Origin of the sequence: Aeromonas sp. FDAARGOS 1414 (assembly GCF_019047065.1) — a bacterium.
GTDB classification, from domain to species: Bacteria; Pseudomonadota; Gammaproteobacteria; order Enterobacterales; family Aeromonadaceae; genus Aeromonas; species Aeromonas veronii_A.
Map to the genome: position 1 here is coordinate 1781091 of NZ_CP077210.1, position 57671 is coordinate 1838761.

Genomic DNA, 57671 nt, shown 5'->3' on the forward strand with positions numbered 1-57671 from the left:
AGCACCTCATCGTGGTGGCGGGCGGCACCGGCGTCGCGCCGGTCAAGGGGCTGCTGCGCCGCTTCAGCAAACATCCGGAAGAGGTGAAATCCCTCGACATGATCCTCGGCTTCAAGAACGAGCAGGCGGTGCTCTATCGCCACGAGATGCCGCTCTGGGCCGAGCAGCAGAACCTCATCGTCACCCTGGACGAGGGCAAGGAGAGCGAGCAGTTTCGCATCGGCCGGGTCACCGACTACATCGACCAGCTGGATCTCGCTGACAAGGAGGATATCCAGGTGATCGTGGTCGGCCCCCCCATCATGATCCGCTTCGTGGTGCTCGCCTTCCTCGAACGGGGCATCCCCAAGGCTCGCATCTGGGTCGACTACGAACGCCGCATGGCCTGCGCCGTGGGCAAGTGTGGCCACTGCCGGATGGGCGACACCTATATCTGCGTGGATGGACCGGTCTTTCGTTTTGACCAGGCCCAGCATCTGATCGACTGAGGGAGAACACCATGAGTCTCGATATCGACATCATCAAGGCCCGCGCCAAGAACGAATACCGCCTCTCCAAGGTGCGCGGCGAAGCGATGATCAGCGTACGCATTCCCGGCGGGATCATGCCCGCCCACCTGCTGGCGGTGGCCCAGCAGATCGCCGAACAGTATGGCAACGGCCTGATCCACCTCACCACCCGCCAGAAGCTGGCGATGCCCGGCATCAAGTATCAGGACATGGACAAGGTCAACGCCGCCCTCGAGCCCTTTATCAAGGAGATCGAGGTGGAGACCTGCGGCATCGAGGTAGAAGACACCACAGCCGGTTACCAGACCATCGGCGGGCGCAATATCGTCGCCTGTCAAGGCAACACCATCTGCCAGAAGGGCAATATCGACTGCACCGGGCTGGCTCAGCGGATGGAGAAGCACCTCTACCCCAACCCCTATCACCTCAAGATGGTGATCGCCGGCTGCCCCAACGACTGCGCCAAGGCCAACATGGCCGACTTCGGTATCCTCGGCATCGCCAAGATCCACTTCAATGCCGAGCGTTGCATCGGCTGCGGCGCCTGCGTCAAGGCGTGCAGCCACCACGCGGTGGATTGCCTCGCCATCAAGCATGGCAAGGCGGTCAAAGAGGAGAGCAAGTGCATCGGCTGTGGCGAGTGTGTGCTGGCCTGCCCGACCCTGGCCTGGCAGCGGGATCCCAAGCAGCTCTACATGGTCAAGCTGGGGGGACGCACCAGCAAGAAGACTCCCCGTACCGGCAAGCTGTTCCTCAACTGGGTGACCGAAGAGGTGCTGCATGCGGTGATCCAGAACCTGTTCGAGTTCGAGGCCGAGATGCTGGATGGCAAGCCCATCTACCTGCACATGGGTCACCTTATCGACCGGGCCGGTTATCACAAGTTCAAGGAGCGGGTGCTGCGCGGCGTCACCCTCAACCCGGAAGCCATGGTCGCTGACCGCATCTTCTGGGCAGAAGATCAGTACGTCGCCAACATGCACGTCAAAGCGGTGCAATAGGAAAAACCTCGTTTGGGGAAGCGTGATCAAGTGGCCGACACCGGTGGGGATCTGTCGTTGGCCCGGGCGTAGATCACCCTTCCCCTTTTTTATTCCCGTCGGGGGATCTTTCCCCCGACCATCCGGGGTGCGTCACGGCGCGCCCTGCTATCTCGCCCGGCGCGGCATTGCGAGCGGGCCAGCATCCGGAGCCTGTTATGGACTTTCTCCCTCTCTTCTGTCAGCTGCAAAACAAGCCGGTCCTGATCGTCGGCGGCGGTGAGGTGGCGGTGCGCAAGGCGCGCCTGCTGCTCGATGCCAAGGCGAAGATCATCATTAATGCCCCGCATCTGGAACCCCAGCTGATGAGCTGGGCCGAGCAGGGTCGCCTGACCGTCTGCGCCGCCGGCTTTCATCCCGAACTACTCGATGGCAAGTGGCTGGTGATCGCCGCCACCAACCAGCCAGAGGTCAACCATCAGGTCTTTCATGAGGCGAGCCTGCGCCAGATCTTCTGCAATGTGGCGGACTCTCCGGCCCACTGCAGCGCCATCATGCCTGCCATCATCGACCGCTCGCCGCTGATGGTGGCCATCTCCAGCGCAGGCGCGGCCCCGGTTCTAAGCCGCCAGCTGCGGGAAAAACTTGAAGCCATGCTGCCGCAACACCTCGGCCAGCTCGCGGCGCTGGCAGGCAAGCTGCGCGAGCGGGTCAAACTCATTCCGGACAAGCTGGCCCGCCGCCGCTTCTGGGAGCGACTCTTTAGCCATGAGCGACTGGCATGCCAGCTGGCCCGCGGCCAGCAGCAAGCTGCCGAGCAGAGCGTCGCAGAGCTATTGAATGAGCCACTGCAGAGCAAGGGAAGCGTAACCCTGGTGGGCGCCGGCCCTGGCGATGCGGGACTGCTTACCCTAAGCGGTCTGCAGCAGTTGCAGCAGGCGGATGTAGTGGTCTATGACCGGCTGGTGTCGCAGGAGGTGCTGGCACTTGTGCGCCGGGATGCCGAGCGGATCTTTGTTGGCAAGGAGGCGGGCCGCCACTGTGTGCCCCAGCAGGCGATCAACCAGCTATTGCTGGAGCAGGCCCGCCTCGGCAAACAGGTGGTGCGGCTCAAGGGGGGCGATCCCTTTATCTTTGGCCGGGGTGGCGAGGAGCTGGAAACCCTGGCCGAGGCGGGCATCCCCTTCTCGGTAGTACCGGGCATTACGGCTGCGTCGGGCTGCGCCGCCTACAGCGGCATTCCCCTCACCCACCGCGATCATGCCCAGCGGGTGCAGTTCATCACCGGCCACGACAAGGAGGGCAATATCGCCCAGGAGTGGTCGGCGCTGGCGGCCCGCCGCCAGACTCTGGTCTTCTACATGGGGCTGGCCCACGCCGCCCGCATTCAGGATGAGCTGCAAACCCACGGCATGCCCGGTCATACCCCGGTGGCGCTGGTGGAGCAAGGCACCCAGCTCAGTCAGCGGGTGGTGCGCGGCGAGCTGCAGCAGTTGGCCGAACTGGCCCGTCAGGTGAAGAGCCCGAGCCTCATCATCATCGGCTCGGTGGTCACTCTGGCCGACCAGCTCGACTGGTATGGCAACGACAGAAATTGATCAATAAACGAGAAGGGCCGACAACCGGGTTGTCGGCCCTTGGGCAGCCAGCAGTTATCCACTTTATCCGTGACCCTGCCTGCGACGGCAGTTGTCGGCAACCCTTGCGTGGCGCATCACACCAGCACGGCAGTACCACTGATGCTGACCATCAGCATGCTGCCGTTTTGCCCCACCACTTCGTAGTCGATATCGATACCGACCACCGCATTGGCGCCAAGGGCGGCAGCGCGCTCTTTCAGCTCATCGAAGGCGATGTCGCGGGCACGGGCCAGCTCTTTTTCATAGGCGCCGGAGCGGCCGCCGATGATGTCGCGGATCCCGGCAAAGAGATCCTTAAAAATGTTGGCGCCGAGAATGGCTTCGCCAACCACGATGCCGCGGTATTCACGAATGGTTTTGCCTTCCAGCGTGGGGGTCGTCGAGAGGATCATCTTGAACTCCTGTGAGTAGCAGAAGGCCCCAGACTACCCCAACTGACAGCAAATCCCAACCGGGTGGTGGCCTGTACGACGCCGTCATTAAAAATCACGACGGTCAGATAAAAAACACCGCGCACGGGGCGCGGTGTTTGTTTCAGAGGGCCATTGCCAACGGCAACGCCATTACGGGTTGTAGGAGACCACCGAGCCACTGAGGCCGGTCATCTGGGAGATCCGTCCCTGCATCCCCTGCAGTTTGGCCTTGGAGACATCCGGCCCGATAAAGACCCGATTGAGCTGACCCTGCACCGGTGTGCGCGGCGAGGTGTGGGCAGAGTAGCCCGCCGCCCGCAGCTTGCTCACCAGCGCGTTGACGCTGTCGACGTTCTTGAAGGCACCAAGCTGGAGGATCCAGCTACCCTGCGCGGCCGCGGGTGCAGGTGCAGGTGTGGTCGACTGATTCATCTTGCTTTCAATCAGATCATCGAGGGACTTGATCTGACCCGCCTGTGGTTTGGCTGGCGCAGGTGCCTTGGCCACTTCAACCGGTTTGGCTGGCGTCGGCTTGGGTGCTGGCTTGGGCGGTTCGACCGGTTTTTTGGCCACCACTTCTGGCTTGGGCTGTGGCTTGGGTTGGGCATTCTGTTGCGACTGGACCGGTGCGGCAGGGGTTGTCGCCGGCTGCGCGCCGTTGCCCTGACCGGCGAGGGTCATGGGGTCAGCCACCTCTTCCACTTGCCACTGCTGGGCCGCAGAGGCCTGTTGCTGGCTGGCCAGATGATCGGCGGGCAGGCTGCTGGCTGCCGAGACCTGCAGCGCAGGCTTGGCAGGCTCCAGCTCGGGGCGCAGCGGGATCTTGGCAAAGGCCTCCTCCTTTTGTGCCAGCTTGTGACCATCCAGCAAGTCCGGCAGGAAAATAACAACCAGGGCCACCAGGATGACGGTGCCCACCAGACGGTTTTGAAACTTCGAGGCCAAGTTGAATCCTACCTTTACGTAACTCAATATGCGATTTGGCTCCCCGCCAAAGGGCTGGGGAGCCGGGGTGTGGCCTAGACGGCGACACCCGCCAGAATGTCGGCGACAGTGTAAAACGAACCAAACACAATGACCATATCGTCCGGACTCGATGCGGCCAACGCTGCCTGATAAGCGGCGCTGACATCATCAAACTCCCTGGCAGGCCCCTTGCCCTCTCCCAACGCCGCAGCCAGTTGCGCAGCGGTGGCGGCGCGCGGGCCGGTGAGGCTGGCCAGATACCACTCGCCGATCAGACCATCGAGTTCGGCAAGTGACCCCGCCATGTCCTTGTCTTTGAGCATGCCGACCACGGCACGGCGCACACCCGTGCAGGGCATCTTGCGCAATTGCGCGGCCAGATAGGCTGCCGAATGGGGGTTATGGGCCACATCGACGATCACCAGCGGCGCACTTTGCAACTGCTGCATCCGGCCAGCCAGCCGGGCATTGGCAAGCCCGTCACGAATGGCGGACTCCGGCAGCGGCAAGCCGAGGGATTCCAGCGCCGCCAGCACGGTCACCGCGTTCATCAGCGGCAGCGCCGGTTTTGGCAGATCCCGCCACTGGTTGAGGCCGTGATAATCCCAACCGCTCTCGTGCTCATCGCCACGAAAATCGAGACCGACCTGACGCAGGTTGGCGCTAAGACGCTGTGCTTCGCTCGCGATAGTCGCAGGTGGATTGGGCTCACCGCTGATGGCGGGTTTTCCGGCACGATAGACCCCAGCCTTCTCCACCGCCACGGCTTCACGGGTATCACCCAGCCAGTCGCAGTGATCGAGGGCAATGGAGGTGATCATCGCCACATCGGACTCCACCACATTGGTGGCGTCGAGCCGGCCACCCAACCCCACCTCCAGCAGCAGCACATCGGGCGCGGCGCGGCGGAACAGCCACAGCCCAGCCAGCGTTGCGAACTCGAAGAAAGTGAGGGCAATTTCGCCGCGAGCCGCTTCCACCTCGGCAAAGGCGGCGCAGTGGTCGCTGTCGGGCAGCTCCTGCCCGTTGACCCGCACTCGCTCGGTAAAGTGCAGCAGATGGGGCGAGGAGTAAACGCCGACCTTATAGCCTGCGGCCATCAGAATGCTGGCCGCCATGGCACAGCTGGAGCCCTTGCCGTTGGTGCCCGCCACCGTGATCACCTTGAACGGCAGTTGGGTCAGCCCCATACGCCGGGCAACGGCACCGACCCGATCCAGACCCATGTCGATATTGACCGGATGGATCTGCTCCAAATAAGAAAGCCAGTCGACAAGCGACCGGCTTTGGGATTGTTGCATGTTTGAACTCATCTTCACTCTTCGATGACGTGAGTATTCAGCATTTTGGCGAGCAGGCTGGCCAGACGGTTACGCATGTCGCGACGATCGATAATCAGGTCGATGGCCCCCTTCTCCAGCAGGAATTCGGAGCGCTGGAAGCCTTCCGGCAGTTTCTCGCGTACGGTCTGCTCGATAACGCGCGGGCCGGCAAAACCGATCAGCGCCTTGGGCTCGCCCACGTTGATGTCACCCAGCATCGCCAGACTGGCGGAAACGCCCCCCATGGTGGGGTCGGTCAGCACAGAGATAAAGGGCAGGCCAGCCTTGGAGAGTCGGTCCAGCGCCGCGCTGGTCTTGGCCATCTGCATCAGGGAGAAGAGGGCTTCCTGCATGCGGGCACCACCAGAAGTGGAGAAACAGACCAGACCGCGGCCCTCCTTGATGCACTCCTCGACGGCGCGCACGAAGCGGGCACCGACCACGGAGGACATGGAGCCACCGATAAAGGAGAACTCAAAGGAACAGGCGACAACCGGCACCCCTTTGAGGGTCCCTTTCATGACCACCAGCGCATCTTTTTCTCCTGTCGCTTTCTGGGCGGCAGACAAACGATCCTTGTAGCGCTTGGAATCCTTGAATTTCAGTACATCCTGCGGCTCCAGCTCGGCACCGATCTCGGTACGACCCTGCTCGTCGAGGAAACTCTCGAGACGGGCGCGAGCGCTGATGCGCATATGATGATCACACTTGGGGCACACTTCGAGGTTGCGCTCCAACTCTGCCCGGTAGAGCACCTGTTCACAAGCACTGCACTTGGTCCACACCCCTTCCGGAATGTTGTGACGACGGGGTGCAGTGATCTTGCTCTTGGGAAGAATCTTCTCAAGCCAGCTCATGGAATTCCTTAATGCTTTTGTGCCTGACAAAACGCATCGAGCCTAGATTGTTCAATGACTTAATAGCTCGATGGCAACAAATGACGGGTCATTAAACCACAATTTTTCGGGCGCAGTTACTAAAAACTGGTCGTACCCGGTGCCGAGTCCGGCAGCCACAGCGGGCCGAGCGGCAACTGCGGCAGAGCAAACTCGGCCGGGTAATCCACGTCGACCAGATAGAGGCCGCCGGCCTTGGCGGTCGGCCCGGCCAGATTGCGATCCTTGGCAGCCAGCACCTCGGCAATCCACTCCACCGGTTTGAGCCCCTGGCCCACCAGCAGCAGGGAGCCGGTGATGTTGCGCACCATGTGGTGCAGGAAGGCGTTGGCCTTGATGTCGAGCACGATGTAGGGGCCGGAGCGGCTGACGCACAGATGGGTCACATTGCGCCACGGGGTGTTGGATTGGCAGGCGACGGCACGGAAGGTGCTGAAGTCATGCTCCCCCAGCAGGCTCTGGCCCGCCTGGTGCATCAACTCGGCATCGATGGTCTCGTGGTAGTGGCTGACGCCACTGCCGAGGATCGCCGGACGGAAGTTGTGGTTGTAGATGACGTAACGGTAGCGACGGGCGGTGGCGCTGAAGCGGGCGTGGAACGTTTCGTCCACCTCCTTGACCCAGCGCACGGCGATATCCGGCGGCAGGTTGGAGTTGAGCCCCAGGGTCCAGGCCCCTTCGGCACGGTTCGCCTCGGTATCGAAGTGGATCACCTGGCCGGTCGCATGGACGCCGGCATCGGTGCGCCCGGCACACTGGATGGAGACAGGGTGGTTGGCGATCCGGCTGATGGCCTTCTCCAACTCCTCCTGCACGCTGATCACTTCACGCTGACGCTGCCAACCGAAATACCGGCTGCCGTCATATTCAATACCTAGGGCAATTCGCATGGATAAACTTGTCTTGTTGTGAAACGCAGTGAAAGAAACGGGGCGGATTATACGCGCTCAACTCGAAAAGTCCCACAAACCGCCTGATTGGCTTGCATGGGCGGAGAATTCACCCTGTGCAAATTGCCATGAAGAAGGGGGCAGCCAATGGCTGCCCCCTTCTTGCTGATCCCGCGACAGGGACAATTTTACCCCAACCGCTTGAGCAGTTTTTCTGCCTCGGCACGCTGATGCTCGGTGCCCTGCTCTGCCGCTTCTTGCAGCAGCTCGCGGGCGCTATCCTTGTCGTCGATCTCGAGGTAAGCGCGGGCCAGATCCAGCTTGGCCCCCACACCGCCGTCATCGGCATCCACATCAAAGCCGGTGGATTCAGGCAACACCTCGGGGAAACCATCGAGCCCCACGTCCAGCGAGAGACCCTGATAGGGCTCCTGCTCCGGCGCGGTGGCATCCGCATCGGCCAGCAGCTTGTCGATCTCGACGTAACCGCTTGCCTGGGCCTGTTCCCTTGGCTGCAATTCTGCCGGATGAGACTCCACTTCGGTAAAGGCATCCTCGAAATCGGAGAGCGCCAGTTCGTTGGGATCCCACTCAAGATCGAGCTCGGTCTCCTTGCCTTTGGTTGGCTCAAGCCCCAACTCGGCCAACATATCATCAGCCGAACCATCCACGCTCAAGTCGATGGCATTATTGCCCTCGCCCGCAGCCGGTTTATCCAGCTCATTTTCAAAATCACCCAGATCAAAACTGGCCAGATCATCAGCAGCCGTACTCTTGCTGCTTGCACTCAACTCCGGTTCCAGATCAGCCGAAAGATCCGCATCCAGCTCGGCAAACAGGGCTGCCTGCAGCTCCTCTTCGCTCATGAGCTCATCAGCATCCCTGGACTTGGGATTGAACTCGCTGGCCAGATCCATGTCGGGTTCATTGGCCAACGCGACAGGCTCATCCAGCGAGAGATCGAGATCCGGCACCAGATCCGGGTCACGACTGGCTGACTGGGCAGCCATTCGCTCCGGCTCGAAACCTTGCAGATCGATCTCGCCATCGTCGCTGAAAACCAGATCAACATCCGGCTTTTTAGCCGGTTCATCTGGCTCGACCGGCATAAAGCCATCAGGGGTATTGAGATCCGGCACCGGGCGTACCGGCTCGTTGTCGGTCACATCGACACTCAGCAGATCGTCAAACTCGCTCTGCTCCTGATCCATCATCATGGCGGTGGACTCGGAGAGGCTCTTCTCCTGCTCCTCCAGCTCGCGACGGGCACGGGCCCGCAGCCACAGGGTCACCAGCGCCAATACCAGCAGCACCGGCAGCAGGATGATCATGGCAAGGTTGAGCGGTGAGGAGAGCAGCTCCATCAGCCAGTGCTGCTTGGGTTCAGGCTCTGCCACCACGGGGGGGACAGGTCTGGCCTTCAGCTCGGCGAGCTCTTTTTGCAGCGCGGTCTGATCCTGCAACTGGGCCTTGAGGGTCTCGACCTCTTCGGTGAGAGATTGCAAGCGCAGTTTGAGCCTGTGGTTCATCTCGGTCACCTGACCGAGCTGGGCATTGGCATCTTCCAGCGCCAGCGCCATCTCGGTGGCCGGTTTGCCCACCGGTTTTTCCAGATCGGAAGGCAGAGGCGCCGGTGTGGTGCTTGCTGCGGCGCTCGTCGCCGGGACTGGGGCCACCGCCTCTTTTGGCGCAGGCTCGCTCGCCTTGACAACATCTTTGGTTTCAGCAGACGGTTGCGGTGCTACGACAGGAGCAGGAATGGGTGCCGCTTTTGCCGCAGGCAAGGGAGCTGGCGCGGTTTTCACCGGTTCGGCTTTGGCAGTCTCAACCTTCACGGGCTTGGCCGCCGGTTTGGCGCCATGGGCCTGCTTCTCGGCGAGATACTTGGGGCTTAACCCCTTCCAGCTGGCGTTGTCGCTGCGGAACTTAGCACGCGCCTGGGCATCGGTGATGACGCTCGCCTCGGCCACGGTCGGCAACAGGATGCGTGACCCCACCAGAATGTGGTTGATATTGCCATCGGCAAAACTGCGGGGGTTTTTCTCGTAGATCGCCACCATGGTCTGGTAGACGCTGACACTACTGGAGGGACGGTATTTGCTCGCCAGACTCCAGAGAGTATCGGTTGGACGAACAGGGCCATAACTACCGGCATTGGCCGTGACCTGACGTACCACCGGCTGGGCGGTTGCACGTACCGGTTGCGCAACGGGTCTGGCGACCGGTTGCGCCAGCGGCTGGGAATTGACGGCTGGAGGTGCGGGCTCGTCAGGGCCTTTTAGCTCGACAAAAAAAGGCTCCCGCGCAGCGTCTTCAGCCTGGACGGAGCCCAGCAGACCCAATGCGAGTAGCGTTGCCAATGTTATGCGGGAATGTCCCATATTCGTTCCTTCGTATGACGGCCCTATCACATTGAAAAATCTGGATAGTTACCCCAAAACAGTCGGTTCAATATAAATCAGGCTCGCGTCGCAAGCCAGTAGTCCGACACATTTAGCACCCGACTTGACTCTGAGTGTAGGAAAAAACTTAATCAGTTGATATCGCAACAGAATCTTGAAGTGACGGAGTGCGGCATGGGTCACACCCCCGATTTATCACAGGCCGGATGCGCAGCACTCCCTGCTGCCCATCTGTGGCATCTGACCAGCCTTACAGATAGTCGCGAACCAGCAGCTCGGCAATCTGTACACTGTTGGTTGCCGCGCCCTTACGAACGTTATCGGCCACGATCCACATATTGATACCACTCGGGTGAGAAATATCCTGGCGCACCCGACCCACCAGCACCTCATCCTTGCCGGTTGCGTCACGCACCGGGGTCGGATAGTCCCCTTCGTCATCAAACAGGGTCACACCCGGCGCATTGCGCAGCAGGTCCTTGACCTGTTCGGCATCGAGCGGCTGGTGCAGCTCGACGTGTACCGCCTCGGCGTGGCCGTAGAAGACCGGCACCCGCACGCAGGTGGGGTTCACGGCAATGCTGGCATCGCCGAGGATCTTCTGGGTTTCCCATACCATCTTCATCTCTTCACGGGTGTAGCCGTTGTCGGTGAAGCTGTCGATCTGCGGGATCAGGTTAAAGGCGATCTGTTGCGGATAGAGGGTCGGTTCCACCGGACGACCGTTGAGCAGATGAGCGGTCTGACCCGCCAGCTCGCTGACCCCCTCTTTGCCGGAGCCTGACACGGATTGATAGGTGGCCACGTTGATGCGGGCAATGCCCACTTCGTCGTGCAGCGGCTTCAGGGCCACCAGCATCTGGATAGTGGAGCAGTTGGGATTGGCGATGATGTTGCGATTGCGAAAATCGGCCAGCGCATCCGGGTTCACTTCCGGGATCACCAGCGGGATATCTTCGTCGTAACGGAAGCAGGAGGTGTTGTCGATGACGATACAACCGTGCTCGGCAGCAATCGGCGCCCACTTGGCAGATACCTCGGCACCGGCGGAGAAGAGTGCGATCTGCACCTGGCTCCAGTCAAACTCCTCCACATCGAGGATCTCGAGGTTCTTGCCGCCAAAGCGCACTGTATCACCGGCGCTGCGGCTGGAAGCCAGCGGATAGAGGGTCGCTACCGGAAATTCGCGCTCTTCCAGGATCTCGATCATGGCCTGACCCACGGCGCCGCTGGCACCCAATACCGCTACGTTAAACTGCTGGCTCATTCTGTTCTCCTCTGATAATGCTGCAATGGCGCCGGGTGGCACCATGGTCGGCAGGCTCCCGCACGGCGAGATGACGCTGCCTGATATGGCTGAGCTGGCGCAGTAGCATCTGCGCCAGCTCAGTAAAAAATGGGTTCGAGGTAGCCAGTACGGCTCACCCCTTCCGGTTATCTTCCAACTCCTAGTCCCCAACTCAGGGGCGTGACAGCGCAAATCCCAGCTCGCCCAGCGCCTGGTCGGCAAACACCCCCTCAACCTGCAGGGAGGATAGTTCACGGCGCTCTGGATAGTGTTTGCGCTGCTCGTCAAAGCTGCCGGGCAAGCCGAGTCGGGCCCGGAAACGGGCATCATCGCGGCGCACATCATAGACCAGATGCACCAGCTGCTTGATCAGCGCCTGATCCGGTGCGCGGCCCGGCACCACCGCCTGCACATCGGGGGCAGGCAACAGCTGACTCAAATCCTGACGAGGCTGGCGCCCCAGCTGCTGGCAGAGCGCCTGATAAAGCATCCAGGTACCGCGGGCCTTCCCCTCCAGGCTGTAACCGGCGATATGGGGGGTGGCAATCTCGGTATGGGGCACCAGCGCAGCCAGTGGCTCGGGCTCGTTCTCCCACACATCCATCACCAGTCGCAACGGCTTATCGCTCAACTGGCGCGCCAGCAGGGCCCGGTTATCCCACACCTCGCCACGGGAGGCGTTGATCAGGATCTGCCCGGCAGGACGCGCGGCAATCTGTTCGGCATCGAGCAGATGGTAGGTGGCATCCGGCCCTTCACGGGTAATGGGCACATGGAAGCTGACGATATCGGCACCAAGAGCGGTCTGATAATCGACAAAGCCCGCATCGGGGGTATTACGCGCCTTGGGTGGATCGCAGCGCAGTACCCGCATGCCGAGCGCTTGGGCCTTGCCAGCCACGCACTCGCCGGTATTGCCCGCGCCAATCACCGCCAACGTCATGGCCGAGAGGTCGAGTTCATAGCGCTCCGCCAGCACCAGCAGGGCGGAGAGCACATAATCCCCCACCGAATACTTGTTGCAACCGGGGGCGCTGAAGAAGGGAATATTGCGGCTTGCCAGCAACGCCTTGTCCACATGGTCGGTGCCTATGGTGGCGGTGCCGACAAACCCGAGTTTGGGGCTGGTCGCCAGCAAATCGCCGTTGACGCGGGTGACCGAACGCACCAGCAGCACATCGGCATCGAGCAGATCGCAGGCCTGCATCTGCCGTCCGGGCAAGGGGATCACCTCGCCAAATTCGGCAAACAGCTCCACGGCATGGGGCATATTCTCATCAACGACTATCTTCATCGGGCTCTCTTTGGTCACAACCGCCACGGGGGCGCCATTCTAGCGCAAAGCCGCCCGAGATTTCAGCCTGTGATGCAATCAGGCGCGAAAGGGGACCACATTGTTCGGTGGCCACTCTCTCCTGCCGTTCAAACTGAGGATGTCGCCACAAATGTGTAAGCAGAGGTAACAAACGTGCTGCTCGGCTTTGTCCGGGCATGTCACGGTGGCACAATGCCCCTCTTTTTCGCGATCGCCCATATCCACCATGCCGCCACATTTCTCGTCGCTCTCTATCTCCTCACTCACCCGCAGTCAGGTGCTTGGCTTCACTGCCCTGTTGATCCTGCCCCTGCTGATGCTCGCCACCCTGCCCTGGCAGCCTTTTCTGACCGGTTCACTGCAGTCAGGCTGGCTATGGTGGTTATACGCCCTTACCCGCATGGTCGATATTCCCGGGATCGGGGTCAGTGGCGCCCTCTTGCTGCTACTGACCCGCTACAAACTCAAACTGGAGCTGGCGCCCTTCATTGCGCTGGGGTGTGTACTGGCTGCCCTGCTTGCCAGCGACTGGGTGATCAAGAGCCTGGTCAAACACCTGACCGAAGAGCCCAGACCCTACCTGCTCTGGCTGGAGAGTCAGGGGCTGATCCCGGCCATTAAAAGCTTCTACGCCAGTAGCGTCGATGTACGCAGTGAGCAGGTGCATGCGGCCAGCCAGTTGCTGGCCCTGCCAGAGTGGCTCGGCCACCACTGGCAAAAGGAGGTGAATTACGCCTTCCCCTCTGGCCACAGCATCGCCGCCATCAGCCTGGCCCAATTCTTTGGCCTCATCTGGCTGGCCCGCGCCCCCACGGGCGTCTGGCTACTGCCACTGTGGGCACTGGGGGTTGGTCTGTCGCGCATGGTAATGGGGATGCACTGGCCGGTGGATGTACTGGCCAGCGCCCTGCTGGGGTCGTTCACGGCGCTAATTGCCGCCCGCTGGTGGCTGCACAGATATTGAATCCGGCACCATCTTGCCGCTGTCTCCTGCGTGGGATGGGAGGACAAGCCTGTGCTTTTTTGCCATAATGCCGCCTCATTTTATCCCGACCGAGATCCCATGACCGACGCAGTTCATACCCTCAAGGGCCGTTTCCGTGGTTTTTACCCCGTTGTCATCGATGTTGAAACAGCCGGGTTCAACGCCAAGACCGATGCCCTGCTCGAGATAGCGGCTTACACCCTGAAAATGGATGAGCAGGGTTGGCTCGTTCCCGATCACATATTCCACTTTCATGTCGAGCCCTTCGAAGGGGCCAACCTGGAAAAGGCCGCGCTGGAGTTCACCGGCATCGATCCCTACAACCCGTTGCGTGGCGCTGTCTCGGAAAAAGAGGCGCTGACCGAGATCTTCAAGGGAATCCGCAAGGGGATGAAGGAGCAGGATTGCGGCCGCGCCATCATAGTGGCCCACAACGCCACCTTTGATCACGGCTTCGTGATGGCTGCCGCCGAGCGCGCTGGCCTCAAGCGCAATCCGTTCCACCCGTTTGCCACCTTCGACACCGCTGCTCTCTCCGGATTGGCGCTGGGGCAGACCGTGCTGGCCAAAGCGTGCCAGAGCGCCCGCATCCCGTTTGACAATAAAGAGGCGCACTCTGCCCTCTATGACACCGAACGCACCACAGAGCTGTTCTGTCATATCGTTAACCGCTGGAAGAGCATGGGGGGTTGGCCGCCTGCGCATCCGGATGATGACACAACCGATGCCCCTACCGATGATGAGGGACAAGAATAAACGGATGAAGGCTGCCACTGGCAGCCTTCGCTTTTTGGGGAAGTGATTGATTGCACAGCGCACCGGAAATCGCTATCAAGGTCACTATCCACCGCTGAGCGCGGGATGCACGGAGACAAACAGGTCACAAACCCTCAGGTTGAGCAACCTTGTGCCACATGCTGCTGCAATATGAGGGGTTTGACTGATTTTTTTCTCGACATTTGTCACATTTTTCGCAAACTAACTCCCCTTCACATGACAGACAGCAATAACAAACTATAAGGAAATCAAATGAATCCAGTTGTTATCGCAGTCGGGCTGATGCTGGTGCTCAGTCTGCTGCGGATCAATGTGGTGGTCTCGCTGGCGCTGGGTGCCATTGCGGGCGGTCTGGTGGGCGGGTTGTCGTTGACAGATACCCTCACCACCTTCAGCGGTGGCCTGGGCGGTGGCGCCGAGATTGCCCTCTCCTACGCCATGCTGGGCGCCTTTGCAGTTGCCATCTCCCGCTCCGGGATCACCGACCTGCTGGCCCGCAAGGTGATCAGCCAGTTGGGCAAGGATGCCAGCTCGACCCGCATCATGTGGGTCAAAACCCTGCTGCTCTCTTCCGTGCTGGCCGTGGCTATCTCGTCCCAGAACCTGATCCCGGTTCACATCGCTTTTATTCCCATCCTGATCCCGCCGCTGCTGCATGTGATGGCGCAGATGCAGATCGACCGTCGTCAGGTGGCCTGTGTCATCACCTTTGGCCTGACAGCTACCTATATGGTGCTGCCGGTCGGCTTTGGTGGCATCTTCCTGAATAACATTCTGGCCAAGAACCTGATCGATAACGGCGTGCCCATCACCACCAGCCAGATCCCGCTGGCGATGGCCATTCCGGTTGCCGGTATGGTACTGGGCCTGCTGATTGCGGTATTCATCAGCTATCGCAAACCGCGCCAGTACGATCTGGCCAAGATCCTGGATGCCGAGCCCGAAGCGGTCGAGCTCAACCTCACCCACATCTGGGTGGCCCTGCTGGCCATTGGCGTAGCGCTGGGGCTGCAACTGATGACCAACAGCATCGTACTGGGTGCGCTAGCCGGTTTTGTCATCTTCACCTGCGGCGGCGTCATCAAGTTTCGCGAAAGCCAGGATGCCTTCACCCAGGGGGTGCGGATGATGTCGCTGATCGGCTTCATCATGATCTCCGCCGCCGGTTTTGCCGCCGTGATGAAGGCGACCCACGGGGTCGACTCTCTGGTTCAGGTGGTCGCCTCCGGCATCGGTCAGCACAAGGGGATCGCCGCCTTCCTGATGCTGCTGGTTGGCCTGCTCATCACCATGGGGATCGGCTCCTCCTTCTCCACCGTGCCCATCATCGCCACCATCTATGTGCCGCTCTGTCTGCAGCTCGGCTTCTCACCGATGGCGATCATCGCCCTGGTCGGTACCGCAGGCGCGCTGGGGGATGCGGGTTCACCTGCATCTGATTCAACTCTGGGCCCCACATCCGGCCTCAACGCCGATGGCCAGCATGACCATATCTGGGACAGCGTGGTGCCCACCTTTATTCACTACAACATCCCGCTGGTGATCTTCGGCTGGATTGCCGCCATGGTGCTCTGATAGCCACTCTGGCATCGAACCATGCTCTGCAAAATACGAAACAAGAAGGCGACCTTATGGTCGCCTTCTTTATAAGCACGTTCACCTAATCACCAGGACATGGTCCCGAGAGGAGAAGCTCTTTAATGGGCGACATGGATTCCCGGATCTGGATGATTGCGCACTGCTTGTTTCGCTCCTTGCTCTTATGGGATCAGTCTCTAGCCACAGATGCCATAACAGCACTCAGCACCCCCAGCGTTGTGCGCCACACCCGTTGCCACATACCACGCCGATTAATTGCTCAGCGATTGGATATCATTTTGAAAAACTGATACTTAACTAGCTACACTAGCGATTATCACCATACAGGGACGTGTAAAAAATGAGCTTGATTGGCTTGGTGCTGGCGTTGATCGCCATCCTTGGCGGCAACATGATCGAGGGGGGGCACCCCAGTGCACTGCTCGATCTGCCCGCATTCCTCATTGTGATCGGTGGCACCATAGGTGCTGCGCTGACCCAGTTCCCTTTCTCCGTCGTCGGCAGCACCATGAAGCGTTTCAAATGGCTGCTCTCCCCCCTCAAGCTCGATATGCATGAACAGGCCCAGTTGCTGGAGACCCTGGCAGGCAACGCCCGCCGTAGCGGCATGCTGGCGCTGGAAGGGATGATCGACGAGATCAAGGATCCTTTCCTGAAGAAAGGGGTGCAGATGATGGTTGATGGTTACGAGAAAACCAAGATACACGAGGTGCTGGAGAACGAGATCGAGTTCGAGCAGGAAGATCTCGAACAGACAGTCAAATTCTACGAAGCCATGGGCGGCTACTGCCCGACCATGGGGATCGTCGGGGCGGTATTTGGCCTGATCCACGCCATGGGTCTGCTGGATGCCCCCGACAAGCTGGGCGGCGCCATCGCGGTGGCCTTTATCGCCACCATCTACGGGGTATCCGCCGCCAACCTGATCTTCTTGCCGTTCGGCAACCGCTACAAAGGCTTTGCCCACCAGATCCGCCACTACAAGGAGATGACCCTGACCGGCATTCTCTGCATCGTGGATGGCGAATCCCAAGCGCGCCTGCAAGTTACCCTCGAACCTTATCTGGGAGGTCACGGTGGCCAAAAAGAAAAAGGCTGAAGCACCGGAGAACCATGAACGCTGGCTGGTCTCCTATGCCGACTTCATGACCCTGCTGTTCGCCCTGTTTGTGGTGCTCTACTCCTTTGCCATGGCCAAGCAGTCCGAAACCCGGGTGCTTATCCAGGGCTTTATCGAGTCTCTGGGTAAAATCGGCCTCATCTCCCCGCCTGCCGGCTCACCCTTGATGCAGGGGGGCACAGGGATTCTCGAGCCGGAATCAAAAACCACGCCGAGCAGCCCGAAAGAGGAGACTGTGCTGGAGAAAGATGCCCCCATGGCGGCATCGGACCCCTTCAACGAGACCATAGGTGCCTCGGAAAAACCGAGCGCCACCGAAGCCTGGCCCCACAAGACCCAGGAGCAGGAGTGGGTGCAGGTGACCAAGCAGAAGCTGGAGCAGCAGCTAAAGGCCCAGATCGAATCGAAGGATCTCGAGGTCGAGCAGCTTGGCAGCCAGCTGGTGATCCGCATCGGCGAGAAGGCGCTATTCCCCTCTGATTCGGCGTTCCTACAGCCCCAGTTCATCCCGCTGGTCAACAAGATCGCAGGCATTTTGGCCAATATCCCGGGGCAGGTAGTGGTCACCGGTCATACCGACAACTCCCAGGCGCCGGTGGAGCTCTATCGCAACAACTGGGAGCTCTCGGTGCTGCGGGCCTCTTCCATCGTGCAGACCATGCTGACCAACCCCCAGCTGGATGCCAGACGAGTCATCGCTCAGGGGGTTGCCGACACTCAACCCCGCTTTGCTAATGACACCCCCGAACATCGCCAGGCGAATCGCCGGGTCGATATCACCCTCTCTCAAGGCAAGGCAGCAGAAGAGTCGCTGCAACTGCTCAAGCCCTGATCACCCCGCTCCCGCTTCGCGCGGGAGCCTCTTTTTAAAAACAAATAACTCAATAATATCAACACCATAAGTTCTTAATGATAATGATTGCTATTTATTGTCAAGTGGTCAGGCCTCTGCAATAATGCCGCCCTTCAGGCTTAAATAAAAACAATTATCATTATGAACAAACTGCTTCAGGCATGGCCGGCACTCCTGTGTGCCTCCGCTGGCGCGGTCGATCTTCCCCCTGTGGAGAAGGCGCGCAGCGACGACACCATCATTGTCACCGGGCAACGGGTACAACAGAAACTCTCGGATGTCTCCGGCTCCATCACCGTCATCACCCAGGAAGAGCTGGACCGTCAGGTCGCCAGCGAGCTGACTCATGTGTTTCGCAAGATCCCCGGTGTCTCGGTCACCGGCTCTGCCGGGCGACCGCAAAACATCAGCGTGCGCGGCATCGGTGGCAACCGTATCCTGCTGATCAAGGATGGGGTGCGCGTCAGTGACGGCTTTGGCGCCGACAACATCAATGACAAGGTGGGTCGCTTCAACTTCGATCTCGATGACATCAAACAGATTGAGGTGGCCAAGGGGGCCGGCTCCTCCCTGCATGGCTCCGATGCCATCGGCGGTACCGTGGTGATGAATACCAAGCAGCCGGAAGATTATCTGCAACAGCAAGATAGCTATCTGGCGGCCAAGACCCTCTACGGTGGCGACAGCAACAAGAAGAAGCTCAGCATGACCGGCGCGGTGCGGGCACTGGAGAGCGAACATCTGTTACGCCTCTCCGGCTGGCGTGGCAACGAAACCGCCAACTTTGAAGAGAACCGCATTCCGGCTGATTTGGATGGCATGAGTGCCTCCACCAGCAGCCGCCTCCCCCTCAATGCCCATCACGCTCTGCGGCTGGAGCTGGACTACTACGAGGATCACGCCAAACGCCAGATGGGGCCAAAAGCGGTGCCCCAACCCGATGGCAGCTGGGACGTGGTCGGTTTTAAGGAAGATGGCGATCAGCGCACCCAGGGCGGCAAGTTCAGCTGGGAAGCCAGCGATCTGGGCATGGTCGAGACCCTCAACTGGAGCCTGTTTGGCAATCAGTCCCGCAACGAAGCCAACCAGCGCCAGTTGCTGCGCAACGATGCCCTGAGCGGTTATCCCAGATATCGCAGCCAGCGCACCCTCTCCACGTTCGAGGAGCTGCGCCTTGGCAGCGAGCTGGAGTTGCAGAGCAAGCTGAGCACCGGCTCGCTGGATCACACCTTCAGCTACGGTGTGGAGCTGGAGCAGGCCAACCACGAGCGGCCGGTCAGCAATATGACCCTGGAAGATGGCATCACCACCCAGGGACAGAAAGCCCCCTTCAGCAAGGCAGAGACCCGCCGCGATGGCATCTGGCTGAGCGATGTGATCGATCTGGGCAGCTGGCAGTTTACCCCGACCCTGCGCTTTGACCGCCAGCGCCTGCGCGCACCGGACAGCAATCTGGCCGAGAACCACAGCGACCACATCTCCCCTAGTGTGGCGGCCAGTTACCGCTTCAACGAAACATGGCGCAGCTGGCTCAGCTATGCCAACGGCTTCCGCGCCCCCGCTTACGATCAGGTTTACGGCAACATTCCTCACTACTTTGCCATGCCGCCGTTCGAGATCATTGCCAACCCCAACCTCAAGGAGGAGACCAGCCACAGCCTGGAGTGGGGAGTGAATGGCCAAAGCGACAACTGGAGCGTCAAACCGGCCGTTTTCTACAACCGCTACTACAACTTCATCGACTGGCGCCAGACCGGTTTTCGCCTCGATGACGGTGTCTTCCTGCGCCAATATCGCAACGTTGCCAAAGCAGAAACCTGGGGCGCCGAGCTGGCCGCCAGCCTCTGGCTGAGCGACGAGTGGGAGCTTTCGACCAATCTGGCCTGGATGGATGGCAAGGATCACCACGGTGAGCCGCTGCGCACCCAGACACCGTTGGAAGGCAACACCACCCTGCGCTGGCAACAGCTCGACTGGGGGGTTGAGCTCAGTGGCAACTATGCCGCCGCCATGACCAAGGTGCCCCAGTGCGCCAATGCGCAGACGGGCTACAACGGTGCCTGCCAGAGCAGCGCAGGCTGGTTCAGCCTGGATCTCACCGGCGACTGGCAGATCACCGAGGCGCTCAAGGTCAATGCCACCATCGGCAACCTGCTCGATACCCGCTATGTCCGCTATCAGGATGTGGCCGGACTCCCGGCTGGCAGCGACACCTCCCTCTACAGCCAGAGCGGCCGCTACCTGTCAGCCAGCCTCAGCTACCGTTTCGTGGGGATGTGATGAAGCATCATGCAATCATGGCGGCCCTGTTGGCCGCCCCGTTGGCGTGGGCGCAAGAGGCCCTGCCACCCCCGATCCCGTCCCAATCGCACCTGATTTCAGGCAATCCCGTACGCCAGGATCCCTACTTCTGGTTGCGGGACGAGAGCCGTAGCAACCCGGCCATACTCGCCCTGCTCAAGCAGCAAAATCGCTGGAGCGAGCAGCAACTCGCCACCCAGCAGCCGCTGGAAGCGACCTTGCGCGCCGAGTTTGCCCGTCATCCGGCGGGGGAATCTGTGCCAGAGAACTGGCTTGTCCGCGGCGATCAGGCATGGCTGCTGCGCCCGGATGGCTCACTCTGGCAACGCCACGGGGGCAAGGTGCAGCAACGGCTTCCCGCCAGAGCGGGCGAGGGCTATTACGAAGCGGGCGGCTGGGCCCTGAGCCCGGATAACCGCACACTGGTCATCGCCGAAGACAGGCGCGGCGATCTCGACTATCAGGTCACCCTGCTCGATCTCCAAAGCGGCAAGGCGCTGGCCAGTTTGGCGCAGCGCAGCGCTGATCTCGCCTGGTCACAAGATGGTCGCACCCTCTACAGCATCGCCAACGAGCGCTACACCCTGCGCCCCTGGCAGCTGCGCGGCTGGCAGGATGGCCAGGAGCAGACTCTCTATGAGGAGCAGGATCCCGCCTGGCTGCTCAGCCTCTATCGCACCACGGATGGCCAGCATCTGGTGTTGCAGGGCAACAACCACGACAGCTCGGAGCAGTACCTGCTCGACTCGGGCAAGCCGCAGCAGGTCAAACCCCGCCAGCGCGGGGTGGAATACTATCTGGACAGCCAGTCTGGCTGGGTGATCAAGAGCAACCGAGAGGGGACGTTTGCCCTCTACTCAGCCAGCACGCCGCTCGGTGAGTGGCAGCGCCTGTGGCCCGCCAAAGAGGAGGATCTCGGCGATCCCGAGAAGTGGCGACTGTTTGATCGCCATCTGGTGGTGCAGTTTCGCCAGCAGGGGGAGGATTGGCTCGCCCTGCTCGATCGCAACGGCCATGAACGCCAGCGCCTGCCGCTGGCCAGTGGCGCCGGTACCGGCTGGCTGCAAGGAGAACATGACCCGGCCAGCGACCGCATTCTGGTGCGCAGTCAGGGCTTGAGTCAGCCCCCCGGCCAGCGCTGGCTGGATTTGACCAGCGGCCACTGGATCAACGACCAGCACACCGCAGGCAATAAAGCATTGCCCTATCAGAGCGAGCGGCGCTGGATCACCTCTGCCGATGGCACCCGGGTACCTGTCTCGCTGGTGTGGCGCAAGGATCTGGCCCCTCGCGCCGTGCTGCTCTACGGCTATGGCGCCTATGGCACGCCGATGCGCCCCTACTACCAGAAAGAGCTGTTAAGCCTGCTGGATCGGGGCTTTGTCTACGCCATCGCCCATGTGCGCGGCGGCGGCATGCTGGGGGAGCAGTGGACCCGCGACGGGCGGGGCATCAACAAGCAGAACGGCATCAGCGACTTTATCGCTGCCGGTAACGCCCTGCGCCACTGGTCGCCCGACTCAGCCCCCCTGCCCCTGTTTGCCATGGGGGGCAGCGCGGGGGGCACGCTGGTTGCTGCGGCCCTCAACCAGCAACCGACACTCTTTAGCGGCGCCGTGTTGCAGGTTCCCTTCGTCGATATGCTCGGCACCATGAGCGATCCAGCCCTCCCCTTGACCCGTCAGGAGTACCAGGAGTGGGGCAACCCGGCCAAGCCCGCAGAGTATCAGGCGATGCGCCGCATCAGCCCCTACGACAACCTGCACCGCGCCCCCTACCCGCCCCTGCTGGTCACTACCGCCCTGCACGACAGCCAGGTGCCCTACTGGGAGCCGGTCAAGTGGCTGGCCCGCCTGCGGGAGCACAGCACGGGCTCCGGCCCCTACCTGCTGCTGACCGAACTGGAGGGAGGCCACCGCGCCGGTGGCGGCGATCGGGCTCGTGAATTTGCCTTCTTGTTGAATCTGGCGGGGATCAACCAATGACCCTGCCGCTGATTGGGAGTACCACTATGAAACCCCTGTTGCCCGCCCTCTTGCTGGGGCTGGCTGGCTTTTCCACTCAGGCCACCGAACTGCGTTTTGTCGAACAGGACGCCCCGGCCGATCCCCGCCTCTGGCTCGAACAGCAGCTCGGCGTCACCCTGAGTGATGCCCCAGCCTATCAGCGCCAAGGCAAGCTGGGCCACTATCTGCATTATCGCCAGCAGCTCAATGGCGCACCGATCGCCGGCCTGATGGCCGCCGTCAGTCTCGATGAGCAGGGTCGCCCGTGGCGCCTTTATCACAATACCCGGCTGATGCAGGCACAGGCGGCTCCATGTGATGAAGCAAGCCGCGCCGGGGTGGATGCCTATACCGCCACGCTGGATGGTACGGTGTGGCAATTCGCCGGCAGTGACGAGGCCCAGCCCTGGTACTGGCAGGATGGCGACACACTGACTGCGGCCTGGCGTCTGCTGGCGGTGGAAAGCCAGCCGGGCAACAGCAAGAGCAGCCACTGGCAACTGTTTGTCACCTGCGATGGCAGCGCCCTGCTGGGGCGCACGCTGCAAGAGGCCAACACCCGTGCCGAAGCGGTCCCGCTGGCAGGGGAAGCGGCCACGGTGCAGGCCCGCATCTTTGCCCTCGACCCACGCACCCAGTTGCAAGATGGCAACCTGCTGTGGCGCCACGATCTGGTGCTGGACAACCGGGCCTATCGCACCGTGCCGCTCACGGTACAAAAGGTGGATGACACCTACCAGCTAAATGGCCCACGCGCCCGGGTCGTGGATGGCACGGCGCCGGAAACTGCCCCCTTTAGCAGCCCTGATGCCGATGGCTTCCAGCTAGATCACCAGCAGCCCGCCTTCCTCGATATCAATGGCTACTACCATCTGGATCTGGCCCAGCGCCATGTGGAATCCCTTGGCTACCCGACGCTGATGGGCGGCCCCCTGGCCATCGATACCGATGCCGGGGAGCAGGACAACTCTCTCTATGACCCCTTCCTGCGCCGGTTGGAAATTGGCCGGATCGGGGTGCCCGATGCGGAAGATCCCATGGTGATCTGGCACGAGTTTGGCCATGCGGTGCAGCACCATATCCTGCCCGACATGGGAGAAGAGGGTGACTGGGGCGCCATCGGCGAGGGCTTTAGCGACTATCTGGCCGCCAGCTGGCGCCAGCGCAGTCCAGAGGCTCGCCAGTTCGAGCCTTTCATGGTCTTCAACTGGGATGCCAGGATCAGCGGCCGGACGCCCCGTCAGCTCGATGATCTGCGGGCGCGCTATCATCCGGGCTTCCTCTATCCGGCTCACCTCACCATCAACGGCAGCAACGGCGACCAGCTGTGGGGCACCCCGCTCTTCACCGCGCTGCGCCAGGCCGTTGAACAATATGGCGAGGTAGCCCGTGACGAGTTCGATACCCTGCTGATTGAATCCCACTTCGGCCTCGGCCCGCAGGTGCGGATGCCCCAGCTGGCGCGGGTCACCGTGGATACCGCCAACCGCCTCTATCCGGATCGCAGTTATGGCAAGCTGCTGGAGCAGGCCTTCCGCCACCACGCCCTGCTGCCCACTCCCATTGCGGCCCGCCTTGCCGATGACAGCTACCTGCTGCCCGGGGAGAAAAAGAGCCTCGCCATCGAATTGACCAACCAGAGCGGCCGCCCCCTGACCGTGGCTGACGCCAGCCTGCTCCCAAGCAAGGGGCTCATGGGTGACGGTCACTGGCAGGGAGAGCTCAACGCCGATGGCACCGCCCGCTGGACCCTGCCGCTGGAAGCGGCGAGCAACCTGACCTGTGGCGAGGCTATCACCTTGCCGCTGCAGTTCCAGCTCACCTTGCCCAGCCCCACCGAGCGCCAGACCCGCCTTGACCTGCAACTGCCGATCGGTGAACCGCTCTGGCAGCGGGCCATCGGCCAGGGTGGCCAGATCAAGGATGCGGTGAGCGATGAACGGCACGGCCTGTCCCGCTTCACTCTCACCCTGCCCGAGAGCAAGGCCCGCATCGACAGCGGATTCGTGGTCGCCCTCGATCTGGAGCACAGCAAGCTGGAGCAGCTGGAGATCTGGCTCACCTCCCCTTACGGCACCCGGATCAGCCTGTGGAACAAGGGTTATGCCAGCCATACCCGGCTCAAGGGGGAGTTTCCCCGTGAACTGGTACCGTTTGAATCGCTGGACAAGCTGCACGGCGAACCGCTCGCTGGCCGCTGGCTGCTGGAGATCAACGACACCAGCGCCGGTGACACCGGTCAGTTGCGCAACTGGCGGGTAGCCGAGCAAGTCGGCGCCCGCTGCGACAAGGATGAAGCCCAGCCCAACACCGGCGTCATCCCCCTTGAACAGGATGAAGGGGGTGGCGGCACGGCTTCCCCCCTGCTGCTGTTGCTGGCCCTCTGGTCCCGCTTCTGGCGCCGGAGCACCCCGCGCCATTGAATCCTGTACCACGGGGGTTACCGCCCCCGTGAACCTGTGACCGAATCAAGGAATGTGAAGTGAAACCATCCGTACTGGTTATTGCAACCCTCTCAGCCCTGCTCAGCGCCTGTGGCGGCGGGGAAGATAACGCACCACTGGCGATCCCGGACTACCGGGTCGATGTCGCCCTGCCGACCGCCGGTACCCTGTGCGCCGATCTGGATCAGAACTGGCAATGTGATCCTGCCGACCCTGCCGTCAGCGGCGAAGGAGCGGTGGCCCTGGTCAGCCGTTCGGCCAACATCGTCAACTCGCCCCTGCTGTTCGTACCGAGGAGCGGAGGCCTGCTGCTGGCGCATCCGGCCGCCAAAGGGGATCCACAACGGCTGCAACCGACCCTGCTCAGCACCCTGTGGCAGAGCCGCATTGCCGAAGGGGTGGCCGCCGATCGCGCACTGACGCAGCTGCTGGCCGATCTCGCGCCGCTGCAACCGGGCGGCGACCGCGTGGCCCTCGCGGGCCTCGGCCAGTTTGATCAGGCGCTGCAGCAGGTGGCGATCAGCTTGCAGCAACAGGCCCGCGCACGACTTGCCACCGCCAAGGAGACTCAGTTGCTCACCACCAGCTATCGCGCCATCAGCCTGATGCTGGCGCAATTGGCTCAGGAGTGGCAGCGCAACGGCCTGTTTGCTGAAGAGACCCAAAGTGAGCTGCTTACCCTGCTGGTGCAACAGCAGCCACGCAACCTGCTGACCGTCACCGGCGTCACCACCTTCAGCGATGGCAACGACCCGCTGCTGGAACAGGAACCCGATGACTATCCGGGACAAGATGCCAGCTGGAATCGCACTCGTCCCCAGCTTGCCTATCGCAAACTCGATGATCGCGGTCAGGCGCTCCCCGACAACGCGCCGAGCTGGCAGTGCGTCAAGGATCTCAATACCGGTCTGGTGTGGGAGGTCAAATCGGACGATCCCTTGAGTCCGGCCTGGAAAAGCAGACCCTTTGCCTATGAGGATGAGCACTTCAAGGCGACCGCAGGCGAACAGCAAGCGGCCTACCAGCATATTCATAAGAGGATCGAACAGCTCACCGCCGAAGGAGATCTGTCGGCCCTCGCCCGGGCACAGGCGCTGACCACCATGCTGACCACCCGCGCGTATCAACAGTGGCTCAATGGCGAGCAGCGCTGCGGCATCAGCCAGTGGCGGCTGCCCACCATGGGTGAGCTGATGTCACTGATGCACTACGGCAGCCTGGCCAAGGACCCGCTGGGTCAACGCATCATCGTGGATACCCGTTACTTCCCGGATATCGCCCCCTCGGAAGATGACACCTACCATGGCTACTACTGGAGCGCCACCAGCAACACCGCCCAGCGCTTCTCCGGTGGCCCCATCAGCAAACGCACAGTCCTGCTCCTGGGAGAAGATGCGGGCACCACCTATCCCGCGCTGGTGCAGCAAGATACCTATATCGAGCTGATGCAGGTACGACTGGTCGCCACTCCCCAATAATCCGAGGAATATCATGAGCCTTTATCGCTTTTCGTTCGCCATGCTGGCACTGCTGGCCCCCCTGGCCCACGGTGCTGCCATTTGTGATGACACCATGGATCGCACCGCCCCCTCTGCCCGTTTTCTTGACCATGGCAACGGCACCGTCACGGATCAACACACCGGCCTCACCTGGATGCGCTGCAAACTGGGGCAGACATGGAGTGGCAGCAGTTGCCTGGGGGAACCGACTGTTTACTACTGGCAGCAGGGGCTGCAAGTGGCAGAGCGGATCCGCAGTGACAGCAGCCATGCTCTCTATCACTTCGGCGGTATTAGCCAGTGGCGCCTGCCCGACATCAAGGAGCTGGCGACCCTGGTCGAGCATGCCTGCTACAAGCCCTCTCTCAATGAAGCCATTTTCCCGCGTGCCATGGCGGGGGGCGGTAAAGAGGTCAATGAGGGCTATGTCTATCTGATGAGCAGCACGGTAACCTCCGCCAATGGTCAGCGGGCGTATCTGGATATCACCTCGGGAGATATCGGTCTTCGCGCCATTGGCGCCTACCCGGATCAGGTCTTGCTGGTCGCCAATAAACCCTGACCGCCCCACGCTCGAAACCGGAACGCGATGACAGGAGAGGCTTGAAAGCCTCTCTTTTTATTGCTCTTGCCGCCCCCCTACCTCACTCGCCATCACGCTCTTCTCCCGCCAGTGCCCCCTGCCCGCGATACCGACCTGATCCTGCTCCGCACGCGACATACGCCTTTCAGGTGATGACGAGGAGCAGCACTCTGCGCTTTCCAGGCCTTTCTCGCCCGCCATAACCAACAAAAAAGTGCGCTTCTTAACAAAATTTAATTACCGGTTAACCGATTAATAATTAACCCGTAAAAATGACATGTAAATCAGTGCGAAAGTGTCATAATGCGTAACATTATTGTTAAGTCGCTTGATTAATTTGGTTAGGAAAAACCTCTATGTTTGCTGATATTTCTGCTCAACATTGGGCTTTTGCCATTTATGTCATCGGTGCCATCACCATCTGTCTGGTGATGATAGGCCTCGCCGCCCTGCTGGGAGGTCGCGCCTACGGCCGCACCAAGAACAAGCCATTTGAATCTGGTGTCGACTCGGTCGGCAGTGCCCGCCTGCGTTTTTCCGCCAAGTTCTATCTGGTCGCCATGTTCTTCGTCATCTTCGACGTCGAGGCGCTCTACCTGTTTGCCTGGTCTGTCTCCGTGCGGGAGAGCGGCTGGGTCGGCTTTATTGAAGCCACCATTTTCATCGGACTGCTGCTTATCGGCCTGATCTACCTCTGGCGCATCGGCGCACTGGACTGGTCACCGCGCAAACCGCAGTTGAACAACAAAAACAGTGATTGAACCACAGACCCTTTCCTTGAGGTTGCACCATGAAGTACACCCTGACCCGGATTGACCCGGATGCACCCGTTGAGCGCTACCCCCAGGAGCAGCGCCAGACCGTCGATGACCCACTGGCGCAAGAAGCGACGCGCGGCATCATGATGGGCCGTCTCGAGGAGGTGCTGCAAGACACAGTCAACTGGGGCCGCAAAAACTCCCTCTGGCCTTACAACTTCGGCATCTCCTGCTGCTACGTGGAGATGTGTACCGCCTTCACCTCCCCCCACGATGTGGCCCGCTTCGGCGCCGAAGTTATCCGCGCTTCGCCCCGTCAGGCCGATTTCATGGTGATTGCAGGGACCCCCTTCATCAAGATGGCGCCAGTCATCCAGCGCCTGTATGAACAGCTGCTCGAACCCAAGTGGGTGATCTCCATGGGGGCCTGTGCCAACTCCGGCGGCATGTATGACATCTATTCAGTGGTGCAGGGGGTGGATAAGTTCCTGCCGGTCGACGTCTACATTCCGGGTTGCCCGCCCCGTCCCGAAGCCTTTTTGCAAGCCCTGATGCTGCTGCAGGACTCCATCGGCAAAGAGCGCCGCCCCCTCTCCTGGGTGGTGGGCGATCAGGGGATCTACCGTCCCCAGATGCAGGCCGAAAAAGAGCGCAAGCGCGGCGAACGGATCAATGTGACCAACCTGCGCACGCCGGATGAGATCTGACCATGAAACTGACTCGTGATTTTCCCAGCAATTACGCCATGGCCCAGTGGCAGCCCAGCGACCACAAGGATGCCAAAGTGATTGGCGAACTGTTTGCCCACTTCGGGGCCGAGCACTTCACCGTGCAGACCACGCGCACCGGCGTGCCGGTGGTCTGGCTCCCCCGCGAACTGCTGCAGGATGTGATGGGCTTTTTGCGCAAGGTGCCCTCCCCGTTTGTGATGCTGTTTGATCTCAGCGCCACCGATGAGCGGCTGCGCAGCCATCGCGACGGTCTGCCCCAGAGCGATTTCACCGTCTTCTATCACCTCATCTCCATCGACCGTAACGCCGATGTGATGTTGAAAGTGGCGCTGGCCGAAAGTGACCTGCATCTGCCCACCATCACCAACCACTTCCCCAATGCCAACTGGTACGAGCGGGAAGTGTGGGATCTGATGGGCATCACCTTCGACGGTCACCCCCATCTGACCCGCATCATGATGCCCAAGAGCTGGCAGGGTCACCCACTGCGCAAGGATTACCCGGCGCGCGCCACCGAATTTGATCCCTTCATGCTCGATGCCGCCAAACAGGACATGGAGCAGGAGAACCTGCTGTTCAAACCGGAAGAGTGGGGACTGGCCCGCGGCAACGAGAACGAGGACTACATGTTCCTCAACCTCGGCCCCAACCATCCCTCTGCCCACGGTGCCTTCCGGTTGGTGTTGCAGCTCGATGGCGAGGAGATCCGCAACTGCGTGCCCGACATCGGCTATCACCATCGCGGTGCCGAGAAGATGGGTGAGCGCCAGTCCTGGCACAGTTACATCCCCTATACCGACCGGGTCGAGTATCTGGGCGGGGTGATGAACAACCTCCCCTATGTGCTGGCGGTCGAGAAGCTGGCCGGCATCAAGGTGCCGCAGCGGGTCGACATGATCCGGGTGATGATGGCGGAGCTGTTCCGCATCCAGAGCCACCTCTTGTTCCTCGGGACCTATATCCAGGACGTGGGGGCCATGACCCCGGTCTTCTTCACCTTCACCGACCGGCAGAAGATCTACACCATCATCGAAGCGATCACCGGTGCCCGCATGCACCCGGCCTGGTTCCGTATCGGCGGTGTGGCCCACGACCTGCCGAAGGGATGGCAGCGGCTGGTGCAGGACAACCTGCTGAGCTGGCTGCCCAAGCGGCTGATGGATTACGAAAAAGCGGCGATGCGCAACAGCATTCTTCGCGGTCGAACCATAGGCGTCTCTGCCTACACCACCGAGCAGGCGTTGTCCTGGGGCACCACGGGGGCCGGATTGCGCGCCACCGGCCTCAACTTCGACATACGCAAGTGGCGCCCCTACTCCGGTTACGATCAGTTCGACTTTGAAGTGCCGGTCGGCAGCAATGGCGATGCCTACGACAGAGCCACCGTGCGGATCGAGGAGATCCGCCAGAGCATGTCGATCATCGAGCAGTGCATGAAGAACATGCCGGAGGGTCCCTTCAAGGCGGATCATCCCCTCACCACACCGCCGCCCAAAGAGCGCACCCTGCAGCACATCGAGACCCTGATCAACCACTTCCTGCAAGTGTCGTGGGGCCCGGTGATGCCCGCTGCCGAGTCGTTCCAGATGATTGAGGCGACCAAGGGGGTCAACAGTTACTACCTGACCAGTGACGGCTCCACCATGAGCTACCGGACCCGGATCCGCACCCCGAGCTTTGCTCACCTGCAGCAGATCCCCTCGGTGATCAAGGGCAGCATGGTGTCGGACCTCATCGTCTATCTGGGCAGTATCGATTTCGTTATGTCGGATGTGGACCGTTAAGTGATCCCGCCTCCCGGCCATGGCCGGGAATCGGGATCGCCGGACGAGCAGTAAAAGGACAAGCCACCAAAGGTCAAGTCATGAGCCAGCAATGTCAGTGTCACAATAATCAGACCCCACAGGGGCAAGGGGCATGCAGCAGCAAACAGGACGACTTCGTTCTGAGCCAGGCTGAACGCGATGCCATCGAACACGAGAAACACCACTACGAAGATCCCCGCGCCGCCAGCATTGAAGCGCTCAAGATCGTGCAGCAGGCCAGAGGCTGGGTTCCCGACGGCGCCATTCATGCCATCGCGGCCGAGCTCGGCATTCCCGCCAGCGACGTGGAGGGGGTCGCCACCTTCTATAGCCAGATCTTCCGCCAGCCGGTAGGGCGCCACATCATCCGCGTCTGCGACAGCATGGTCTGCTACATCAATGGCCATGAAGAGCTGATGGCCGGTCTCAAGGAGGTGATGAACCTCGGCCCCGGTCAAACCACCCCGGATGGCCGCTTCACCCTGCTGCCGGTCTGCTGCCTTGGCAACTGCGACAAGGGGCCAGCCATCATGATCGATGACGACACCTATGGCGGCCTCGATCCGGTGACCTTGCTGAAAACGCTGGAGGCTTACCCATGAGCCTGCCGCAGAACAAGATCCTCGCCTCTCTTGGCACCGCCAACCGCACGGCCCGCACCGCCGAGACCCACCCGCTCACCTGGCGGCTGCGTGACGACGGCCAGCCGGTGTGGCTGGAGGAGTATCAGGCCAAACAGGGGTATGACGCCGCCCGCAAGGCGCTCGGCCAGATGAGCCCGGACGAGATCGTCAGCACCGTCAAGGATGCCGGCCTCAAGGGGCGTGGCGGCGCGGGCTTCCCCACTGGTGTGAAGTGGGGGCTGATGCCCAAAGACGAGAGCATGAGCATCCGTTACCTGCTCTGCAATGCCGACGAGATGGAGCCCAACACCTGGAAAGATCGCCTGCTGATGGAGCAACTGCCCCATCTGCTGATCGAGGGGATGATCATCAGTGCTCGGGCGCTCAAGGCCTATCGCGGCTATATCTTCCTGCGCGGCGAATACGTTGATGCCGCCATCCACCTGCGCCGCGCGGTGGAAGAGGCCAAGGCCGCCGGTCTGCTGGGCAAGAACATTCTGGGCTCCGGTTTTGACTTCGAGCTGTTCGTCCACACCGGCGCCGGCCGCTACATCTGTGGTGAAGAGACGGCGTTGATCAATTCGCTGGAAGGGCGCCGCGCCAACCCGCGTGCCAAACCCCCCTTCCCCGCCGTTTCCGGCGTCTGGGGCAAACCCACCTGTGTCAACAACGTCGAAACCCTCTGCAACGTCCCCGCCATTATCGGCAACGGAGTCGCCTGGTATCACGGGCTGGCGCTGCCGGGCTCGGAAGATCATGGCACCAAGCTGATGGGCTTCTCCGGCAAGGTGAACAACCCTGGGGTCTGGGAGCTGCCGTTTGGCATCACCGCCCGCGAGCTGTTTGAAAATTACGCCGGCGGCATGAGGAGCGGCTATCGCCTGAAAGCGTGGCAACCGGGCGGCGCGGGCACCGGCTTCCTGCTGCCGGAGCACCTCGATGCCCAGATGTATACCGCCGGTATCGGCAAGGTCGGCACCCGGATGGGGACTGGCCTCGCCATGGCGGTGGATGACTCCATCAGCATGGTGAGTCTGCTGCGCAACATGGAGGAGTTCTTCGCCCGCGAGTCGTGTGGCTGGTGCACGCCCTGTCGCGATGGCCTGCCCTGGAGCGTCAAGCTGCTGCGGGCACTGGAACGTGGCGAAGGGCAATCCGGCGATCTGGCGACCCTGGAGCAACTCTGCAGTTTCCTTGGCCCGGGCAAGACCTTCTGCGCCCACGCACCGGGCGCCGTCGAGCCGCTGGCCAGCGCCATCAAATATTTCCGCTCCGAATTCGAGGCCGGGATCAAAGGCTGCGGTGATAACCGCAAGCCGGTCAAAGGGATCCAGCCCAATCTGCTGGGCGAGCGCTGGTAACGACACCACAGATTTCACAAAACAGGTTTCAGGGAAGTTGTATGGCAACCATTTATGTAGACGGCAAAGAGTACGAGGTAGACGGAGCAGATAACCTGCTGCAAGCCTGTCTGTCGCTGGGTCTGGACGTCCCCTATTTCTGCTGGCATCCGGCGCTGGGTAGCGTTGGCGCCTGCCGCCAGTGTGCGGTCAAACAGTATCAGAATGCCGATGACAAACGCGGTCGTCTGGTCATGTCCTGCATGACCCCGGCCACCGATGGCAGCTACATCGCCATCGAGGATGAAGAGGCTAAAGAATTTCGCAAGAGCGTGGTGGAGTGGCTGATGACCAACCACCCCCACGACTGCCCGGTGTGTGAAGAGGGCGGCGCCTGCCACCTGCAGGATATGACGGTGATGACTGGCCACAACAGCCGTCGCTACCGTTTCACCAAACGCACCCACCAGAATCAGGAGCTGGGCCCCTTCATCGGTCACGAGATGAACCGCTGCATCGCCTGCTACCGCTGCGTCCGTTACTACAAGGATTATGCCGGTGGCGAGGATCTCGGGGTCTATGGTGCCCACGACAACGTCTATTTCGGGCGGGTCGAGGATGGCACCCTGGAGAGTGAATTTTCCGGCAACCTGGTGGAGGTCTGCCCCACCGGCGTCTTCACCGACAAGACCCACTCCGAACGTTACAACCGCAAGTGGGACATGCAATTTGCCCCCAGCATCTGCCAGCAATGCTCCGTGGGCTGCAACATCAGTCCGGGCGAGCGTTATGGCGAGCTGCGCCGCATCGAAAACCGCTTCCACGGCAGCGTCAACCACTACTTCCTCTGTGACCGTGGCCGCTTTGGCTATGGCTACGTCAATCTGGCGGACCGCCCGCGCCAACCGCTGCTCAAAGATGGCAACGACCAGCTGACCATCACGGTCGATGGCGCCCTCAACCGCGCCGCCGATGCCCTGCGCACGGCCCGTGGCCTCATCGGCATCGGCTCGCCCCGCGCCTCGCTGGAGAGCAACTTTGCCCTGCGCGAGCTGGTGGGGGCAGACAACTTCTACGCTGGCGTCGAGCAGGCCGAGTGGGCCTGTCAGCTGAAGATGCTGCAGATCCTGCAACAGGGCGGCGTGCCAACCCCGAGCCTGCGGGACATGGAAGAGGCCGACGCCATTCTGCTGCTCGGTGAAGATGTCACCATGAGCGCCGCCCGTATCGCGTTGGCGCTGCGCCAAGCCGTCAAGGGCAAGGCTCGCGAGCTGGCCCGCAAGATGAAGGTGGATCTGTGGCAAGTCGCCGCCGTTCAGACCCTGGGTCAGAACGAGCGCTACCCGCTGCTCATCACCAGCCTCGACACCACCCGTCTGGACGATGTGGCGGCCGACAAGCTGCACGCCCCCTATGCCGATCAGGCGCGCCTTGGCTTTGCCATCGCCAACCTGCTCGACCCAGTAGCACCGGCCGTGGCCGACCTCTGCCCCGAGCTGCAGGCACAAGCGACTCGCTGGGCCGAGCTGCTCGGCAACGCCAAGAAGCCGCTCATCATTGCAGGCTCCAGTGCCCGCGATGTGGCGCTGCTTGAGGCGGCCAGCAACATTGCCCGCGCCCTGAAAGGCCGAGGACTGGAAGCCAGCATCGCGCTGGTTGGCCAGGAGGCCAACTCGCTGGGTCTGGCCATGCTGGGCGCTCAAACCTTGTCAGACAAGCCGCTCGAAGCCGCCCTTGCGCGTATCGAGGCCGAAGAGGGGTTGGCGCTGGTCACCCTGGAGAACGATCTCTACCGCCGCGCGCCGCGCAACCGGGTGGATGCTGCGCTGGCACGGCTGCAATACCTGCTGGTCATCGACCATCAGGCGACCCCGACCGCCAACAAGGCTGATCTGGTGCTGCCAGCGGCCAGTTTTGCCGAAGCCGATGGCACCTTGGTCAATATGGAAGGACGCGCCCAGCGCTTCTTCCAGGTCTATGCGCCCGCCTTCTACAACGCCGATATTCAGGTGCGTGAAGGGTGGCGCTGGCTGGCAGCGCTGCAAGGGGCGATAGAACGCAAGCCGCTGCGCTGGCAGAACTTCGATCAGGTCAACCATGACTGTGCCACCAGCAATCCGCTGCTCGCTACCATGCTGGAAGTGGCGCCCAATGCAGGCTTGCGGATCCGTGGCATGCGACTGGCCCGTGAGCCACATCGTTACAGCGGTCGCACCTCCATGCTGGCGGATCAGAACGTCAGCGAGCCGCGGGTAGCGCAAGATCCCGACTCCCCCTTCAACTTCTCCATGGAAGGGTATGCCGGAGCCCGTCAGCCGCTGCCGCAAGTACCGTTCGCCTGGGCACCGGGCTGGAACTCTCCCTCCGCCTGGAACAAGTTCCAGGATGAAGTGGGTGGCAAACTGCGTGCTGGCGATCCGGGTCGCCGTCTGCTGGAAGCAACAGACCCGCAGGCAGAAGGCAAGGAGCTGCTCGGCTGGTTCACCACCATCCCCGCCCCCTTCAAGGCCGCAGAGGCGCTGCAAGTGGTCAATTATGCCCAGCTGTTTGGCGGCGAGGAGCTCTCCGCTCGCAGCCCGGTCATTCAGGCCCGGATGAACGAACCCGAGCTGGTACTCAATCCCCTTGATGCGCAGCGTCTGGCCCTCCACGGGGGCAGTCAGGTCTCCTTCTCCTGGGGCGGTAGCCACTGGCAACTGCGTCTGCGGCTTAGCGAGCAGCTGAGCGCCGGTCTGGCGGGGCTCCCCCTTGGGGTGAACGGCCTGCCGACGGCCCTGCAACAAGCCTCAATCACTAACCTGCAGGAGGTGATCGCATGAGCGAGTCGCTGATCGATCTGTTGCTGGAGGTGGGCAAGGCACTGATCGTGCTGGTGGGGATCGTGGGGGCTGGCGCCTTTATGAGCTTTATCGAGCGCCGTCTGCTGGCCCTGTGGCAGGATCGCTACGGCCCCAACCGGGTGGGGCCGTTTGGTCTGCTCCAGCTGGCCGCCGACATGATCAAGATGTTCTTCAAGGAGGACTGGATCCCGCCGTTCGCTGATCGGCGGATCTTTATCCTGGCCCCCATCATCGCATTCACCGCCTTTATTCTGGCGTTTGCGGTGGTGCCCATCACCCCCACCTGGGGCGTGGCGGATCTCAATGTGGGGCTGCTCTACATCCTGGCCATCGCAGGGCTGGCTGTCTATGCGGTGCTGTTCGCCGGCTGGTCGAGCAACAATAAATACTCATTGCTTGGCAGCTTGCGCGCCTCGGCTCAGACCCTCTCCTACGAGGTGTTTCTCGGGCTATCCCTGATGGGGATTGTGATCCAGACCGGCAGTTTCAACCTGCGGGATATCGTCGAGGCACAGGCAGACTTGTGGAACGTGGTGCCCCAGATCCTGGGCTTTGTCACCTTCCTGTTTGCCGGTGTCGCCGTCACCCACCGTCACCCGTTCGATCAGCCAGAAGCCGAGCAGGAGCTCGCCGACGGCTATCACATCGAGTATGCGGGGATGAAGTGGGGTCTCTTCTTCGTGGGAGAATATATCGGCATCGTGCTGATCTCCTCGCTCATCGTGACCCTCTTCTTCGGTGGCTGGCACGGCCCCTGGCTGCCCCCCTTCATCTGGTTTGCCCTGAAGACCGCCTGTTTCATGGTGTTCTTCATCCTGCTGCGGGCCTCCCTGCCTCGCCCGCGCTTTGACCAGGTGATGTCGTTTGGCTGGAAAGTCTGCTTGCCGCTGACCCTGATCAATATGCTGGTCACCGCGGCAGTTGTACTGATAAGTACGCAGTGAGGCACTCAATATGAAAATTGTTAGCATTATTCAGGGTGTCGGCACCCAGTTACGCAGTCTGGCCATGGTCTTCTCCCATGCCTGGCGGCCCCGTGAAACCCTCAACTATCCGGAGCAGGCAGTCTATGCGGCCCCCCGCTACCGCGGTCGCATCGTGCTGACCCGCGACCCCGACGGGGACGAGCGTTGCGTAGCCTGCAACCTCTGCGCAGTTGCCTGCCCGGTCGGCTGCATCTCGCTGCAAAAATCCGAGCGGGATGATGGCCGCTGGTATCCGGAGTTCTTTCGCATCAACTTCTCTCGCTGCATCTTCTGCGGCCTGTGTGAAGAGGCTTGCCCCACCACCGCCATCCAGCTGACACCGGATTTCGAGATGGGTGAGTATCGCCGCCAGGATCTGGTGTACGAGAAGGAAGATCTGCTGATCAGCGGGCCCGGCAAATACCCGGACTACAACTTCTATCGCATGAGCGGGATGGCCATCGACGGCAAGCCGAAAGGGGATGCCGAAAACGAAGCCAAGCCCATCGATGTCAAGAGCCTGCTGCCCTGAGGAGTCAATCATGGAACTGGCATTTTATGCCTCGGCCCTGGTGGCCATTTACAGCACGCTGCGGGTGATCAGCACCAGCAATCCCATGCATGCGCTGCTCAATCTCATCATCTCCCTCATCGCCGTGGCCATGATCTTCTTCTGCCTGGGTGCCGCCTTTGCGGGCGCCCTGCAGGTGATCGTCTACGCCGGCGCCATCATGGTGCTGTTCGTGTTCGTGGTGATGATGCTGAACCTGGGGAGTGCCCAGGCGCAGGAGAAAAAGTGGCTCACCCCCATGACCTGGGGGGGCCCAGCCCTGCTCTCGCTGATCCTGCTGGGCTTTCTGGCCCACGGCATTCTCGGGGTGACCGGCGGCCTGATCGGAGTGACCGAGGTGACCGCCAAGCAGGTGGGTGTCGAGCTCTTTGGCCCCTATGTGCTGGCGGTGGAGCTTGCCTCCATCCTGCTGCTGGCTGGTCTGGTAACCGCCTATCACCTGGGTCGGGAAGAGAAGAGCGGTGAAGTGCTCTCCGTCCCCCGCACAGCATCCCGCTCTGCACAAGAAGGAGGTCAGCAATGAATGGAATCCCTATGGAGCACGGCCTCCTGCTGGCCGCGGTGCTCTTCTGCATCGGCTTGTGCGGTCTGCTGATCCGCCGCAACCTGCTCTACATCCTGATGAGTATCGAGATCATGATGAATGCCTCGGCACTGGCGTTTGTGGTGGCGGGTAGCCGCTGGGCCCAGGCTGATGGCCAGATCATGTATATCCTGGTGATTTCTCTGGCGGCAGCGGAGGCCAGTATCGGCCTCGCCCTGTTACTGCTGCTCTATCGTCGTTACCACACCCTGAACGTGGACACTGTGAGCGAGATGCGCGGATGAGCCTCTTATATCTGACTTTTCTATTTCCGCTGCTGGGATGGCTGGTGTTGGCCTTCTCCCTCGGCCGGTTTGGTGAGCGTACCTCGGCGCTGATCGGGGTAGGCTCCATTGGCCTGTCGGCCCTCACTACCCTGTGGGTGGGCATCGACTTTCTGGGCAACCCGCCCGAGGGGGGCGTCTATGTCCAGCGCCTGTGGCAATGGATGGCGGTGGGCAACTTTACCCCAAGCTTCTCGCTGGCACTGGATGGCCTGTCGCTGACCATGCTGGGGGTGGTGACCGGGGTCGGTTTCTTTATCCACCTGTTCGCCTCCTGGTATATGCGCGGGGAAGAGGGTTACTCCCGCTTCTTCACCTACACCAATCTCTTTATCGCCAGCATGCTGTTTCTGGTGCTGGCCGATGACCTGCTGTTTGTCTACCTCGGCTGGGAAGGGGTAGGGCTGTGCAGCTATCTGCTGATCGGCTTCTACTACAAGGATCGCAAGAACGGAGCGGCGGCCCTCAAGGCATTTGTCGTGACCCGGGTGGGTGATGTCTTCCTCGCCATCGGTCTGTTTATCCTCTATCGGGAACTGGGCACCCTCAATATCCACGAGCTGCTGGTTCGTGCCCCGACCCTGTTTGCCGAGGGCTCCCCTGCCCTGTCGCTGGCCTGCCTGATGCTCCTGGGCGGCGCGGTCGGCAAATCAGCCCAGCTGCCGCTGCAAACCTGGCTGGCGGATGCGATGGCAGGCCCGACCCCTGTCTCCGCGCTGATCCACGCCGCCACCATGGTGACCGCCGGTGTCTACCTGATTGCCCGTACCCACGGCCTGTTCTTGCTGGCGCCAGAGATCCTCCATCTGGTCGGGCTGGTTGGCGCCATCACGCTAGTGCTGGCAGGCTTTGCCGCGCTGGTTCAGACCGATATCAAGCGGATCCTCGCCTACTCCACCATGAGCCAGATTGGCTACATGTTTCTGGCACTGGGTGTCGGCGCATGGGAAGGGGCCATCTTCCACCTGATGACCCACGCCTTCTTCAAGGCGCTGCTGTTCCTCTCCGCCGGTGCCGTGATCGTTGCCTGCCACCATGAGCAGAACATCTTCAAGATGGGTGGCCTGCGCAAGAGTTTGCCGCTGGTCTACGCCTGCTTCCTGGTGGGGGGCTCGGCGCTGGCGGCGTTGCCGCTGGTCACTTCCGGTTTCTACAGTAAGGACGCCATCCTGTGGCAAGTAGAAGCCTCTGGCCAAAGCGCGCTGCTGTGGGCCGGTCTGGTAGGGGCATTCCTCACCTCGCTCTATACCTTCCGGCTGATATTTATCGCCTTCCATGGCAAAGAGCAGACCAAAGCCCATGCGGGCCACGGTCTGGCTCACCATCTGCCGCTGCTGGTGCTGCTGGTGCTCTCTACCGGCATTGGGGCTCTTATCACCCCACCACTGGCAGGTGTACTACCTGCAGGCCCGGGGGACCATATCGAAGAGGGTCGCCATGCACTGGAGATCACCTCCGGCATCATCGCCATCGCAGGCATTGTGCTGGCCGCATTTCTGTTCCTTGGTGAGCGCCGGCTGGCCACATCCATTGCCAACAGTGCGCCGGGTCGTCTGCTCAGCACCCTCTGGTTCAACGCCTGGGGCTTTGACTGGCTCTATGACCAGCTGTGGGTCAAACCCTATCTGCTGGCGACCCGTCTGGTCGGGCAGGATCCGCTGGACTGGATGATGGGCCTGCCCGCCTGGTTTGCCCTGCGTGGCAACCAGCTGCTGGCCTGGACCGTGACCGGCAAGTTGCGCTGGTATGCCGCCTCCATGGGGATCGGCGCCGTGCTGGTGCTGGCGCTGTTGCTGCTGGGGTAACGCGATGAACAACCGGACAATCATACAGCCGGGCTGTTTGCTCTCCCTGATGGAACAGGGAGCGCAATCTCATATGAACTTGAACGAGAGCTGATACCGTGACCTTACTCTGGATCTTGCTAATTCCTTTTATCGGCGGCTTGCTCTGCTGGCAGATGGAGCGTCTCGGCGGGCAGTTTGTCCGCTGGGTAGCCCTGCTCTCCATGAGCGCCAGCCTGCTGCTCTCCTGTGCCATCTGGCTAAGTGGTGATTTCTCCCTTGCCACGACCGGCCTCGACAGCGCGGGCGTCTCCGGTGCTGCCTCCGCCTGGGCCGCCGAGTGGCGCCTGCCGTGGATCCCCCGCTTCGGCATCTCTTTGCATCTGGCTGTGGATGGCCTGTCGCTCTTGATGGTGATGCTCACCTGCTTTATCGGGGTACTGGCCATTCTCTGTTCGTGGAAAGAGATCGTGCAGCGCATCGGCTTCTTCCACCTCAACCTGCTCTGGATCCTGGGCGGCGTGCTCGGGGTCTTTATGGCGCTGGACCTGTTCCTCTTCTTCTTTTTCTGGGAGATGATGCTGGTCCCCATGTACTTCCTGATTGCGCTCTGGGGCCACTCGGTCACTGACGGCAAATCACGGATCAACGCCGCGACCAAGTTCTTTATCTACACCCAGGTTTCGGGCCTTATCATGCTGGTGGCCATCATCGGGCTGGTGCTGACCCACCAGCATGCCACCGGTGTCTTCACCTTCAACTATCTGGATCTGCTCAATACCCCGATGAGCAAGGGCGTTCAGTGGCTACTGATGCTGGGATTCTTTATCGCCTTCGCGGTCAAGATGCCGCTGGTGCCGCTGCACGGCTGGCTGCCGGATGCCCACAGTCAGGCGCCGACTGCAGGCTCGGTGGATTTGGCAGGTATTTTGCTCAAAACCGCCGCCTACGGTCTGCTGCGCTTTGCCTTGCCGCTCTTCCCCGAAGCATCCGCCGAGTTTGCTCCCTACGCCATGGTGCTTGGCCTGATCGGGATCGTCTACGGTGCCATCGTGGCCTTTGCCCAGACCGACATCAAACGGCTGGTAGCCTACACCAGCATCTCCCACATGGGCTTTGTGATGATCGCCATCTACTCGGGTAGCGAGCTGGCCCTGCAGGGCGCCGTGGTGCAGATGATCGCCCACGGTCTCTCCGCAGCCGGCCTCTTTATCCTCTGTGGTCAGCTCTACGAGCGGTTGCACACCCGGGATCTGCGCCAGATGGGCGGCCTGTGGGGACGCCTGCGCTATCTGCCCGGCGTGATGCTCTTCTTCTCGGTGGCGTCGCTCGGCATGCCGGGCACCGGCAACTTTGTCGGCGAGTTCCTGATCCTGGTCGGCAGCTTCCAGGTTGCCCCTGTCATCACGGCAGTCGCCACCTTCGGTCTGGTACTGGCCTCGGTCTACTCCCTCATCATGTTGCAGCGCGCCTGCTTTGGCCCCGCCAAGGATGAGAGCATGCTCAAGGGACTGGATCGCCGCGAGCTGACCATGATGATGGTGATCGCGGGCCTGCTGGTTCTGCTTGGCCTCTATCCCCAACCCGTGATTGACACCGCCAGCAGCAGCCTTATCAACGTGCTGCACTGGTATCTGCTGCCGACTGCTGGAGCCCTGCAATGACTTTCTCCGCTTCCCAACTGCTGGCACTGCTTCCCCTGCTGTTGACCACCGGGGCCATGGCGGCCCTGATGCTGGCCATCGCCTGGCGCCGCTGTGTCACCACCGCCTTTACCGTGACCATTGTTGGCCTCAACCTTGCTCTGTTCTCGCTGCCCATCGTGATGGCGCAAGGGGATCAGGGGGTCACCCCGCTGCTGCAAGTGGACAGTTACGCCGTCTTCTACATGGGGCTGGTACTGATCGGCGCCCTGGCCACCTGTACCTTCGGCCAGTCGTGGCTGAAAGCCTATCCGGATAACCGGGAGGAGTTCTTCCTGCTGCTGCTGATCGCCACTGCCGGTGGTCTGGTGCTGGCCTGCTCCCGTCACCTCGCCTCTCTCTTTATCGGGATCGAGATGCTGACCCTGCCAATGTTCGGTCTGGTGGGTTACGCCTACCGCGAGCGCCACTCGCTGGAAGCCGCGGTGAAATACATGGTGCTCTCTGCCGCCGCCACCGCCTTCCTGTTGTTTGGCATGGCGCTGCTCTATGCGCAGGCAGGCAGCCTGAGCTTTGCAGCCCTGGGGCAGACCCTGGCCGAGAGCCCGGCTCACCATCCGCTGCTGATGGGCGGTTTGGGGTTAATGCTGGTCGGCTTGGCCTTTAAACTCTCCCTGGCCCCCTTCCACCTCTGGACCCCGGATGTCTACGAAGGTGCCCCGGCACCGGTCGCCACCTTCCTCGCCACCGTCAGCAAGGTGGCGGTCTTTGCCGTGCTGCTGCGTTTCTATCTGGCGGTACCGGCGGCGAGCGATCCCATGATCCACTGGCTGCTGGCAGCCATGGCGGTCATCTCCATCCTGGTCGGCAACCTGCTGGCCCTGGTGCAGACCAACATCAAGCGGATGCTGGGTTACTCCTCCATCTCCCACTTCGGCTACCTGCTGGCGGTGATCGTGGCGAGCCGATTCGGCCAGATGCCGGTGGAAGCAGCCGGAGTCTACCTGCTGATGTATCTGTTCACCAGCCTGGGTGCCTTTGGGGTGGTGAGCATGATGTCGAGCCCCTATCGCGGCAAGGATGCCGACTCCCTGCACAGCTATCGCGGTCTGTTCTGGAAGCGCCCCTATCTGACTGCCGTACTGACGGTGATGATGTTGTCACTCGCGGGCATCCCGATGACCCTCGGCTTTATCGGCAAGTTCTACCTCATCGGCGTCACCGTCGAGGCGCAGCTCTGGTGGCTCTCCGGTGCCATCGTGCTCGGCAGCGCACTGGGTCTCTACTACTACCTCAAGGTGATGGTGACCCTCTATCTGCGCGAACCGGGTATGCAGCAGCGGGATGCCAGCGCCGACTGGGCACTCTCCTCCGGTGGTGTGGTAGTGCTGCTCTCTGCAGCGCTGGTGGTGTTGCTGGGGCTCTATCCCCAGCCGGTCATCAGTCTGGTACAAGGGTTCCAGCAGGTGGTGTTGCAGTAACCCGGCTCATTTCCCTTCAAAACCGGCCCATGTGGCCGGTTTCTTTTTTATGTGGATTGCCTGCTGGCAGAGACCCTTTTGTGTTGGCATCTCACACCCCGTGCAGCCGTTGGTCTCGTCCGGTATTCATCCAACCCCCTTGCTGATATATTGATGACTGGCAGGAATGGAGTTCCGAGCGATGATGCAGCCTACTTTTCATCAATTTGATGCGCATCCACTGGCCGATGCATTGCTTCCCTATGAGGGGCAACGACTCGATGTGTTGCTAGCCGAGCGGGATGCCGCACGCGTTGCCGATCTGCAGCAGCAGTGTCAGCGCCTCAACATTCAACTCTGCGGCGCCATCTTTCCACGCCTTGTCAGTCGGCACGGTTTCCACGAAAGGGGGGCTTGGCTGTTGCCCCGACCAGCATCCCACAATCCTCTGCTGCTCTCGCTCTCCCCTACAGCCAGTGCCGATACACTGGCCGATATCATCTGCGAGCAGTTGGCGTCCCGACTGGCAGAATGGCCGGACACCGAGAAGGTTCCCACCCTCTTTCTCACCTTTGACGCCATGCTCCCCAATATTGCAACCCTGCTCGAGGGGATCTATCTAAGGCTGGCGGACAGGGTCAACTATGCGGGTGTCAATGCAGGTAGCGGCCAGTTCACAGCCATGCCCTGCCTGTTTGACACCCAGAGATTGCTGGGGCATGGGGTCAGCTGTGCACTGCTCTCACCCCACAGTCCCCCCTTGCTGGAGCACGGCTATCAACTCACTGCCCAGCCCATGCTCGCCACCAGCAGTGAAGGCAACAAGATCTCCTTTATCGACTGGGAGCCGGCTTTTAGCCGCTATCAATCCCTGATCCGGCAGCAGTTCCAGCAAAACCTCACACCAGAGCAGTTCTATCGGTACGGTGTACATTTGCCCTTGGGGTTGCTGCGAGCCAATGGCGATGTGATCGTGCGGATCCCGGTCGCCGTTACCGACGAAGGTGCCCTGCTCTGCGTCGGAGAGGTGCCTGACCACAGTATTCTCACACTGCTGAAAGCCCCGGAAAGCCCCACAGAGCACGCTGTCGAACTGGCCGAAAAGCTCGGCCGGCACGGTACACCCGAGCGCCTCGAGATCTATTACTGCGCCGGCCGTCAGCAGCACTTCGGCGAACAGAGCACCCTGGAGCTGGAGACCCTCTTTAGCCACAGCGGAGCCCACGAGCTGGTCGGGGCCCTCTCTCTTGGCGAGATAGGAAGTGTAAGGCCGGGGGATTACCCGCTCTTTCACAACGGTGCCATCCTCTGTCTCAGCGAGGGTTAGCAATGAATAACGATCACGCCATGGCCATTGTCTGCGATCTCGCCCTCTGCATCGGTCGGGAGGTCACACTCGATGCCCTGCTCACCAAAGTGTTGCAGCGCTTTATGTTTCACTGTGCCACACCGGTTGGTGTGGTATTGCAGCAGCAACGGGAAGGATATGAGCTGCTCAAGGTCATTGGTGATGATCAGCTATCCCGGCACAGTGGCTCGCTGCTCTCCTTGCCTGCCTGGATTGTTGAAGGTGACCAATGTGCGCTGCAAACGACCTTGCCTCTCCCCGGTGGCCGACCGTACCACTTTGCCTATCGGCTCAGGGTTGACGGGGGATATCTCATCTTGCTGCTGGCCCCCCAACCCCAGCAGCACACAGTGCCGGTCTGCCATCTGTTCAGCCCGGTGCTCGGTAATCTGGCGCGCGCCATCCAGTTGTGCAAGGACAGCGAACAGCTCGCCAGGCGCCAGCAGGCCGAGCTGGTCGACATGCAGCGCCTCAACGAATCCCTGCTCAAGGCCATTCCCATCCCGGTGTTCTACAAGGATGTCGAAGGGCGCTTTCTCAGCTGCAACCCGGCCTTTACCCAGGTCACCGGGATCAGCAAGGCCGAGCTGCAGGGGAAGCGGGTGGACGAAATCCTGCCCCCGGAGATGGCGGATGAATATACCCAAAGGGACATGGAGGTGCTGCGCAGCAGGCAGCCGCAATATTTTGAACACACGCTGTTTGATCGCAGCGGCCACCGTTACCAGGTGCTCAACTTCAAGGATCTCTTCTATGACCATCAGGGCGAGGTGGCCGGAATCATAGGGGCACTGGTCGACATCACCCATATCAAGGAGAGCGAGCAGCGCCAGCGCACCCTGCTGTTTCAGACCATCGCGGCCCTCTCCTCCGCGATTGCCCACAAAGATCCGGTCACGGCAGGACACGAACGGCGCGTGCATGATCTCGCGCTGGCTATAGGTCAACAGCTGCAACTGCCGCAAGAGCAGTTGGATGGATTGGGTCTTGCGGCCATGGTGCATAACATCGGCCTGCTGCAGATCCCGGCGGAGATCCTCACACGCCCGCGGGAACTGAGGCCGGTTGAGTTCGAACTGATCAAACAGCATCCGGACACTGGCCACGAGATCCTGCAACAGATTGACTTCCCCTGGCCCATCACCACCATAGTGATGCAGCACCATGAAAATCTCGATGGTAGCGGCTACCCACAAGGGCTACAGGGGGATGCGATCTCGCTGGAGGCGAGGATTATACGGGTCGCCGACTCCCTGGCCGCCATGACGGCCCACCGTCCGTTCCGGCGTGCCCTCTCTCTCACCGATGCGTTCGCCGAGCTGACGCGCTATGCCGGTGTGCATTACGACGAACAGGTGGTCGATGCCTGTTTCGCCGTCTGGCAAGCGGGCTACCGCTTTACTACCACCTGACTCTGGTTGCACCAAGATGATGTTAAAAGATCTACCGCCATCCATTCAGCCACCGGGCGTCAGCTCTCACCCCACCGCAGCCCTGCTCCATCAGGTGATGGAACAGCTGCCCTATCGCGTCCTGTTGAAAGATACCCGTTCACACTTCATCGCCTGCAACCGACTGCTGGCCGACGATCTGGCCCTCACCCCGGCCGAACTGGTTGGCAAGTGCGATGCCGATTTTTTCCCGGCCGAGCTGGCCCAACGCTACCGGGATGACGATCTCCAGGTCATGGCCAGCGGCACAACCCGGCATCACGAAGAACCCTATCTGAAAGGGGGTGAAGACCGCTGGCTCAGTACCACCAAGTTTCCCCTGTACGATGAGCTGGGCAAGGTGATCGGTGTCGCTGTCTTTTTCGAAGATATCACCGACCAGAAACAGCAGCAGGAGCGTCTCCAGCAATATACCTGGACGCTGGAAGCAATAACCCGCGCCCACCATGCCATGCTCAAGCAGGGGGATGAACAGACACTACTGCAGGAGATCTGTGATGCCATCACTTTCGATGGCCGTTTTCCCCTGGTGACCGTACTGCAGACCGCTGATCAGAACAGAGTACAGATCCTGGCGCAGGCAGGTCAGGCCGTCTGGTTTGCCAGCGATAACTGGCTCACCCGGGACGCAGCCCTGATCAGTGCAATCAGTTCAGGCGAGATGCGCAACGAAGCACTTGGCACCGAACTGGTCCACCACTCCGCCACCTTGAGGGGACGGCTGCTGCTGCCATTGCAGTGGCAAGCCACTGTGCCAGGCGGACTGCTTATTCACAGCACGCAGGCCAGAGCCTTCACCGATGAGGAGGTGCATCTCTTCAACGGACTGGCCGACTACCTGACCTATGGCCTGCAGGCACGTCGAACCCAGCAGGCCTATCTTGCCGCCCAGCGTGAAAAAGCCATGCATGCCCGCCAACTGGAGCTGGCCCTAGAGGATGCGCTGGGAGCCATCGCTGCCGTGCTGGAACAACGCGATCCCTACACCGCCGGACACCAGAAGCATGTCGCTACCCTGGCGCTGGCCATCGGCCGAGAACTGGGGTTGGGTGATAAACCGCTACGCGGTCTCTATCTGGGCGCCATGGTGCACGATATCGGCAAAATCCAGGTCCCTGTCGAGATCCTCACCAAACCGGGCAAACTGACCCCCCAGGAGTTCAATCTGGTCAAGGAGCATCCGACAGCGGGTTATCTGGTGCTCAAGGATATCGCCCTGCCCTGGCCCATAGCCCGGATGATCCACCAGCACCACGAGTATCTCGACGGTTCCGGCTATCCATCAGGGTTAAAAGGCGAGCAGATCCTGCTGGAAGCGCGCATTCTCACGGTCGCCGATATAGTGGAGTCCATGTCATCGGATCGTCCCTACCGTGCTGCCCTGGGGATTGCGCAGGCCCGAACCCATATCATGGCCATGCGGGGAGTCCAGCTGGATGAAGCCGTGGTCGATGCCTGTCTGCGTATTCTGGATCGGGGAGAGTTTACCCCTCATGAACTTGGCCACGGCCAAACCTGATCGACAGAGCCCATATTGAAAAACCGGCCAAATTTGGCCGGTTTCTGTTTTTATGCGCTGGCGCAGTCGCGATTAACCCAGACGAACCCGGGCGTTGCGGAACATCCGCATCCAGGCGCCGTCCTCGCCCCAGTTGTCGGGGTGCCAGGAGTTGGCCACGGTGCGGAACACCCGCTCCGGGTGCGGCATCATGATGGTGGCGCGTCCATCGGTGGTGGTCACGGCGGTGATACCATCCGGCGAGCCATTCGGGTTGGCCGGGTACTGCTCGGTCACGCTACCACGGTTGTCGACAAAACGCAGCCCTACCAGACCGCTCTGCTGCAGTGCGCTCAGGTGAGCGGCATCGCGCACCTCGACACGCCCTTCCCCGTGGGAAACGGCAATCGGCATCACCGAGCCTGCCATGCCGGCGAAGAAGGCGGACGGGGACTCCTGCACTTCCACCAGGCTGAAGCGCGCCTCGAAGCGCTCGGAGCGGTTGCGCACAAAGCGCGGCCAGAGATCGGCACCCGGGATGAGATCCCGCAGGTTGGACATCATCTGGCAACCGTTGCACACGCCCAGCGACAAGGTATCGCCGCGTTCGAAGAAGCGCTGGAACTGCTCGCGGGCGTTGTCGTTGAACAGGATGGACTTGGCCCAGCCTTCGCCCGCCCCCAGCACGTCACCGTAGGAGAAGCCGCCACAGGCCACCAGGGTCTGGAACTCCTCCAGCTTGATGCGACCGGAAAGAATGTCGCTCATATGGACATCGACCGCCGCGAAACCGGCACGATCGAACGCCGCCGCCATCTCCACATGGGAGTTGACACCCTGCTCGCGCAGCACGGCCAGACGGGGGGAGACCCCACGGGCAATGTAAGGTGCGGCCACATCTTCGGCCGGGTTGAAGCTGAGCTTGGCCTGCAAGCCCGGATCGGTGGCGTCCTGACGGGCCGCGTGCTCCTGATCTGCGCACTCGGGGTTGTCGCGCAGGCGCTGCATCTGCCAGCTGGTCTCGCCCCAGATGGTGCGAAGGGCGGTGCGGCTGGCGCGATAGACCTCCTGACCGCTCCGCTGCAGGGTGATGAGATCCCCTTCGCGCACGGTACCGAGCACATGGGAGCAAGCCGCCAGGCCGTGACCGGCCAGCAGGGTCATCACAGTCTCTTTGTCTTCACGACGCACCTGGATGACGGCGCCCAGCTCTTCATTGAACAGCGCCGGCAGCAGCTCGCCACCGATGCGATCGAGCTGGATGTCGAGGCCGCAGTGACCGGCAAACGCCATCTCGGTCAGGGTGACGAACAGGCCGCCGTCGGAGCGGTCGTGATAGGCGATCAGTTTGCGATCAGCCACCAGCGCCTGAATGGCGTTGAAGAAGCCTTTGAGCTGAACCGGGTTGTCGAGATCCGGCGCCTTGTCACCCAGCTGGCGATAGACCTGCGCCAGCGCCGAGGCGCCGAGGCGCTGTTTGCCGTTGCCAAGGTCGATGAGGATAAGGTCGGTTTCACCGAGATCGGTACGCAGCTGCGGCGTGACTGTGTTGCGCACATCTTCGACCCGGGCAAAGGCGGAGATGAGCAGGGAGAGCGGCGAGGTGACGCTGTGCTCCTTGCCATCCTGCTGCCAGCGGGTCTTCATGGACATGGAGTCCTTGCCCACCGGAATGGTGATGCCAAGGGCCGGGCAGAGCTCCTCGCCCACCGCTTTGACCGCCTCATAGAGACCGGCATCTTCACCCGGGTGACCGGCAGCGGCCATCCAGTTGGCGGAGAGCTTGACCCGCTTCAGCGACCCGATGTGGGCCGGTGCCAGGTTGGTGAGCGCTTCCGCCACCGCCATGCGAGCGGAGGCGGCGTGGGAGAGCAGCGCCACCGGGGTACGCTCGCCCATGGACATGGCTTCGCCGTGATAGCTGTCGTAGGTGGCAGCGGTGACGGCGCAATCGGCCACCGGGATCTGCCAGGGGCCAACCATCTGGTCGCGGTTGACCAGACCGGTCACACTGCGATCGCCGATGGTGATGAGGAAGGACTTCTCCGCTACGGTCGGCAGACGCAGTACCCGTTCGGCCGCCTCGCCGAGGGTGATGCCATCGAGTTGGAGCGCTTTGCCTTGTGCAGGCAGGGTCACCACATCGCGATGCATCTTGGGGGTCTTGCCCAGCAGCACGTCCAGCGGTAGGTCGATGGGGTGGTTGTCAAAGTGCTCATCCGAGAGAGTGAGATGCTTCTCTTCGGTGGCGGTACCGATGACGGCATAGGGGGCGCGCTCGCGCTCGCACAGCGCCTTGAACAGCGGCAGCTTCTCCTTGGCCACCGCCAGCACGTAACGCTCCTGGGATTCATTGCACCAGATCTCGAGCGGGCTCATGCCCGGCTCGTCGTTCGGGATGGCGCGCAGATCGAATCGACCGCCGCGATCGCCATCGCTCACCAGCTCCGGCATGGCGTTGGAGAGGCCACCCGCCCCCACATCGTGGATAAAGACGATAGGGTTATCGTCCCCCAGTTGCCAGCAGCGGTCGATCACCTCCTGACAGCGGCGCTCCATCTCGGGGTTATCGCGCTGCACCGAGGCAAAATCGAGATCTTCGGCCGACTGGCCGGAGGCCATGGAGGAAGCCGCACCGCCGCCCAGACCGATGTTCATCGCCGGGCCACCCAGTACGATCAGCGCAGCACCGACCGGGATCTCCCCTTTCTGGACGTGTTCGGTGCGGATGTTGCCGATACCGCCCGCCAGCATGATGGGTTTGTGGTAGCCACGCACCTCGACGCCATTGTGGCTCGGCACCTCCTCTTCGAAGGTACGGAAGTAACCCAGAATAGCCGGACGGCCGAACTCGTTGTTGAAGGCGGCGCCGCCGAGCGGCCCCTCTTGCATGATGTCAAACGCGCTGACGATGCGGCTCGGCTTGCCGAAATCCTGCTCCCAGGGCTGCTCGAAGCCAGGGATGCGCAGGTTGGAGACGGAGAAACCGACCAGACCCGCCTTGGGCTTGGCACCGCGACCGGTGGCACCCTCGTCGCGGATTTCGCCGCCGGAGCCGGTGGCTGCGCCCGGGAACGGGGAGATGGCGGTCGGGTGGTTGTGGGTCTCCACCTTCATCAGAATGTCGACCTGTTCCTGATGATACTGGTACTCGCCGTTGGCCGGGCTCGGGAAGAAGCGGCCCCCCTGGCTCCCTTCCATCACGGCAGCGTTGTCTTTATAGGCAGAGAGGACATGATCCGGCGTCTGCTCGAAGGTGTTCTTGATCATCTTGAACAGCGACTTGGGCTGCTGCTCGCCATCAATGGTCCAGTCGGCATTGAAGATCTTGTGACGGCAGTGCTCGGAGTTCGCCTGGGCGAACATATAGAGCTCGATGTCGTTGGGGTTGCGACCCAGCTTGGTGAAGTTCTCCACCAGATAGTCGATTTCGTCGTCGGCCAGCGCCAGACCGAGCGCCACGTTGGCTTCGGCCAGGGCTGCTCGACCACCTCCCAGCACATCCACCTGGGTGAAGGGGCGCGGCTCGTGGTGAGCAAACAGGGCGGCAGCTTCGCTCATCTTGGCAAACACCACTTCCATCATCCGATCATGGAGCACGGCGGCAATGGTGCTGCGCTGGGCGGCACTCAGCTCACCCTGCCCCTTGATGGTCAGGTAATAGGCAATACCACGCTCCAGCCGCTTGACCTGTTTCAGGCCGCAGTTGTGGGCGATGTCGGTTGCTTTGGAAGACCAGGGGGAGATAGTGCCGGGGCGGGGGGTAACAAGAAACAGCTGACCGCTGGGGGTGTGTTCGGGGATGGTCGGGCCGTAGCGCAAGAGCTGGCCCAAGGTCGCTCGCTCGGGGGGAGAGAGGGGGCTTGTCAGCTCGGCAAAGTGCACATACTCGGCATAGACATCCTCTATCTCTACTCCGCTCTCTACTCCACTCTCGTTTCTCATCTGTGCGAAGCGTTGCAGCAGTTTTTGGACACGAAAATCAGACAGTGCTGGGGCACCACGCAAGATATCCATATGACCTTTCTCACCAAGTTTTAAAGTGGGGGGGAATTGAGACGCGCGTATTATAGGGATCTGGCTCACAGCGGACAAACGTTTTTCTCACTTCGAGCAGTGTGACTCTGCGCACACTCTCTGGTATAAAGGTGCCTCTTTTTTGACAAATGCCGATTTTTTCAACAAAGGTACTCACCTACTTGCGCTGCATTTTTCGACTGTTTATCGGGCTGTTGTTGACGCTGACGCTGGTTGGCTGCGACTTCTATACCCCCTCCAGCCAGCTGGAGCAGATCCGCCAGCGAGGCGAGATCCGGGTTGGCACCATCTATGGTCCCACCTCTTATTACCAGCGTGACGACCTCGCCCAGGGGTTCGATTACGAGCTGGCACAAAATTATGCCGACTGGCTGGGGGTGACACTCACCATCATCCCGGTCAACACCACTGACGAACTGGTTACACTGCTGAAAAAGGGCAAAGTCGATCTGGCGGCAGCCGCCATCATGGTCACACCGGAACGTCGCGAGCTGTTTCGCTTCGGCCCAGGCTTCTACCAGGTCTCTCCCAAACTGGTCTACCGTAACGGCAAGCCCAAGCCGGCCTCATTGAACGACATAAAAGGCAAGCTGATGGTGGCAGCCGGCTCCACCGGGGAAGACCTGCTCAAAGAGATGAGCAAAGAGAATCCCAAACTGACGTGGAGCACCAGCCATAACGCCGATGTTGAGGAGCTGCTCAAGCAGGTGGTGGATGGCAAGATTGACTACACGGTGGTGCAGGATACCGTACTGGCACGCAGTCAGCGCTACTACCCCGAGCTCACCGAAGGGCTGACCCTGGCCCAGAAGCAGACTGTTGCCTGGGCCATGAGCAAGCTGCCCGATGACAGCCTCTACGCCAGCGTCATCGACTTTTTCGGTCAGCGATTTATGGATGGTGCCATCGCAAAGCTGGACGAGAAGTACTTCGGCCACGTGCAGAACTTCGACTTTGTCGATACCCGTACCTTCCTCAAGCGCGCCAAGAGTCTGCTGCCCAAGTACCAGCCGCTGTTCCAGACCCATGCCAAGAATATCGACTGGCGTCTGCTGGCCGCCATCAGCTATCAGGAGTCCCACTGGGACCCGCAGGCCCGCTCCTACACCGGCGTGCGCGGCATGATGATGCTGACCGAGCCCACTGCCAAGGCGATGGGGGTCAACAACCGGCTTCATCCGGAAGAGAGCATTAAGGGTGGCTCCCTCTATCTGCAACAGATGATGGAGAAGGTGCCGGATTCGGTGCCCGATGACGAGAAGGTGTGGTTTGCCCTCACCGCCTACAACATCGGTTACGGCCACATGATGGATGCCCGCCGCCTGACCAAGGATCTGGGAAAGAACCCCGACGCCTGGAGCGACGTCAAGGATGTGCTGCCTCTGCTGCAGCAAGCACGCTGGCATCGCAAGGTGCGCTACGGTTATGCCCGCGGCAGCGAAGCGCGCAACTATGTCAACAACGTGCGTCAGTACTACCAGAGCCTGCTCTGGCTCGATAACGAGCAACAGAAGGCCCACCAGCGGGAGAGTCTCGACAACGACAGCGAGCCGGAGATCGCCGAGCGCCCGACTATCATCGCCGAAGTGGTCAATCAGATCACCATGCGCTAACCAGCCATTATTCGGCTGTCTTCACACAAACTTCTCTGTTACCATCGATTCACATCGGAGCCTATCCGAAATCGCATTGTTTTCATTATGTTGAGAGATTAAATAACAGCAATTTCGGATGGGCTCCATCAATGACCCAAGGCCGGGACGGCCACCTGAGTTGGGAGGAGACCAAGATGCAAAAACGTAGAAAAATCAGTCTGGTCAGAAAAGCGAAGTGCAGCTGGAGCCCCAGACGCAAACTCAAGCTTAATGACATCAAGCGCAACCTGTGGCGCAGAAATCGATCCTATACCCTGCTTATTGCAGAGCTCACAGCATAAACCCGGCATTCGCCGGGTTTTTTTATCTTCTTTCTCACCTGATTATCGTCTTACACCAGCGCCGCCTTGAACTGTACCGTCCGCTTGGAGATCAGCGAGTTGCAGTGGTTGCAGAAGTAATCCACCGCGCCGCACGCCTTGAGACGCTCCAGCTCCTGTTGGCAGGTGGGGCAAATGGCAGTAACCCGAACAGGGGCCTGGCACTGGCCACAGGTTTGCTCCTTGCTGCGGGTATCCAGTTCAGCCTGGCATGATGGACAAAGCAGGGCTTCCATAATCAACTCCTCGAAAGTGGATCTGCCATGGTCTTGTTCCATGGCAGATCCCCCTCCCCTTATTCCTCACCTTAACATGGCGGGGATAACAAAGCGGCTGCCGGTGAGGGCAGCCGCAAGGGCTTATTTCTTCTTCATCTTCAGCAGGCGTTTGCGCTGACGTTCCTGACTCAGGGTCATGGTGTTCTTCTTGCCTTCAAACGGGTTGACCGACTCCTGGAACTCGACCCGGATCGGCGAGCCCATGATCTTGAGGGACTTGCGGAAGTAGTTGATCAGATACCGCTTGTAGGAGTCCGGCAAGTCGTTCAGCTGGTTGCCGTGGATCACAATGCGCGGCGGGTTGTAGCCACCAGCGTGAGCATACTTGAGCTTGACGCGGCGACCGTTGACCATCGGCGGCTGGTGATCTTCCTGCGCCATCAGCATGATGCGGGTCAGCATGGCCGTGCTGGTACGACGGGTGGCGGACTGGTAAGCCTCCTGAATAGATTCAAACAGGTGGCCGACGCCGCTGCCGTGCAGGGCGGAGATGAAGTGGACGCGAGCGAAGTCGATGAAGCCCAAGCGACGATCCAGCTCGTTCTTCACATCCTCTTTCACCTTCTGATCCAGACCATCCCACTTGTTCACCACCAGCACCACGGAGCGACCGGCGTGGAGCACATAGCCAAGGATGCTCAAGTCCTGATCGGTGATGGTCTCCTGGGCGTCGATCACCAGCAGGCAGACGTTGGCATCTTCGATGGCTTTCAGGGTCTTGATAACGGAGAACTTCTCCACCGTCTCGTGCACCTTGCCACGACGACGTACACCGGCGGTGTCGATGACCACATACTTCTGCTCGTCACGCTCCATCGGAATGTAAACGGAGTCACGGGTGGTGCCGGGCATGTCATAGACGATGACCCGATCTTCACCCAGCATGCGGTTGGTCAGGGTAGATTTACCGACGTTGGGACGACCGACGATGGCGAACTTGATAGGCAGGTCGGCGAACGGGGTCTCCTTGGTGTCCTCTTTGGTATCGAGTTCACCGGCAGCCACCATGCGCAGCAGGGCTTCTTCGTCGAAGTCCTCCTCTTCCTCATCCTGCGCATCTTCATCGGTAGCGGAGTCGACCAGGGTCTCCAGATGGGGAGCCAGGGCCAGTTCCAGCAGGCTCAGCACGCCACGACCGTGGGCGGCCGCGATCTGGTAAACCTCGCCCAGCGCCAGACCGTAGAACTCGGAGACCGCGGAATCACCGTCGATACCATCGGTCTTGTTGGCCACCAGAAATACCTTCTTGTGGGCCTTGCGCAGGTGCTCGGCGATGGCTTGATCCGCCGCGGTCAGGCCTGCACGGGCATCCACCATGAACAGCACGACGTCCGCTTCTTCGATGGCCAGCAGAGATTGCTCGGCCATCTTCAGCTCGATCCCCTCTTCGGTGCCATCGATACCGCCGGTATCGACCACGATAAATTCCAGCTCGCCCAACTTCGCCTGACCGTATTTACGGTCCCGGGTCAGACCGGGAAAATCGGCAACCAGGGCATCCCGAGTACGGGTCAAGCGGTTAAACAGGGTGGATTTCCCCACGTTGGGGCGGCCCACCAGGGCTACTACAGGAGTCATAAAAGCCTCATTCTCAAGACGACAAAGGCTCCGGGTCCGAAGACCAGGAGCCGGATATTCACATTATCGGACGATCAAGGACGCTTGAGGGCGTACAACTTGCCGTCACGGCTCTGCACATACAGGGTCTCGCCATCCACCAGCGGGGCGGCGTAGAGACCACTGCTATCGAGCTGCTGCATCGCCTTAATGGTACCGTCGGTACGATCAAGCCAATACAGGTATCCTTCCACATCACCCACCACCACATAGTCACCGAAGATGACAGGTGCAGTGACGGTACGATTTTCCAGCTGGGTGTTGGACCACAGCTCCAGACCGTTGCGACGGTCGATGGCAAACAGGTGGCTGCGGCTGTCGGTCAGCACGATGGCATTGCCGGTCATCGCCAGATCGCGATAGCCGGAATACTTGCGCTTCCACACTTCATCGCCGGTCATCAGTTTGCGCGCCATCAGCTGACCGTTGTAGGCGATGGCATAGAGCTCATCACCGGCAATCAGCGGGCTGGCATCGACGTCAACCATGCGGTCCAGCTCGGTGGCACCGCGCGGATCAGCCACCTTGGACTGGCGCACCGGCTGGCCGTTGCTCAGCAGGGCGATGCCCACCTTGCCATCGGCACGACCGTAAATCACGGCGCCGTTGGTGATCACCGGTGCACCGGCACTGCGCAGGGTCAGCGGCGGCTGCTCTTCGGAGAGCGACCACTGCATCTTGCCTTCGTCGGTATCGAGCGCAATCAAGCGACCGGAGGTGGTCAACACCACCACGCGGCCATCTTCCACCGCAGGGCTTGCCACCACTTCGCCGGGCACATTGGTCTGCCACAGCACTTCGCCATTCTCTTCGTTCAGGGCGTAAACCACCCCGTTCTCGGAGCCGAGGAACAGCTTGCCGTAACGGGAGACCAGGCCACCGGAGAGACGAGCGCTGCGCTTGTCGGCGTTGACCGGCAGGTCGGCCAGATCGACAGTCCAGAGGCGATCGCCACTGGCACGGTCAAAGGCGCTGACATCGCCGTCGCGGGCCGCCGCATAGATGCGATCCTCTTCCACCACCGGCTTGAGCTGGGAGTAGAAGTCACCGATGCCATCACCCACAGTGGATGACCATGCGGTGTCGGCAGTGAAGGCAGATTCAACCTTGGGCAGCGGCGCCATCGGGTTGAGATCCTCTTCGGAACTGAACAGGGAGCAACCCTGCAGAGCGAAGGAGACCGCAGCCCCCAGCGCCACCATCTTGAATAGATTACGCATCCGGTGCCTCACCAGTCGCAACGGCCGGCAGGGCCAGATCGTCCATTTTCAGCTTGAGCTCGGCGCTACCCTGCAGGCCGCCGGCATCCGCCGCCGCCTGATAGGCATCACGAGCCTCTTCGGTCTTGCCCTGCTTTTGCAGCACATCACCACGGGCTTCGGCTACCTGCGCCTTGAAGGCCTCATTCTGGATGGTCGCCAGCTTGGCCAGTGCTTCATCTGCCTTGCCCTGATCATTCAGCACACGGGCCAGACGCAGCGCCGCGATGGGACGAATGCTCTCGTCACCCGTGGTCGCCACCAGCTCCAGCTGCTCGGCAGCCAGATCCAGCTTGCCCGCCTTGACGGCAGCGGCAGCCAGTTGCAACGCGGCCAGTTCACCGTAGGAGTCACCCTTGTTGGCGGTGACAAACTGCTGTGCCTGCTCGAAACCGGCGGCATCGCCCTTGGCCAGCTGCTCAATCACCTGGTTGTAAGAGTGGGAGGAGGCCTCCATGGTCTCTTGCTGGTGCTGGTTGTAATAGCGCCAGCCGAACAGACCGACCAGACCGATCACGGTACCGGCAATCACCGAGGTTCCGTTCTCTTTCCACCACTCCTTGATAACCTCAACCTGTTGTTCTTCGGTGGTATAGACTTCCACAGCTTACTCTCCTTTGGCTGCCAGCAGGGCAATGGCGGCGTCAACCTTGACGGTCTGTTGCTCGGCCTGACCACGCAGATATTTGATAGTGATCTCCCCGTTTTGCACCTCGGTTTCACCAAGGATCAGGGCGATTGCCGCGCCGCTCTTGTCGGCACGTTTGAGTTGTTTCTTGAAGTTGCCACCACCGCAGTGGCTCATCAGGCGCAGGTCCGGCAGAGCATCACGCAGACGCTCGGCCAGCTGGAAGCCAGCCTGCTCGGTCCCCTCGCCCACCATCGCCAGATAGACATCCACCGCCGGGCGGATATCGGCGTTGAGCTCGAGGGTTTCCAGCATCAGCACCAGACGCTCCATGCCCATGGCAAAGCCCACGGCCGGGGTCGGTTGACCGCCCAGCTGCTCCACCAGACCATCGTAGCGGCCACCGGCACAGACGGTACCCTGGGCACCCAGACTGCTGGTGACCCACTCGAACACGGTCAGGTTGTAGTAGTCAAGACCACGTACCAGACGCTCGTTCACTTCGTATTTGATACCGGCAGACTCGAGCAGGCGCTTGAGCCCCTCGAAGTGGGCCAGGCTCTCTTCGCCCAGATGGTCGAACAGACGCGGGGCCCCCGCCAGAATGGCCTGTACCTTTTCATCCTTGGAGTCGAGCACCCGCAGCGGGTTGCTGTACATGCGGCGCTGGCTCTCTTCGTCCAGCTGATCCTTGTACTGCTCCAGATAGGCCACCAGCGCATCGCGGTAAGCGGCACGCTCGGCGCTCTGGCCCAGGGTGTTGAGCTGCAGGGTGACATGCTCGCTGATGCCAAACAGACGCCACAGGCGGTGGGTCAGCATGATCAGCTCGGCGTCAATGTCCGGCCCGTTGATGCCAAACAGCTCGACACCGAACTGATGGAACTGGCGGTAACGGCCCTTCTGGGGACGCTCGTGACGGAACATGGGGCCCATGTACCACATCCGGCGTTCCTGGTTATAGAGCAGACCGTGCTCGATACCGGCACGGACGCAGCTGGCGGTCCCTTCCGGACGCAGGCTCAAGCTGTCGCCGTTACGGTCTTCAAAGGTGTACATCTCTTTTTCGACCACGTCGGTCACTTCACCGATGGCGCGCTTGAACAGATGAGTCTGCTCGACAATCGGCATGCGCACTTCGCTGTAGCCATAGCTGGCAACGACCTGGCGCAGGATCTGTTCAACCTTCTGCCATACCGGGCTCTGCTCCGGCAGGCAATCATTCATACCGCGAATAGCTTGGATCTGTTTTGCCACGTTGATACTCGAGAAAAAGAGGTAAAATTTGGCCGCATTATAGGGATTTTCCCCCCCAAGGTAAAATCAGGGAATCCGGATGCGGGATTTAAAATCAGTCACCTGGAAAAAGGGCCACCCAATGTGGCCCTGTTTCGCTCACTCCTT

General features: G+C 61.0%; 45 protein-coding genes (2 of these 45 cut by a window edge). 30 read left to right on the forward strand and 15 right to left on the reverse strand.

Going from position 1 to position 57671, the window contains the following annotated elements; all coding sequences use genetic code 11:
- From asrB to cysG, 3 genes are all read left to right on the forward strand, one after another.
- Positions 1-488, forward strand: partial view of an anaerobic sulfite reductase subunit AsrB gene (gene asrB, locus I6L44_RS07840; RefSeq protein ID WP_216953874.1) — the 3' portion only. It extends 352 nt beyond the left edge of the window; the window shows 488 of its 840 coding nt (coding positions 353-840); its start codon lies beyond the left edge, outside the window; it ends in the stop codon at positions 486-488.
- Positions 489-499: 11 nt separating this feature from the next.
- Positions 500-1510 carry a sulfite reductase subunit C gene (gene asrC / locus I6L44_RS07845; protein WP_216953884.1) on the forward strand — a complete coding sequence of 337 codons (1011 nt, stop codon included), beginning with the start codon at positions 500-502 and terminating at the stop codon, positions 1508-1510.
- Positions 1511-1707: 197 nt separating this feature from the next.
- Positions 1708-3087 (forward strand): siroheme synthase CysG, encoded by a 1380-nt coding sequence (gene cysG / locus I6L44_RS07850; RefSeq protein ID WP_216953894.1) that lies wholly within the window; start codon positions 1708-1710, stop codon positions 3085-3087.
- Between the two features lie 116 nt (positions 3088-3203).
- On the opposite strand, the gene I6L44_RS07855 is transcribed toward cysG, so the two are convergent.
- The 8 genes from I6L44_RS07855 to I6L44_RS07890 all read right to left on the reverse strand — a co-directional run bounded on the left by I6L44_RS07855 (position 3204) and on the right by I6L44_RS07890 (position 12600).
- Positions 3204-3521, reverse strand: a complete 318-nt coding sequence (locus I6L44_RS07855) for a heavy metal-binding domain-containing protein (protein WP_216953896.1) — start codon at positions 3519-3521, stop codon at positions 3204-3206.
- A 171-nt stretch (positions 3522-3692) separates the two neighbouring features.
- Complete coding sequence (gene dedD / locus I6L44_RS07860; RefSeq protein ID WP_216953899.1) at positions 3693-4487, reverse strand: cell division protein DedD; 795 nt, start codon at positions 4485-4487, stop codon at positions 3693-3695.
- 74 nt (positions 4488-4561) lie between these two features.
- Positions 4562-5821: a bifunctional tetrahydrofolate synthase/dihydrofolate synthase gene (gene folC / locus I6L44_RS07865; RefSeq protein ID WP_216953901.1), complete on the reverse strand. Its 1260-nt coding sequence runs from the start codon at positions 5819-5821 to the stop codon at positions 4562-4564.
- A 2-nt stretch (positions 5822-5823) separates the two neighbouring features.
- The gene (gene accD, locus I6L44_RS07870; RefSeq protein ID WP_005344944.1) at positions 5824-6687 is read right to left on the reverse strand and encodes an acetyl-CoA carboxylase, carboxyltransferase subunit beta; all 864 of its coding nucleotides are present in this window, start codon (positions 6685-6687) and stop codon (positions 5824-5826) included.
- 119 nt (positions 6688-6806) lie between these two features.
- Complete coding sequence (gene truA, locus I6L44_RS07875; protein WP_216953903.1) at positions 6807-7616, reverse strand: tRNA pseudouridine(38-40) synthase TruA; 810 nt, start codon at positions 7614-7616, stop codon at positions 6807-6809.
- 188 nt (positions 7617-7804) lie between these two features.
- The gene (locus tag I6L44_RS07880; protein ID WP_216953906.1) at positions 7805-9997 is read right to left on the reverse strand and encodes a FimV/HubP family polar landmark protein; all 2193 of its coding nucleotides are present in this window, start codon (positions 9995-9997) and stop codon (positions 7805-7807) included.
- 271 nt (positions 9998-10268) lie between these two features.
- A complete protein-coding gene (locus I6L44_RS07885) occupies positions 10269-11285 on the reverse strand; it encodes an aspartate-semialdehyde dehydrogenase (RefSeq protein WP_005344937.1) in 1017 nt (338 codons plus the stop codon).
- Between the two features lie 193 nt (positions 11286-11478).
- Entirely contained in the window at positions 11479-12600 is a 1122-nt protein-coding gene (locus tag I6L44_RS07890) for a 4-phosphoerythronate dehydrogenase (protein ID WP_216953908.1), read from the reverse strand.
- Positions 12601-12847: 247 nt separating this feature from the next.
- Here I6L44_RS07890 and I6L44_RS07895 point away from each other — a divergent pair, with 247 nt between their 5' ends.
- From I6L44_RS07895 to I6L44_RS08020, 26 genes are all read left to right on the forward strand, one after another.
- Complete coding sequence (locus tag I6L44_RS07895) at positions 12848-13585, forward strand: phosphatase PAP2 family protein (RefSeq protein ID WP_216953910.1); 738 nt, start codon at positions 12848-12850, stop codon at positions 13583-13585.
- Between the two features lie 99 nt (positions 13586-13684).
- On the forward strand, positions 13685-14362 hold the full coding sequence (rnt, locus tag I6L44_RS07900; protein ID WP_216953912.1) for a ribonuclease T: 678 nt from the start codon (positions 13685-13687) through the stop codon (positions 14360-14362).
- A 273-nt stretch (positions 14363-14635) separates the two neighbouring features.
- Positions 14636-15958: a Na+/H+ antiporter family protein gene (locus I6L44_RS07905; protein ID WP_005344933.1), complete on the forward strand. Its 1323-nt coding sequence runs from the start codon at positions 14636-14638 to the stop codon at positions 15956-15958.
- Between the two features lie 364 nt (positions 15959-16322).
- Positions 16323-17081 carry a flagellar motor protein gene (locus I6L44_RS07910; RefSeq protein ID WP_042056089.1) on the forward strand — a complete coding sequence of 253 codons (759 nt, stop codon included), beginning with the start codon at positions 16323-16325 and terminating at the stop codon, positions 17079-17081.
- A complete protein-coding gene (locus I6L44_RS07915; protein ID WP_194496089.1) occupies positions 17059-17934 on the forward strand; it encodes a flagellar motor protein MotB in 876 nt (291 codons plus the stop codon). The genes I6L44_RS07910 and I6L44_RS07915 overlap by 23 nt, the downstream gene beginning before the upstream one ends.
- Before the next feature lie 162 nt (positions 17935-18096).
- On the forward strand, positions 18097-20235 hold the full coding sequence (locus tag I6L44_RS07920; protein WP_216953914.1) for a TonB-dependent hemoglobin/transferrin/lactoferrin family receptor: 2139 nt from the start codon (positions 18097-18099) through the stop codon (positions 20233-20235).
- Positions 20235-22241 carry a prolyl oligopeptidase family serine peptidase gene (locus I6L44_RS07925; RefSeq protein ID WP_216953917.1) on the forward strand — a complete coding sequence of 669 codons (2007 nt, stop codon included), beginning with the start codon at positions 20235-20237 and terminating at the stop codon, positions 22239-22241. Before I6L44_RS07920 ends, I6L44_RS07925 begins: the two co-directional genes overlap by 1 nt.
- Entirely contained in the window at positions 22238-24685 is a 2448-nt protein-coding gene (locus I6L44_RS07930) for a proprotein convertase P-domain-containing protein (protein ID WP_216953919.1), read from the forward strand. Before I6L44_RS07925 ends, I6L44_RS07930 begins: the two co-directional genes overlap by 4 nt.
- A gap of 59 nt (positions 24686-24744) precedes the next feature.
- Positions 24745-26184: a DUF1566 domain-containing protein gene (locus I6L44_RS07935; protein WP_216953922.1), complete on the forward strand. Its 1440-nt coding sequence runs from the start codon at positions 24745-24747 to the stop codon at positions 26182-26184.
- Between the two features lie 13 nt (positions 26185-26197).
- Positions 26198-26767 carry a DUF1566 domain-containing protein gene (locus I6L44_RS07940; RefSeq protein ID WP_021231425.1) on the forward strand — a complete coding sequence of 190 codons (570 nt, stop codon included), beginning with the start codon at positions 26198-26200 and terminating at the stop codon, positions 26765-26767.
- Between the two features lie 377 nt (positions 26768-27144).
- The gene (locus I6L44_RS07945) at positions 27145-27549 is read left to right on the forward strand and encodes an NADH-quinone oxidoreductase subunit A (protein WP_005344919.1); all 405 of its coding nucleotides are present in this window, start codon (positions 27145-27147) and stop codon (positions 27547-27549) included.
- 29 nt (positions 27550-27578) lie between these two features.
- Entirely contained in the window at positions 27579-28253 is a 675-nt protein-coding gene (locus tag I6L44_RS07950; RefSeq protein ID WP_005344917.1) for an NADH-quinone oxidoreductase subunit B family protein, read from the forward strand.
- Positions 28254-28255: 2 nt separating this feature from the next.
- Entirely contained in the window at positions 28256-30061 is a 1806-nt protein-coding gene (gene nuoC, locus I6L44_RS07955; RefSeq protein WP_005337234.1) for an NADH-quinone oxidoreductase subunit C/D, read from the forward strand.
- Between the two features lie 80 nt (positions 30062-30141).
- Positions 30142-30684: an NADH-quinone oxidoreductase subunit NuoE gene (gene nuoE / locus I6L44_RS07960; protein WP_005344912.1), complete on the forward strand. Its 543-nt coding sequence runs from the start codon at positions 30142-30144 to the stop codon at positions 30682-30684.
- On the forward strand, positions 30681-32066 hold the full coding sequence (nuoF, locus tag I6L44_RS07965) for an NADH-quinone oxidoreductase subunit NuoF (RefSeq protein WP_216953924.1): 1386 nt from the start codon (positions 30681-30683) through the stop codon (positions 32064-32066). The genes nuoE and nuoF overlap by 4 nt, the downstream gene beginning before the upstream one ends.
- A 41-nt stretch (positions 32067-32107) precedes the next feature.
- On the forward strand, positions 32108-34864 hold the full coding sequence (gene nuoG, locus I6L44_RS07970) for an NADH-quinone oxidoreductase subunit NuoG (RefSeq protein WP_216953926.1): 2757 nt from the start codon (positions 32108-32110) through the stop codon (positions 34862-34864).
- Positions 34861-35829, forward strand: a complete 969-nt coding sequence (gene nuoH, locus I6L44_RS07975) for an NADH-quinone oxidoreductase subunit NuoH (RefSeq protein ID WP_005337244.1) — start codon at positions 34861-34863, stop codon at positions 35827-35829. Before nuoG ends, nuoH begins: the two co-directional genes overlap by 4 nt.
- A gap of 10 nt (positions 35830-35839) precedes the next feature.
- Positions 35840-36382 carry an NADH-quinone oxidoreductase subunit NuoI gene (nuoI, locus tag I6L44_RS07980; RefSeq protein WP_005351100.1) on the forward strand — a complete coding sequence of 181 codons (543 nt, stop codon included), beginning with the start codon at positions 35840-35842 and terminating at the stop codon, positions 36380-36382.
- 10 nt (positions 36383-36392) lie between these two features.
- Complete coding sequence (gene nuoJ, locus I6L44_RS07985) at positions 36393-36944, forward strand: NADH-quinone oxidoreductase subunit J (RefSeq protein WP_005359828.1); 552 nt, start codon at positions 36393-36395, stop codon at positions 36942-36944.
- A complete protein-coding gene (gene nuoK, locus I6L44_RS07990; protein ID WP_005337247.1) occupies positions 36941-37249 on the forward strand; it encodes an NADH-quinone oxidoreductase subunit NuoK in 309 nt (102 codons plus the stop codon). The genes nuoJ and nuoK overlap by 4 nt, the downstream gene beginning before the upstream one ends.
- Entirely contained in the window at positions 37246-39093 is a 1848-nt protein-coding gene (gene nuoL, locus I6L44_RS07995) for an NADH-quinone oxidoreductase subunit L (protein WP_216953927.1), read from the forward strand. Before nuoK ends, nuoL begins: the two co-directional genes overlap by 4 nt.
- 98 nt (positions 39094-39191) lie before the next feature.
- Complete coding sequence (gene nuoM / locus I6L44_RS08000) at positions 39192-40736, forward strand: NADH-quinone oxidoreductase subunit M (RefSeq protein WP_216953928.1); 1545 nt, start codon at positions 39192-39194, stop codon at positions 40734-40736.
- Positions 40733-42196, forward strand: coding sequence for an NADH-quinone oxidoreductase subunit NuoN (nuoN, locus tag I6L44_RS08005; protein ID WP_216953929.1), 1464 nt, complete (start codon positions 40733-40735; stop codon positions 42194-42196). The genes nuoM and nuoN overlap by 4 nt, the downstream gene beginning before the upstream one ends.
- 181 nt (positions 42197-42377) lie before the next feature.
- Positions 42378-43502 carry an FIST signal transduction protein gene (locus I6L44_RS08010; RefSeq protein WP_216953930.1) on the forward strand — a complete coding sequence of 375 codons (1125 nt, stop codon included), beginning with the start codon at positions 42378-42380 and terminating at the stop codon, positions 43500-43502.
- Between the two features lie 2 nt (positions 43503-43504).
- Entirely contained in the window at positions 43505-44935 is a 1431-nt protein-coding gene (locus I6L44_RS08015; RefSeq protein ID WP_216953931.1) for an HD domain-containing phosphohydrolase, read from the forward strand.
- Positions 44936-44951: 16 nt separating this feature from the next.
- Positions 44952-46493, forward strand: coding sequence for an HD domain-containing phosphohydrolase (locus I6L44_RS08020; RefSeq protein ID WP_254203392.1), 1542 nt, complete (start codon positions 44952-44954; stop codon positions 46491-46493).
- Positions 46494-46565: 72 nt separating this feature from the next.
- Here I6L44_RS08020 and purL read toward each other — a convergent pair whose 3' ends face one another.
- Positions 46566-50489: a phosphoribosylformylglycinamidine synthase gene (purL, locus tag I6L44_RS08025; RefSeq protein WP_216953933.1), complete on the reverse strand. Its 3924-nt coding sequence runs from the start codon at positions 50487-50489 to the stop codon at positions 46566-46568.
- A 149-nt stretch (positions 50490-50638) separates the two neighbouring features.
- On the opposite strand from purL, the gene mltF reads away from it, so the two are divergent.
- On the forward strand, positions 50639-52123 hold the full coding sequence (gene mltF, locus I6L44_RS08030; protein WP_216953935.1) for a membrane-bound lytic murein transglycosylase MltF: 1485 nt from the start codon (positions 50639-50641) through the stop codon (positions 52121-52123).
- A 373-nt stretch (positions 52124-52496) separates the two neighbouring features.
- Here the strand turns inward: mltF and I6L44_RS08035 are convergent, their stop codons facing one another.
- The 6 genes from I6L44_RS08035 to ispG form a co-directional block, all read right to left on the reverse strand.
- Complete coding sequence (locus I6L44_RS08035; protein ID WP_005344872.1) at positions 52497-52721, reverse strand: zinc ribbon domain-containing protein; 225 nt, start codon at positions 52719-52721, stop codon at positions 52497-52499.
- A 123-nt stretch (positions 52722-52844) separates the two neighbouring features.
- The gene (der, locus tag I6L44_RS08040) at positions 52845-54341 is read right to left on the reverse strand and encodes a ribosome biogenesis GTPase Der (protein WP_216953938.1); all 1497 of its coding nucleotides are present in this window, start codon (positions 54339-54341) and stop codon (positions 52845-52847) included.
- Between the two features lie 74 nt (positions 54342-54415).
- Entirely contained in the window at positions 54416-55600 is a 1185-nt protein-coding gene (gene bamB / locus I6L44_RS08045) for an outer membrane protein assembly factor BamB (RefSeq protein ID WP_005333796.1), read from the reverse strand.
- Complete coding sequence (locus I6L44_RS08050) at positions 55593-56243, reverse strand: tetratricopeptide repeat protein (RefSeq protein WP_021229680.1); 651 nt, start codon at positions 56241-56243, stop codon at positions 55593-55595. The genes bamB and I6L44_RS08050 overlap by 8 nt, the downstream gene beginning before the upstream one ends.
- A 3-nt stretch (positions 56244-56246) precedes the next feature.
- Positions 56247-57524 (reverse strand): histidine--tRNA ligase, encoded by a 1278-nt coding sequence (gene hisS, locus I6L44_RS08055; RefSeq protein ID WP_005344864.1) that lies wholly within the window; start codon positions 57522-57524, stop codon positions 56247-56249.
- A 138-nt stretch (positions 57525-57662) separates the two neighbouring features.
- On the reverse strand, positions 57663-57671 hold the final stretch of the coding sequence (gene ispG, locus I6L44_RS08060) for a flavodoxin-dependent (E)-4-hydroxy-3-methylbut-2-enyl-diphosphate synthase (protein WP_005333801.1). The gene runs 1107 nt beyond the window's last position; only the last 9 of its 1116 coding nucleotides appear in the window; its start codon lies beyond the right edge, outside the window; the stop codon is at positions 57663-57665.

What these genes read in the sequence shown, in the direction of transcription:
- asrC (WP_216953884.1), top strand. Translation starts at nt 500, where the DNA reads ATGAGTCTCGATATCGACATCATCAAGGCCCGCGCCAAGAACGAATAC.
- cysG (WP_216953894.1), top strand. Translation starts at nt 1,708, where the DNA reads ATGGACTTTCTCCCTCTCTTCTGTCAGCTGCAAAACAAGCCGGTCCTG.
- I6L44_RS07855 (WP_216953896.1), bottom strand. Translation starts at nt 3,521, where the DNA reads ATGATCCTCTCGACGACCCCCACGCTGGAAGGCAAAACCATTCGTGAA.
- folC (WP_216953901.1), bottom strand. Translation starts at nt 5,821, where the DNA reads ATGAGTTCAAACATGCAACAATCCCAAAGCCGGTCGCTTGTCGACTGG.
- accD (WP_005344944.1), bottom strand. Translation starts at nt 6,687, where the DNA reads ATGAGCTGGCTTGAGAAGATTCTTCCCAAGAGCAAGATCACTGCACCC.
- truA (WP_216953903.1), bottom strand. Translation starts at nt 7,616, where the DNA reads ATGCGAATTGCCCTAGGTATTGAATATGACGGCAGCCGGTATTTCGGT.
- I6L44_RS07880 (WP_216953906.1), bottom strand. Translation starts at nt 9,997, where the DNA reads ATGGGACATTCCCGCATAACATTGGCAACGCTACTCGCATTGGGTCTG.
- I6L44_RS07885 (WP_005344937.1), bottom strand. Translation starts at nt 11,285, where the DNA reads ATGAGCCAGCAGTTTAACGTAGCGGTATTGGGTGCCAGCGGCGCCGTG.
- I6L44_RS07890 (WP_216953908.1), bottom strand. Translation starts at nt 12,600, where the DNA reads ATGAAGATAGTCGTTGATGAGAATATGCCCCATGCCGTGGAGCTGTTT.
- I6L44_RS07895 (WP_216953910.1), top strand. Translation starts at nt 12,848, where the DNA reads ATGCCGCCACATTTCTCGTCGCTCTCTATCTCCTCACTCACCCGCAGT.
- rnt (WP_216953912.1), top strand. Translation starts at nt 13,685, where the DNA reads ATGACCGACGCAGTTCATACCCTCAAGGGCCGTTTCCGTGGTTTTTAC.
- I6L44_RS07905 (WP_005344933.1), top strand. Translation starts at nt 14,636, where the DNA reads ATGAATCCAGTTGTTATCGCAGTCGGGCTGATGCTGGTGCTCAGTCTG.
- I6L44_RS07910 (WP_042056089.1), top strand. Translation starts at nt 16,323, where the DNA reads ATGAGCTTGATTGGCTTGGTGCTGGCGTTGATCGCCATCCTTGGCGGC.
- I6L44_RS07920 (WP_216953914.1), top strand. Translation starts at nt 18,097, where the DNA reads ATGAACAAACTGCTTCAGGCATGGCCGGCACTCCTGTGTGCCTCCGCT.
- I6L44_RS07925 (WP_216953917.1), top strand. Translation starts at nt 20,235, where the DNA reads ATGAAGCATCATGCAATCATGGCGGCCCTGTTGGCCGCCCCGTTGGCG.
- I6L44_RS07930 (WP_216953919.1), top strand. Translation starts at nt 22,238, where the DNA reads ATGACCCTGCCGCTGATTGGGAGTACCACTATGAAACCCCTGTTGCCC.
- I6L44_RS07940 (WP_021231425.1), top strand. Translation starts at nt 26,198, where the DNA reads ATGAGCCTTTATCGCTTTTCGTTCGCCATGCTGGCACTGCTGGCCCCC.
- I6L44_RS07945 (WP_005344919.1), top strand. Translation starts at nt 27,145, where the DNA reads ATGTTTGCTGATATTTCTGCTCAACATTGGGCTTTTGCCATTTATGTC.
- I6L44_RS07950 (WP_005344917.1), top strand. Translation starts at nt 27,579, where the DNA reads ATGAAGTACACCCTGACCCGGATTGACCCGGATGCACCCGTTGAGCGC.
- nuoC (WP_005337234.1), top strand. Translation starts at nt 28,256, where the DNA reads ATGAAACTGACTCGTGATTTTCCCAGCAATTACGCCATGGCCCAGTGG.
- nuoE (WP_005344912.1), top strand. Translation starts at nt 30,142, where the DNA reads ATGAGCCAGCAATGTCAGTGTCACAATAATCAGACCCCACAGGGGCAA.
- nuoF (WP_216953924.1), top strand. Translation starts at nt 30,681, where the DNA reads ATGAGCCTGCCGCAGAACAAGATCCTCGCCTCTCTTGGCACCGCCAAC.
- nuoG (WP_216953926.1), top strand. Translation starts at nt 32,108, where the DNA reads ATGGCAACCATTTATGTAGACGGCAAAGAGTACGAGGTAGACGGAGCA.
- nuoH (WP_005337244.1), top strand. Translation starts at nt 34,861, where the DNA reads ATGAGCGAGTCGCTGATCGATCTGTTGCTGGAGGTGGGCAAGGCACTG.
- nuoI (WP_005351100.1), top strand. Translation starts at nt 35,840, where the DNA reads ATGAAAATTGTTAGCATTATTCAGGGTGTCGGCACCCAGTTACGCAGT.
- nuoJ (WP_005359828.1), top strand. Translation starts at nt 36,393, where the DNA reads ATGGAACTGGCATTTTATGCCTCGGCCCTGGTGGCCATTTACAGCACG.
- nuoK (WP_005337247.1), top strand. Translation starts at nt 36,941, where the DNA reads ATGAATGGAATCCCTATGGAGCACGGCCTCCTGCTGGCCGCGGTGCTC.
- nuoL (WP_216953927.1), top strand. Translation starts at nt 37,246, where the DNA reads ATGAGCCTCTTATATCTGACTTTTCTATTTCCGCTGCTGGGATGGCTG.
- nuoN (WP_216953929.1), top strand. Translation starts at nt 40,733, where the DNA reads ATGACTTTCTCCGCTTCCCAACTGCTGGCACTGCTTCCCCTGCTGTTG.
- I6L44_RS08010 (WP_216953930.1), top strand. Translation starts at nt 42,378, where the DNA reads ATGATGCAGCCTACTTTTCATCAATTTGATGCGCATCCACTGGCCGAT.
- I6L44_RS08015 (WP_216953931.1), top strand. Translation starts at nt 43,505, where the DNA reads ATGAATAACGATCACGCCATGGCCATTGTCTGCGATCTCGCCCTCTGC.
- I6L44_RS08020 (WP_254203392.1), top strand. Translation starts at nt 44,952, where the DNA reads ATGATGTTAAAAGATCTACCGCCATCCATTCAGCCACCGGGCGTCAGC.
- purL (WP_216953933.1), bottom strand. Translation starts at nt 50,489, where the DNA reads ATGGATATCTTGCGTGGTGCCCCAGCACTGTCTGATTTTCGTGTCCAA.
- mltF (WP_216953935.1), top strand. Translation starts at nt 50,639, where the DNA reads ATGCCGATTTTTTCAACAAAGGTACTCACCTACTTGCGCTGCATTTTT.
- I6L44_RS08035 (WP_005344872.1), bottom strand. Translation starts at nt 52,721, where the DNA reads ATGGAAGCCCTGCTTTGTCCATCATGCCAGGCTGAACTGGATACCCGC.
- der (WP_216953938.1), bottom strand. Translation starts at nt 54,341, where the DNA reads ATGACTCCTGTAGTAGCCCTGGTGGGCCGCCCCAACGTGGGGAAATCC.
- bamB (WP_005333796.1), bottom strand. Translation starts at nt 55,600, where the DNA reads ATGCGTAATCTATTCAAGATGGTGGCGCTGGGGGCTGCGGTCTCCTTC.